This window comes from Empedobacter sp. UBA5924 (assembly GCF_002431085.1).
GTDB lineage: Bacteria > Bacteroidota > Bacteroidia > Flavobacteriales > Weeksellaceae > Empedobacter > Empedobacter falsenii_B.
This window is the reverse complement of record NZ_DJDM01000024.1, coordinates 1-57,005: the sequence shown is the minus strand read 5'-3', so window position 1 is coordinate 57,005 and position 57,005 is coordinate 1. Positions and strand designations below refer to the sequence as shown.

Here is a 57,005-nt window from a genome sequence, read left to right as displayed (position 1 = left end):
ATTACGCATAATCGTACTTTCTTTTCCGATTCGCTTAATCAAAGACAATTTATATGCTTCGAAATCTGTAATGATATTTTTAGCAACACCAGTTTCGATCGCCGCTTTTGCAACCGCAGCCGAAACTTCTGGTAACAAACGGGGATCATTAGGTTTTGGAATTATATAATCTTTTCCAAATTTGATCGAATGATTATTGTATGCTTGCGTCACAACTTCAGGAACTGGTTCTTTTGCTAATTCTGCAATTGCTCGAACAGCAGCAATTTTCATTTCCTCATTAATTGTCGTCGAACGAACATCTAACGCTCCTCTAAAAATATACGGAAACCCCAGTACATTATTCACCTGGTTTGGATAATCAGAACGCCCAGTTCCCATAATAATATCTTGACGCGTCGCAACTGCTAAATCGTATGCAATCTCTGGATTTGGATTTGCCATTGCTAACACAATTGGGTTTTCTGCCATTGTATTCAACATATCTGCTGATAAAACATCTGCAGCCGATAAACCGATAAAAACATCTGCATCTTTAACAGCATCTGCCAATGTCGAAATATCACGATCTGTTGCCCATTCAGACTTAGAAGGATCAAGATTATCACGGTCAGAACGGATTACGCCTTTACTGTCTAACATCACGATATTTTCTTTCGTTGCACCAACAGAAATATACATTCCTGTACACGAAATTGCCGCAGCACCAGCTCCGTTTACTACAATTTTAACTTTAGAAATATTTTTTCCTTGTAATTCACATGCATTAATCAACGCTGCACCAGAAATAATAGCTGTTCCGTGTTGATCGTCGTGCATAACTGGGATATTCATTTCAGCTTTCAAACGTTTCTCAATTTCGAAACACTCAGGCGCTTTAATATCCTCTAAATTAATTCCTCCAAAAGTAGGCTCTAAAGCTTTTACCGTATTGATAAATTCATCAACATTTTTTGTATCCAATTCGATATCGAAAACATCAATATCAGCAAAAATTTTGAATAGAAGACCTTTACCTTCCATCACCGGTTTTGAAGCTACCGCACCAATATCTCCCAAGCCTAAAACGGCTGTACCGTTACTAATAACTGCAACCAGATTTCCTTTTGCTGTGTACTTATAAGCATTTTCTGGATCTTTTTCAATCTCTAAACAAGGCTCCGCAACACCTGGTGAATAAGCAAGCGATAAATCACGTTGTGTATTCGTAGGTTTTGTAGGCACTACTGCAATCTTTCCTGGTTGACCCATTGAATGGTAATTCAATGCATCTTTCTTACGATTGTCATTCATTTCTCTGTGGTTTATATTTTTTCAAAATAAATTTAGGTAAAATATATTCAACCCACTTATGACAGATGTTAGATTTTGATATTTTATTAAAATAAATTATCGAGTTATACAATTTTGAAGTTAATAATTATGAGGTTGATAAATTAAAAATTAAATCGAGTGGTAAACATAACTTGAGTTGGTCTCAACTTATAGATAAATCGTTGTTCATAATTGGAAGAAAAACTGTTTTGAGAAAAATATTTTTCATTAAAAAGATTATAAGCAGACAATTCAAAATCTATTTTCTTCTTTTTTAATGAATAACGATACATTAAATCTCCGAAAGTTGAATTTGGATTTAATCTTGAATCATCATTAACATACAAATCAAAATTAAGTTTTATATAATGCTGATCTACAGGAAAAAAATGTAATCCTATTTGGTGGATTTGATTGGTGATTGAACGTGATTCAGATTCCTTTGAAAACTTATTTTTATAATTTGTTAAACCGTATTTATATTCAAAAGTCATCCAACTTAATAATCTGAAAGATGCATCAAAATTAGAAGTTAAAATGGTATTGTGAATTTCGATTAAATCATCATTTAATAATTGATCGTAGGTTGTAAAATTATAACCTCCAGCTAAATTAAATGTTGTCTTAATTTTAGAAAAATATTGACTTATTTTAGCATTAACAGAATGTGTTTTTTGATGATTTTTTAAGTTCAAAGCTTCTAAAACTGTACTTGCATCCGCATTATAGCTGTAATTGTAGATTAAGTTATTTTCTGACCAATTGTACGAATATCCAAAATTGATAAACCTAGATTTTATCGGATTTTTATACTCGAAACGTAAAGAAGAAATCCATTTTTTTACTTCGTTAAAATTTCCGTCATTTTGTTGAATAGAATTGTATCGATACAATATAAATCCTTCGTGCAAACGTGTTAAACTCCCCAAATCATTAGAGAAATTATGCGAGGTTGATACTTTCCAGAATTTTGAAAATTCTAAACCTATATTAAATTTTGGTTCGATGTAAAAACGATTGTATGAAGTTTTATTTCCGAAAGAATTATTCTCTAAATTATACCACTGAAAAGGAATTCCAAAAGAAAAATTAAGTCGATTCTTTCTGTACGAAAAGTTATTTTCTACATACGGATTTAAAGTTGACCAGCGTGTATTGTTAGTAAAAGTAGAATTTATTGGTTGATTATCTGCTAACAAATCACTTTTCATTGTATGATTGGTGTACTTAATTCCAATTTTTGATTGTAGCGTTAAAGCTTTTATTCCTTTTGAAAATTCAGCGAAATTATTTGTCGAAAATTTCTCAAAATTAATTTGTTGAAACACATTTTGATAATCATTTCCGTTGTTTATAAAATCAGTAAAAACTCCAGGAGAAACACTTAAATTCTCGTTATAATTTCTGTATGCAATAACAGAACGCAACGTAATTAATTGTTTACCAACTTTCTTGATTGTATTAAACTGATTGGTAAACTGCCGATTTGGTTGTGTTAATCGTTGTGTAATAAAATTATTATTTTGATTGAGATCTCCTCTCGAACTGTTCCAGTCTCCTTTAAATTCCAAGACATTTTCAAGATAATTTTTAGAACTATTTTGAGATAATGTTGCTTTTAGATTAAGACTTTCTATTTGCAAATAATTTTTTTTGATTTCGTTGAGAAATATATCACCTGTTGGTAAAAAATATTGTGTGTTTGTTTCTCCGAATCGCTTTTGAAAATCGTTGTGATAAGACAAGTTAATTCGTAAATCTAGCTCTTTTTTTAATTTAAAAAGATGATTCCAAGAACCAATATTTATTGCATTATCTAACCAACGTTCGCCATCAAAATTGGGAGTTTGTACACCTGCAATTGATAACCAACTTTCGTTCGAAAATTTTTCAGAGTCATTTAAAAAATCTTCAAGACTTAAGGTTTTTAATTGACGAGAAACATCATTTCCACGATTATTTCCTTGATAAGAACCTATCATTTGTTGCTTTTTTGTGAACAACATTGGTGTAATATTCGCCTGATACAACAATGGTGAAGCGCCAAGACCAACTTCTGCTTTACCAGAATAGGTAATTTTGCTTTTTAGTTTAATATTTAATGCGGCTTTAGAGCTATAAACCAAACTGTCTAAAATCTTGATAGGCTGATGATTTTCTAAAATTTGTACTTTATCTACTGCATCTGCTGAGAGATTTTCGTTAGCTAAGGCATATTTTCCGCCCAACAAATCCATTCCTTCGATGTAATATTTATTAATTGGTTCGCCTTGATATAAAATTCTACCTGAAGCTTCTATTTCTATTCCAGGCATTTTTTTGATCACATCTGCTATAGAACGGTCTTTTATATCTTTAAAATTACTGACATCATAGGCAATTGTGTCGCCTTTTTTGCGAATTGGAGATTCTTTTAATTTAACTTCTTTTAACTCGATAGCTTTTTCTTGTAAAGTGAAATCAAAGTTTGTGGAAGATTCGTTTACCAAATCTGAAGTAAAAGCATAATTCATCGCACGAACTTTTATTTCATAAGTTTCGTGCGATGAATTATCTATTTTTATCGAATATTTACCGTCCGATTTTGTAATAAAATACGCCAAGGTTTCGTCCGAAGTACTTGGTGAAATGGTAACGTTAGCACCAGATATAGGTTTTCCTTCCTCATTTTTTACAACACCAGAAATGGTAAGTTGTGCAAAAATAAAGTGAAAAAATAAAGCAAATAATAGTGTTAATTGGGCTTTCAAAAATTAATATGATTACTTTTTTCTAAAAAAACATTTTCGCTTTTTAATTTATTATCTATCTTTTTTTCCATTTCAGCTGGTGAAATATTAGAGCTTGTTATATTAAGACTTTTTAAGTTTTGTATAATTTCAACTCCCCTATTTTCATATATTTTTTTGTAATCCTCTAAATTCACTTTTTTTGATTTTGTAAAATCTTTTGTTAAATCAGGTTTTGTATTATTTTGATTAATCTCAATTGCAGAAAAATGGAAATAATTATTGTCATCATAGATTTCTAAAATAAGCCCTGGTAATCCTCCAAATTTGTATGGACCAACACTGTTTGGTATTTCTTCTGTGTACCAAGCTGTCCATTTTCGCCCTAAATATGTTGTTGTTGCTTTTTTTATAATTAAATCCAGCTGAGTTTTTTGCTCATTTTCTATTTTCCAATTTATTTCCTCAATAGGCTGATTTAATAGGTAAATATTTCTATTTACTTTACTTAATATTTTATTTGTTCCATTATTTCTTATTATAGTATGATTAATGATTGGGGATGGGTATTTTTCTTTTATAGCAGCTATATTTAGTGTGTTATTTGTTATAAATTCTTGAGTATTTTTAGCATTTAATCCTTGAAGATAATTATCGTAGTTTACCTTTTTTGGACTTATATAAATTGTACTATCTTTTGCAATATACAAATCCATTTCTTCATATTTTACTTCTTTTTTTACAGAATCAGTTACAAATTTCACGTCATATACAACTTTATATGTTTGTGCTTGAATAAAAAAAGAGGATAAAATAAATAATATGAATATTTTTTTCATAACTCTATTTATAAAGTATAGCATTAACTAAGTTTAATGCTATACCTCTTATTATTTAATTACAATAAACTTCCATTTCTTCATAAAGTTCTACAGCAAAATCTATAACATCTCCTAAAGGACCACAATCTTCATATACAAATCCAACTCCACATCTTTCAACAGATACATCCCAGCATTCTACTGAAGTTACATCTTGTTTATCTTCAGTTTCTGTTTCATTTGCCATTGCAAAAGTTCCGATAAGTGCAAAAGCACTTGTTAATAACATTTTTTTCATTTTTTAAGTAATTTAGTTTTTTAATAATCAATCATAGTTTGCAACCTACAATTGCCTCATTAACGTTAATTACATCAATAATAATAATAATAATAATAATAATACACAAATCTTTTTGCAACTTAAGTATATAAAAACAAATAATTTAATATTTGGTTTATTCTAATTCAATAGGGTTATAAGGCATTCCACCAAAATTGGTTATAGCTTTCTTATTTTCGTCAAGTGCAACTCCTTTTAACCTTTCAGCTGCATTTTCATGATAATCTTTTTCAGCTTTATAGAATTCTGTTTTCTTAACTTTTATAGGTGTTTTTTCACCTTGTGCTAAATAGATTTGTTTAGGATTTTGGTTGCTAGCGTTTGCTGTAAAATGATAATGTTCTTTATCATCATAAATCTCTAAAATAAGACCAGGCAAACCATAAAATTTATACGGACCAGCATTCATTGGGATTTCGTCAGTGTACCAAGCCGTCCATTTTCTACCACCGTAGTTTACAGTCGCTTTTTTTGCAGTATAATTCAAGATTTGTTTGGTGTCATTCAGTAGTTTCCAATCCAATTTTGGTAACGTTTCTTTATAAAAAAATGAATCGTGATAAATTTTATCTGCAAAAGTCAATTGATCTTTTTCTTTATCGATAATAATTTGATATCTAAAGGCAGATTTGAAACGTTGAGCCATACTAATATTAATATCATTTGCATTAACTGTTCCCAAATGACTATGTTTTTCGTCTATAGAATCTGATCCAATTCTATTGTAATCGACGAATTTATTGTAACGTTTACCAATTTGTAGAAGTGCTAAACCAGCTTTCGCTTTTTCCGGGTTTTTTATATTACGAACAACTTTGTAATCGTAAGTTATATTGTAATCAGATAACTCGAAATTTGTTTGGGAGTAATTAGAAGAATTGAATGTCGCGTCAGTTTTTATTTGTGGCTGTGCATATACAATGCAACCAATAAAAATGATAAAATAGTATAGTAATTTCATTATAAGGTTGTTAATTATGATGAAATTACTATAAATATTTTTATTCTACAAATATAGTATTAATTTATTTTTAAATTATTTACCACGTCAACCAACTTTTTAGTTAAGTTTTTACGGTTGAATTGTTGAACTTCGTCTTCGTTTGTTTCAAATTTTTGAAGAGGATTTCTTAACCATTGGTTATAAATAGAAAGGATGAAAGATTTTATTTCAGTAACATCTTGATGGCTAAAATAATCGCCAGCTTTCGTTTTATGCAGTATTTTTTGAACATCAGCATCTGCTGGACCAACTGCTAAAATAGGATTTCCAGTCGCCATATATTCAAATAACTTTCCAGGAATAATTCCTTTAGATGCAACATTATCAAAGTTGGTCAAAATCAAAACATTTGCTGTATTAATAGCGTTCAATGACTCTTGATGTGAAACGTAACCATGTGCAACCAAGTTTTTCTCTAAACCTGCATCAATCACTGTTTGTTTGACGTCATCAGCTAAAGAACCATAAAAATTAAGTTTAAAATCTTCTCGAAACGATTGATTTTCGTTGCTAATTTCAGCTAAAGCTTTCCACAAAGCGATTGGATTTCGAAGCATTTCCAAACCTCCAGAATACGTCAAATGAAAGTGATTTTGATCTTTTTCTGTTTGTTGTTTTACTTCTTCAAAACCATTTGTAATTACTTCTACATGTTTTGCACCAATCTTCTTGAAATTTTCTCCATCAGCATAACTTGTTGCTAAAACAACATCTGCTTTTTGCATTACTTCACGCTCTAAATCTTCGTGTTTTTTTGCAGCCCAAAAAGTTAATTTCAATTCTTTGTGATAACTAATTTGAGTCCATGGATCACGAAAATCTGCCAACCATTTGAGATTTGGTAATTGTTTTTTCAATTTCAAACCGATTAAATGTAAGCTATGAGGCGGACCAGAAGTTACAATCGTATCGATATTTTCTTTTTGTAAAAAGTCTTTTAAATATTCTGCAGAAGGATTTACCCAAAACTTGCGCGCATCTGGAATAAAGAAATTTCCACGCACAAAAACTGACAATCTCGACATGAAAGATTGATTTTCTTTCTTTTCGAAATGTCCACCTTTATAAGCTTTATTCTTTGGATTCAGTTTTTCTGCTAACTGATAAGGTTCCCAAATTTTATTCTTGATGATTTTAACTTTTGGATTAATGTCCTTGGCTAAAGTTTCATCGAGAATTGGATAAGAAGGATTTTCTGGAATATAAACATAGGTTTCATATCCAAATTCAGGAAGATATTTTGTGAATTTCAACCATCTTTGAACACCAGGACCTCCCGCAGGAGGCCAGTAATAGGTGATGATTAATATTTTTTTCATTCCAAAATTAAGCCTTTTCAGCGACTAAGTTTAAATTCTCTTTTATAGAACATTTTTTATATCCCAAATAAATACCTCCAGCCACAACGATTAAAAGTAAAATATTCGAAACTATCACAATCATATTTCCAGTAGAAATAACTTGTGGTTTAAATTCCATCACGATTGTATGATTTCCCTTTTGTACAGGAACTGCACGCAATACGTAATTCGCTTTTTCGATCGGAACTTCCTTTCCATCAACTGTTGCAGTCCATCCATGTGGATAATAAACTTCTGAGAAAACAGCAATTTGATCTGTATTAGAAGAAGATTTATACGTCATCTTCATTGGTGAATAATCAACCAATTCAATTTTCGCATTAGTATCTGCCGAAACATTCATGTTTTTATTCTCAACCAAATCTTTACGTAAAATTACAGTGTTATTAATTGGTGTAGAATTTATCGCTAAGATTTCATCATTTGCATTTTCTGTCCATTTGATATTTGAAGCCAACCACGCACTTCCAAAAGCTGTAGGATTTTGCTGTACTTGGGGTTCCGTTGGACTTCCATGAATAATGTATTTCGTATTCATCATATTCAATACATTAATCAAACCTGTTTCATCTTTGATTCCGTATTTTTTCAATTGTGGATCTTGAGAAAAATAGATATCCACAACATCTTGGTATTTCCCTAATTTCGCTGCATGATAACCACCAATCGAAGGAACAAAATATGAAGTTCCAGCTTCGTTAAATGTACTCAAAACCGTATTGTAAACACGGAAATGTGATTTATCTTGTTTTGATATGTTCGATAATAAATTATTCAACGGAACTTTGTAAGCAATTTGTGCTACATTATTGTTGTTCTGAGCTTCGGTTTGTAAACGAGGCGACATTTCCGTTGGGAAAGGATTATCAACAATGTATTTAGATACAAAATTATCTTCGTTCAAATATCTTTTATTCACCGTAAATCCATCAATAAAAGCCAATGCACCAATCGCTAAAATGACGATAATTGGTTTTTTGATAAACTTGAATAAATAAGCCAACAACAAAGCCATTGTGAACAAAACAAAAATCAATGTGCGAACTGTATCCGCTTTAAACATTGCAATTCTATCTTGAATTAATGCTTCATCTAATCGTTTTATCAATCCATCCCAAAGTCCGATTGCATTTGGATTTGCTTGCTGAATTTGTCCGATTAATTGTTCAGTCATTAATTTTTCATTCTCTGATGTAAATGGAAAAATCATTCCACCGAATAAGAAGAATATAATTAAAATTCCAACTGTAGAACCACCAGCTATATAAAGTACTTTCTTTTTGAATTCATCTGATTCGTCAGAATTAAAGAAATAATATAAAGTCAAAATTGCTAAGAAAGGCATTGTAAATTCGGCAATTACCAAGATTGATGATACAGCGCGAAACTTATCATACATCGGGAAATAATCAATAAATAAGTTCGTAACGAATGGTAAATTTTTACCCCATGCCAAAATGAAACTTAGAATCGTTGCTCCAACTAACCATTTTTTATAGGTCGCGTATTTTCCACGTACCATAAACATTCCGATAATAAACAAGAAAACGACTACAGCTCCCTGATAAGCTGGACCAGAAGTTCCTGGCTGATCTCCCCAATATGCACTTCTCGGTTGACTTGCCACAGCTTGAAAAACTTGCTGATTGAACTCGTCTTCACCAAGACTATATTGAGTATTTTGTAATTCTGATGTATAATTCTTTAAATCTTCTGGATTCGTTTGCGAACCACCCCCCATCAAATTTGGAATAAAAAGATTTAATGTTTCTAATTTTCCATAACTCCATTGTGTGATATAATCGTGATCTAATCCGTTCGAATTCTTTTTCAACAAGGTCATCTCAGATTTCCCACGAGTCGTTTCTTTACTATATTCGTAAGTTGACAATAATCGATTTGCATTCAATCCTGCTGCAATAATTACAGCGACAACTACTAATGCAGATGATTTTAAGAAATCTGGTAATTCTTTTTTCTTTAAACTATCAATAAATTGAACAATTGCAAAAACCAACAACGCTAAAAACAAATAGAACGTCATTTGAATGTGATTGGCTTGTAATTGCAATCCCATAAACAAGGTTGTGAGTACAAAACCTGCAATGTATTTTTTGCGATACAATAGAAGAATTCCAGCAACCAAAGGCGCGAAATACCCAATTGTATGTAGCTTTCCGTTATGTCCGGCTGCAATTAATTCGAAATAATACGAACCAAATGCAAAGAAAATTGCACCGACTAAAGCATATTGCCACTTTTTGAAAAGCGTTAAGCCAAGAATAAAAAATCCTGTAAACAACAAGAAAATGTAATCTGCTGGACGCGGTAAAAATCTGAATGCGCCATCAATGGTTTTGATGATATCAAAACTATATTTCGCACCAGTTTGATAGGTTGGCATTCCACCAAACATCGCATCAGACCAATAGACATTTTCTCCTGTTTTGTCTTGATACGTCAACATTTCTTGCGCACTACCCTTGTAGTTGATAATATCAGGCTGAATAACAGATTTTCCCGATAAAACTGGTGAACAATACACCAATGCAATCACTGCAAAAAGCAGCAATGAGATAAGAACGTAGAGTAAATTCTTTTTATTTTTCATCCTTTTTTTCTTCGATTATTTCGTAATCCACCGTTTCGGCGTCTATATTATATTTCGGTTTGTCGAAAGATGTGTTTGGTTTCGATTCGTTGTACGAATCATTTGAGTTTTGGCTCTGATTATAAGCATTTCTTTGCTGATTAATTGCTTCTTGAAAAACCTTTTTCACTGCAAATACTTTTCTTAAAAATCTAAAAATCGTTAAGAAAATAATACTTAAAATTATAATCCAAATAATTGTTTTCATTTTAGTTAACTGTTGTGACAGTTGTAACCGACTCAGTCATCGTTTGTTTTTGACCTTGCGCTTCTACTGTACGTTTTAATGTTTCCTTTTTCGTTAAATTAACTTTGTTGATCCAACCAGATTTTGTATCCAACAAAATTTTTCCATCTACATTCGCACTACTATTCGCAGACATTGTAACACCTTGCTGCGACTCATTACCTTTCAAACTTTGCGTTCCATTTACAGTAATTGTCGTATTTGCAGGCTCAACACTTGCTAAAGTTCTCTTCATCGAAATATTTCCTTTCATTGGACCTTGATCAATTTTTTGACTATCGCTCCAAGATTCTTTAAGCGCTAAAGTTTTGTTAGGAAAAATATTCATCGTTTCTTCAAATTGAGAAGAAATTGCTTGTTTGTTTAATGAATTGTCGATAATCTGTGTAAAGAATTTAAATTCTTCTGCACTTACTTGAGTTTTTACAGAATTTAAAATTGATTTTTTAATTTCATCTAATCCATCAACGCTTACAACTTTTCCTTTCTGATCAACTTTCATTGTATACGTTTTTCCTGTCATAGCTTTGTAAATCGACCAAGAAACCGCAATATCTTTGTTCGCTGGTTTCGCAGCATTTGTGTCATACGAAATTGATTTTCCCGAAGGATCTGTCATTTTCTCGCTATATTGTTTAGATTTCACTTCTAATGTATACACACCATCTTTGAAATCTTTTACCGTATAATCAATTTGTTTTTTACTTTCGCTTGACATTTTTTGAGATTGTTTCCCATCCGAAGCCGTGTGAGTTGTTTTGATTCCCAACGTCATTGGATAAGTCTTTCCTATCTCCAAATTGTATTTGTAAGCATATTTGTCATCTGCACCTTTTGTTATTGCTACAACTTCTGGTTCAGCAAGCGTTTCAGCAACATTCAAAGAATCTGTTGTTTCCGTTTTGGCAACTGTATCACCTTTTTCATTCACAATTAATTCTTTTCCGTCTTTATCTTTTCCTACGACTTTATCATCTTTTTTACATGAAACAACTGCCATTGCGACAGCCATCATGAATAGTAATTTTTTCATATCAATTTTATGTTTGATAGTTGGTTTATTGCCAAAATCAATCCAAAAATAAGGATTTTAGTTGATTTTTTAACATTAAGATTTTAAAACAATCATATCTAGAAAATTAGATGATTGAAAAGAATTTATTGTCAATCTAGAAAATTATAAAGTATTACAAATTGTCATAATTAATAAATACAAAAAAAGCCTCCCAAATTGGGAGGCTTTTACTATATAATCGAATAGATTATGCTTCTTCTGTACTTTCAGTTTCAGCAGCTGGTGCAGCTTCTTCTGTTTTAGTACTTTTTTTACTACGACGTGTAGTTGCTTTTTTCTCTACTTTCGCGTTAGTGTAGATATCATTGAAATCTACTAACTCGATCATTGCAGTATCAGCACCGTCACCTAAACGGAATCCAGTTTTGATGATACGAGTGTATCCTCCTGGGCGATTTGCAATTTTAGGAGCTACAGTTCTGAATAATTCAGTTACAGCTTCTTTATCTTGTAAGTATGAAAATACAACGCGACGGTTGTTAGTATCGTCTGTTTTAGACTTTGTCAATAAAGGCTCAACATATGTTTGTAATGCTTTAGCCTTTGCTACTGTTGTGTTAATTCTCTTGTGAGTAATCAACGCTATAGCTAAATTAGATAATAAAGCTCTTCTATGAGAGGCAGTTCTACCTAAATGGTTAAATTTTTTTCCGTGTCTCATTTTTTAATAAAATTATTCTACGTCTAACTTATATTTTACGATGTCCATTCCAAAGTTAAGACCTTTGCTGTCCACCAATTCTTCTAACTCTGTAAGAGATTTCTTACCAAAGTTTCTGAATTTCATTAAGTCAGACTTAGCGAAAGAAACTAATTCGCCTAATGTTTCAACTTCAGCTGCTTTTAAACAATTTAATGCTCTTACTGATAAATCCATATCTACCAATTTTGTTTTCAATAATTGGCGCATATGTAATGCTTCTTCATCATAAGTTTCACCAGATGCAACTTCTTCCGCTTCTAATGTAATTCTCTCATCTGAGAATAACATAAAGTGGTGAATTAAGATTTTAGCTGCTTCAGTTAAAGCATCTTGAGGTGTTATAGAACCATCTGTTGTAATTTCAAAAACTAATTTTTCGTAGTCAGTTTTTTGTTCTACACGATAGTTTTCAATTGCGTATTTTACATTCTTAATTGGAGTGTAAATTGAGTCAATTGCTATAGTACCGATTGGCGCAGAAGCCTTTTTATTCTCATCAGCTGGTACGTATCCTCTACCTTTTTCGATTGTAAATGTAATTGTTACGTTTACTTTAGCGTCTAAGTTAGCGATAACTAATTCAGGGTTTAAAACTTGGAATCCAGAAATAAATTTCCCTAAATCACCTGCTGTTAATTGATCTTGCCCTGAGATAGTAGCAGTTACAGTTTCAGCATCTGATTCATCAATTTGTTTCTTAAAACGAACCTTTTTCAGATTTAAAATGATCTCTGTAACATCTTCCACTACTCCTGGAATAGTTGAAAATTCGTGCTCAACTCCTTCAATTTTGATTGAAGTGATCGCATATCCTTCTAATGAAGAAAGTAACACTCTACGTAGAGCATTTCCAACTGTAATCCCGTATCCTGGCTCTAATGGACGGAACTCGAATTGTCCGAATTTAGAGTCAGACTCTACTAAGATTACTTTGTCAGGTTTGATGAAATTTAAAATAGTCATTTTATTAGTCTGATTTTAAGGTTTATTTAGAATATAACTCGACGATTAATTGCTCTTTAATATCTTCTGGAATTTGAACTCTTTCTGGAGCTTTTGTGAAAGTTCCTGATTTTTGTTCGTCGTTCCAAATTAACCAATCGTACTCGCTACGTGCGTGTAAAGAGTTTGTGATTGCAGTTAAAGATTTAGATTTTTCTCTAACAGCGATTACATCACCAGCTTTTAATTGGTAAGAAGGGATGTTCACGATTTCTCCGTTTACAGTTACGTGTTTGTGAGATACTAATTGACGTGCAGCACTACGTGAGTTTGCGATACCTAAACGGTAAACTACGTTATCTAAACGAGATTCACATAATTGTAATAATACTTCACCTGTAATTCCTTTAGAAGCATTTGCTTTTTTGTATAAGTTAGCAAATTGACGCTCTAAAATACCGTAAGTATATTTTGCTTTTTGTTTTTCAGTTAACTGAATAGCGTATTCTGATTTTTTAGCTCTTCTTTTGTTAGGTCCGTGTTGCCCTGGAGGATATTTCTTTTTCTCAAAAGATTTATCGTCACCGAAAATTGGTTGTCCAAATTTTCTTGCAATTTTAGTTTTTGGTCCTGTATATCTTGCCATGATTTGTTACTATTAAATATATTAAATAATTAAATTGAGAAAAATGATTATACTCTTCTCTTTTTAGGTGGACGACATCCATTGTGTGGTAATGGAGTAACATCAACGATTTCAGAAACCTCGATACCACCGTTATGAATTGTTCTAATAGCAGATTCACGACCTTGACCTGGTCCTTTCACGAATACTTTTACTCTTCTTAATCCTGCTTCGTATGCAACTGTTGTTGCATCTTGAGCAGCTACTTGAGCAGCGTAAGGAGTGTTCTTTTTAGATCCACGGAATCCCATTTTACCTGCTGAAGACCAAGAGATAACTTCACCGTTTTTGTTTGTTAAAGTAACGATAACGTTGTTAAACGATGCTTGAATATGAGCTTGTCCAGTAGCTTCAATAACTACTTTTCTTTTCTTTACTACTTTCTGATTTTTTGCCATGATCCTATTTATTATTTAGTGGCTTTTTTCTTGTTAGCAACTGTTTTCTTTTTACCTTTTCTTGTACGTGAGTTATTTTTTGTTCTTTGACCACGTAATGGTAAACCTAATCTGTGACGAATACCTCTTTGACATCCGATATCCATTAAACGTTTGATGTTTAATTGGATTTCTGATCTTAATTCACCTTCTACTTTGAAAGTTTCATTGATCGATGCACGGATTGCGTTGATTTCTTCATCAGTCCATTCGCTAACTTTTGTATCTTCTGAAATGTTATTTTCAGCTAAGATTTTAGAAGCACTGCTTCTTCCGATCCCGTAAATGTATGTAAGTCCGATTACCCCTCTTTTGTTTTTAGGTAAATCTACACCTGAAATTCTTGCCATAATTCTAAATAATTAACCTTGTCTTTGTTTAAACTTAGGATTCTTTTTGTTGATCACATACAAACGTCCTTTACGACGCACAATTTTACAGTCAGCACTTCTCTTTTTAATGGATGCTCTAATTTTCATCTTTGTAAATTTATTTATAATCCGATAGAGTTAACGTATCTACATTAACTCTACCACCAGTCGTTATTATTTCTTTTAGTATCTGTAAGATATTCTACCTTTCGTTAAATCGTAAGGAGACATCTCTATTTTAACTCTATCACCTGGTAATAATTTGATATAGTGCATACGCATTTTACCAGATATGTTACATGTTACAACATGTCCATTTTCTAATTCGACACGGAACATTGCATTTGATAATGCTTCTGTAATCGTACCGTCTTGTTCAATATGTTTTTGTTTAGCCATAAATCTTTTTAATAAAATCTTATTAGATATCTCTTGAAGTTCTACCTGAAGACATTAAACCATCGTAACGGTGATTTAATAAATATGTATTAATTTGTTGTACAGTATCTAAGATAACTCCCACCATAATTAACATTGATGTACCTCCAAAGAACATTGCTAAGCTCTGTTCTACACCTAATAATTTTACAATCGCTGGCAAAACAGCAAGCAAAGTTAGTAAAATTGCTCCAGGTAACGTAATTTTTGATAAAATTTCGTCTAAAAAATTTGCAGTTTCTTTTCCAGGACGGATTCCAGGGATGATTCCTCCGTTACGTTTAAGATCTTCTGCCATTTGGTTTACTGGGATTGTGATTGCAGTATAGAAATATGTGAAGATAATAATTAGTAATCCGAAGATCAAATTGTATTCCCACGTAAATGGATCTGCCATTTTCGCGAAGAATGCTTTTACTGGACTTCCTTCGTCTAAGAAATAGTTTGCCAATGTTCCTGGTAAAAACATAATTGCTTGTGCGAAGATAATAGGCATTACACCTGCTGCATTTACTTTAAGTGGAATATATGAACGTACAGAGTCTGTAACTGATCTCATATATGAACTACTTGAAGTTTGCGCTCTTCTTACATATTGTACTGGTACTTTACGCACCGCTGCAACAATCATAATACACATTGCAATAACTAGGATTAACCCTAACATTTCTATCAAGAAGAAAATACCGTTTGAAGGGTCAACTTCAAATGCATTAAATATTGCTTTTGGTAAGTCGGCTAGGATACCAACCATAATTAAGATTGAAATACCGTTACCTATACCTTTGTCAGTAATTTTTTCTCCCATCCACATGGCAAAGATTGTCCCTGTAATCAAAATGATTGTTGAAGGGAACCAGAACCAAAAGTTGGTTGGAGGAATTACATAGATAGCATATGATGAAGTTGGATCGTAAGGTAAAATTTGAGAAGTTACTAATGTAAGGTATGCTGGTGCTTGCACCAAACAAATCCCGATTGTTAACCATCTCGTAATTTGGTTTACTTTGTTACGTCCGCTTTCTCCTTCTTTTTGTAGTTTTTGGATGTAAGGTACTGCTAATCCCATCAATTGTATAACAATCGAAGCAGAGATATAAGGCATAATTCCTAACGCAAATACGGAAGCTCTCTTAAAAGAACCTCCGGTAAAAGAGTTTAATAATCCTAAAATTCCTGAATTTGCATTTTCTTGGTCTGCAACAAAACGATTAACCTCGTTAATATCGACACCTGGAAGTGGAATATGAGAACCGAATCTATAAACCAACAATAGAAGGATAGTTACAAGTAACTTATCCTTCAATTCTTTTATGCTCCAGATATTTTTTATGGTCTGTATAAACCCTTTCATCTATAAAATATATTCTTAAGCGTTAACTAATTCTACTTTACCTCCTGCATTCACAATAGCTTCTTGAGCTGATTGAGAGAATTTATCAGCAGTTACATTAACAGCAGCTTTTAACTCTCCGCGACCTAAAATTTTCACTAAGTCATTTTTGTGAGCTAATCCTAACTGAACTAATGTTTCTTTATTTAAAGTATCTGTAATTTTGTTGTTATCAACTAATTGTTGAATTGTATCTAAATTGATTCCTGTGTACTCAACTCTGTTGATGTTTTTGAAACCAAATTTAGGTAAACGTCTTTGTAAAGGCATTTGTCCACCTTCGAAACCGATTTTTCTTGAATAACCAGAACGAGATTTAGCACCTTTGTGTCCACGACCTGCTGTCAAACCGTTTCCACTACCTTCACCTCTACCTTTACGGAATTTATTTTGTACTGAACCAGCAGCTGGTTTTAAATTACTTAAATTCATTTTTAATAATTTTTAAAAGGTTAAAAGCGATTAAGCTCTTTCTACTACTACTAAGTGTGAGATTTTACGGATCATTCCTTCAATTTGAGGAGTTGATTCGTGCTCAACAACTTGATTCAACTTTTTTAAACCTAAAGCAACTAATGTAGCTTTTTGAGATTTATCACGGTTGATTGCACTACGTGTTTGTTTTACTCTTACTTTGCTCATTTTACTTTTTTTTAACCGTTGAATACTTTAGTTACAGAAATACCTCTTTGACGAGCAATAGTCTCTACAGAACGTAAGCTTAATAAAGCGCGGAATGTAGCTTTTACTGCGTTATGAGGGTTAGAAGAACCTTTTGATTTTGATAATACATCATGTACACCAACTGATTCTAATACCGCACGTACTGTACCACCTGCAATTACCCCTGTACCTTTAGATGCTGGACGGATGAATACTTGCGCACCACCGAAACGAGCTTCTTGTTCGTGAGGAATTGTGTTGTTAAATAATGGGATACGTACTAAGTTTTTCTTAGCGTCTTCGATAGCTTTAGCGATTGCAGAAGCTACATCTTTAGATTTCCCTAATCCGTAACCTACTACTCCGTTTCCGTCACCTACTACTACGATTGCAGAGAAACCAAATGCTCTACCTCCTTTTGTTACTTTAGTAACACGTTGTACTCCAACTAAACGATCTTTTAAATCTAAACCTGTTGGTTTTACTCTTTCTACGTTTTTAAATCCTAACATAATTTCTTTCTCTTTTTTAGAATTTTAATCCACCTTCTCTAGCTCCATCAGCTAAAGCTTTGATTCTACCATGATACACGAAACCGTTACGATCAAAAACTACAGTTTCAATTCCTTTTGCAACAGCTTTAGCAGCTAATGCTTTACCAACTGATGCAGAAACTTCAGATTTTGTACCTTCTACAGCAACACCTTTTTCACGAGATGATGCAGAAGCTAAAGTTACTCCATTGTTATCGTCAATAATTTGAGCGTAAATTTCTTTGTTAGAACGGTAAACTGATAAACGAGGTTTAGTTTCTGTTCCAAAAATATTTCGACGCACGCGTCTTTTTATTTTTTGTCTTTTTTCTACTTTAGATAATGCCATTTTTCAATGATTTTTATGCAGATTTACCTGCTTTTCTTCTAATAATTTCTCCTACGTATTTAATTCCTTTTCCTTTGTAAGGCTCTGGCTTACGGTAAGAACGAATTTTCGCTACGATCATTCCTAATAATTGATTATCATGAGATGATAATGTAATAATAGGGTTTTTACCTTTTTCTGTTAAAGTTTCAACTTTAATTTCAACAGGTAATTCAATAACGATATTGTGAGAGAAACCTAATGACAAATCTAATTTTTGTCCGTTGTTAGATGCTCTATAACCAACACCAACTAATTCTAATTGTTTTTTGAAACCTTCTGTTACACCAGTAATCATGTTATTGATTAATGAACGGTATAAACCATGTAAAGCTTTGTTATCTTTAGAATCGTTTGGACGAACTACAGTTAAAACTCCGTCTTCGATTTTTAAATCAAATCCTTCTTTTAACTCTCTTGTCATTGTAATGTTGTTACCTTTTACAGTAACTACGTTATCTTTAAATTCAACAGTTGCTGCAGCAGGGATGTTGATATGTGCGTGTCCTATTCTTGACATAATTTCTTAATTTTTTAAAAGATTAATAAACAAAACATAAAACTTCACCACCTACATTCTCTTGACGAGCTTGTTTATCTGTCATCACACCTTTAGAAGTTGAGATGATAGCAACACCTAAACCGTTTAATACACGAGGTAATTCTTTAGATCCTGCGTATTGACGTAAACCTGGAGTTGAAGCTCTTTTGATTTTACGGATAGCTGGCTCTTTAGTAACTTTGTCGTACTTTAAAGCGATTTTGATTGTTCCTTGAGGTTGATCTTGTCCTTCGAATTTGTAGTTCAAGATGTAACCTTGTTCAAATAAGATCTTAGTGATCTCTTTTTTAATTTTAGATGCAGGGATTTCCACTACTTTGTGTCCTGCCATCATTGCATTTCTAACGCGAGTTAGAAAATCTGAAATTGGATCTGTATACATAAATAATTCTATAGTATAGCGCGTAAGCACTACTTTTAAAATTAAACTTTTACCAAAATGCACTATGCATTTGGGTTGCAAATATATTGCATATTTTTTAATTACAAACTATTAATCTAAATAATTTATTTTTAATCGTTTTATAACTAGGGATTAAGACAAAACATGAAACTCAATCTTTATATTTATTTATCTTTTTAATCGATCTCAACAATTAATTCTTGATGTAATCTTCTATTTTTATTCTTAAAAAATAGCTGAAAGTCAAAACAATTTATATAAATTTGATTTGGCTTTAGGGGTATTCTGAAAAGAATTGAGAGAGTCCCTTTGAACCTGATACGGTTAACACCGACGTAGGGAAAAGCAATATCTATGCAATTATTTAATATTTGCAACGCTTTATTTTCAAAGAAAATCCTCTTTAGCCATTAATTGTTTCATCTAAAAAATTATCAATTAATGGAAAATCTAATTATTCAAAATTTACATGCTGTCCGGACAAAAAATCCGCTTGTTCACAACATCACCAATTTTGTGGTGATGAACAATACTGCAAATGCTCTTTTGGCAATTGGAGCATCGCCTGTTATGATACATGCACACAAAGAAGTGGAAAATATCGTCAAAATCTCAAATGCATTAGTCATCAATATCGGAACTCTTGATGATTATTGGGCAGAAAGCATGCTAATTGCAGCAAAAAAAGCAGATCAACTGAATAAACCTTGGGTATTAGACCCTGTTGGAGCTGGAATTTCAACTTTCAGAAATGAACTTATAAAAGAACTGCTTCGCTATCATCCTACTGTCATAAGAGGAAATGCTTCAGAAATTTTAACTTTAGATACCTTCGAAGCTGTTCAGGGAAAAGGAGTCGACAGTACACATCAAAGTAATCAAGCGATAAAAGCAGCACACAATTTAAACCAGAAAATTGGATCTGTTGTTTGCATTTCAGGTGCTTCAGATTTTATTGTATCCAACAATCCGATAATTGAAATTAAAAATGGTCATGAATTGATGACTAAAGTTACTGGTTTAGGTTGTTCAGCAACAGCTAGCATCGGTGCTTTTATTGGCCTTAATAAAAATCCTTTCCTCGAAACGGTTAGCGGCATGGCCATATTTAGTTTAGCAGGTGAATTGGCACAGAAAAAAAGTAATGGCCCAGGAACCTTACAAATGAATTTGTATGACACGTTATACCATATATCTGCAGAAGAAATTCAAACAAATTTGAAAATCTCAGTTTATGAAGATTAATCCAACTTTTCCTTATCCTTTGTATTTAGTTATTTCTGAAAAAGATTGTACGCATCTTCATTGGTTAGATGTTGCAGAGCAAGCAATTATAGGTGGGGTTGATATCATTCAGCTTCGGGAAAAAAATTGCACTGTCAGCGAGTATATTTCAAAAGCTACAATATTAAAAAAAATTACGGACCACTACAATATCCCTTTGATTATTAACGATTCATTAGAAGTCGCAACCGCTGTTAACCCTTGGGGAATACATGTCGGGCAGTCAGATATATTACCTTCTGAAATTCACAAAAATGCACAAGCTCTAAAAAATATTGGTTGGTCTTTAGAAATTATCAAACAGTTGAATGATGATGAAATGAAATATGTACATCATTTAGGGGTAAGTCCAATATTTTCGACTCCAACAAAAACCAATACGATTACTGAATGGGGTTTTGAAGGATTAAAATTTTTGAAAACTAAAACATCAAAACCATTGATTGCAATTGGCGGAATTAATGAAAGTAATATTGCTAAAATCATACAAGCCGGTGCAGATAGTGTTGCAATTGTTTCTGCAATTTGCGGAAGCAAAAATCCAAAAAAATCTACCCAAATTTTAAAACAAATTATTAACGAAAATGAATACCATCCAAAAAGCATATAGTGTCTTAACGATTGCCGGATTTGACGGAAGCGGTAGCGCTGGCATACAAGCAGATACCAAAACAATTTCCGCTCATGGCTGTTATGCAACAAATGTATTGACAGCCTTGCCTGTTCAAAATACACAAGGCGTACAAAATATTTACGAAATTCCTGCACAAGCAATTCGTGAACAAATTCAATCCATACTAGAGGATATTTATCCTGATGCAATAAAAATTGGAATGGTTCATAGTGTTGAATTGGTTCATATCATTTCAGAGGAATTAAAAAATTACAATAAACCGATTGTTTATGACCCTGTCATGGTTGCGACAAGTGGACATCGGTTAATCAAAGAAGAAACACTTGAAGCTTGCATAGAAAAGCTTTTTCCTTTGGCCACGCTTATCACGCCAAATCTTGATGAAGCAAGTATTTTGGTAAATCATAAAATTGATTCTGCTGAATTGATGCTTTCTTATGGAGAAACGATTTTAAATTTAGGTTGTCAGAATCTTTTATTAAAAGGCGGGCATCTTCAGCAAGAAAAAATTATCAGTTATTTATTTCAAAAAGAACAACCTGTACAAAGTTATACCTCTCAAAAAATAGAGACAAAAAATACGCATGGTTCAGGCTGCACACTATCTTCTGCAATTGCGTGTAATTTAGCTTTGGGGGTTTCACTCACACAAAGTGTACAACTAGCACAAGAATATGTTGAACAAGCAATTTTAGGAAGTAAAGACCTAACAATTGGAAAAGGAAATGGACCTCTTAATCATTTATTTAATCCGCAAAAATTAAAAACCTATGACATTCACAACTAAAGCTTGGGAAACCATCGCCCCTATTTACAATGATATTCTAAATATGCCTTTTATAATTGAATTGCAAAATGGGTCATTACCAATAGAGAAATTTCAGTTTTACATGTTACAAGATGCAAAATATTTGGAACATTTTGGGCGAGTATTAGCTGCCATTGGATCAAAATCTGAAGACAATCAACAAGCCATTGACTTTTTCGAATTCGGAAAAAATGCATTAATTGTTGAACGTGCTTTACACGAATCCTATTTTGAGGATTTTGGATTATCGCAAAACATCATCATCGAAACACAACCTGTTTGTCACCATTATTCACATTTCTTAAAAAGTACAGCTGCATTCGAACCTATTGAAATTGCATTAGCTGCTGTTTTGCCTTGCTTTTGGATTTATAAAGAAGTTGGTGATGAAATCATCAAAAATCAAACAAAAGAAAATAATCCATATCAAAAATGGATTGAGACCTATAGTGGAGATGAATTTGGTGAAGGTGTAAAAAAAGCGAAAAGTTATGTTGATAAGATTGCAGAAGGAGCAACTGAAAAAATAAAAGAACAAATGCTAGAAGCTTTTGTCAAAGCAAGCGAATTAGAATTTCAGTTTTGGAATGCATCTTATGAAAATATCACATGGGAAAGAAAATAAATGCCATCTTTTTTGATTTTGATGGGGTAATCGTAAATAGTCAACAATTATGGGAGCTGATGTTTGATGAAGTCATTAAAATATATCGGTTGGATACGATATGTTTGGTAGAAAATGACGGAATGAATTTCACAACAAATGAAGCAATCCAATTGATGTTAGAAAATCAGCAACGCTTTACAAATCATTTGTACGAGGAAATAATCGATTGGACAGAAAAATTTTATGTCGAAAACTTTCATCAGTTTGTACAATTAAATGACCACGTTGCTGAGATGTTGGAACATTTAAAAGCCAATCAAATTCAAATTGTTCTTGTTTCCAATTCCTCTAGAAGACAAATTAAGTATGCTTTTCAACAATTAAAACTTCATTCCTATTTTGATCACACTATTTCAGCAGATGATGTTTCAAAAGGCAAACCAAATGCAGAACCTTATTTAAAAGCTTTATCATTATGCGAAAAGCAAAAGGAAAAAGTTTTAGTTATCGAAGATTCACTCACCGGAATTAATTCAGCAAAAGATGCTGGTTTAAATTATAAAATTTACAACAATTCAGATTTTTGTCTTCAGCCAAATTACATAGCTGATTTTAGGGAATTGATCAAAGAAATATAAACCTTACAAAAACAAAAAAATCCTTACTCAATAAAGAGTAAGGATTTAATATTTCTAAAGCTATTGGTAAATTACCAAGACGCTTTTTTAACACCTGGGATTAACCCTTCGTTCGCCATTTCGCGGAAAGTTACACGAGAGATCCCGAAAGTTCTCATGTATCCTCTTGGACGACCTGTTAATTTACAACGGTTGTGTAAACGTACAGGAGAAGCGTTTTTAGGTAATTTTTGTAATGCTTCGTAGTCACCAGCTTCTAATAAAGCTTGACGTTTCGCAGCATATTTAGCAACTAATGCTTCTCTTTTGCGCTCACGCGCTTTCATTGATTCTTTAGCCATGACTTCTTATTTTTCTTTAGTAAATGGTAATCCGAATTTAGATAATAAAGCTTTAGCTTCTTTATCTGTGTTCGCTGAAGTTACAAAGGTAATATCTAAACCTTGAATTTTCTTGATTTTATCAATATTAATTTCTGGGAAGATAATTTGTTCTTTGATACCTAAGTTATAGTTACCTCTACCGTCGAAACCTGTAGAAGAAATACCGCTAAAATCACGTACACGTGGTAAAGCTGCAGATACTAAACGGTCTAAGAATTCATACATTTTCTCACCACGTAAAGTTACTTTAGCCCCAATTGGCATTCCTTTACGTAATTTGAAAGCTGCTTCATCTTTCTTAGAAATTGTTCCTACTGCTTTTTGACCAGTGATTAATTCTAACTCTTCGATAGCGTAATCAACGATTTTTTTGTCAGCTGTAGCAGCACCTAAACCTTGAGATAAAACAATTTTCTCTAATTTAGGAACTTGCATAATAGATTTGTATCCGAACTCTTCTTTAAGAGCAGCTACAATCTCTTCTTTATATTTAACCTGCGGACGAGGTGTGTATGTTGTTGTACTCATTCTTAAATAGCTTTACCAGATTTTTTAGCAATTCTTACTTTTTTACCTCCTTCTTCTTTGATCGCTACTTTCGTTGCTTTCCCAGTTTCTGGATCTACTAAAGCCAATTTACATAAATAGATTTGAGCTTCTTTTTCAACAACTCCACCTTGTGGATTTTGTGCGCTTGGCTTTACACGTTTTTTTGCAATATTAACCCCTTCAACGATAGCTTTAGCTTTGTCAGGGAATACGCGTAACACAGTACCAGTTTGACCTTTGTTAGATCCTGATAATACGACTACTTTGTCTCCTTTTTTAATTTTTAACTTTGCCATGTTGTTCTATTATAATACCTCTGGGGCTAATGATACAATTTTCATATATTCTTTATCACGTAACTCACGAGCAACTGGACCGAATACACGAGTACCACGCATTTCTCCTTGAGTGTTCAATAATACACATGCATTATCGTCGAAACGGATATATGAACCGTCTTTTCTACGAACTTCTTTTTTAGTTCTAACTACAACAGCTTTTGATACAGCACCTTTTTTAACGTTTCCTGAAGGTGTAGCTTCTTTGATCGCAACTACGATTTTGTCACCTACTGATGCGTATCTTCTTTTAGTACCACCTAAAACGCGGATTACTAATGCTTCACGAGCTCCTGTGTTATCTGCAACTTTTAATCTAGATTCTTGTTGTAACATAACTTATCTTATTTAGCTCTTTCAATGATTTCTACTAATCTCCATCTTTTGTTTTTAGACAAAGGACGAGTCTCCATGATACGCACTGTGTCACCTTCGTTACACTCGTTATTTTCGTCGTGCGCTGTATATTTCTTCGTTTTTAAAACGAATTTCCCATAGAATGGGTGCTTTTGCTTCTTAGTTTCAGCTACAACAATGGTTTTTTCCATTTTGTTTGATGTAACTAAACCTACTCTTTCTTTTCTTAATTTTCTTTCCATCAGTTACAGATTACTGTTATGATTGTTTTTCGTTTAACACGGTATTCAAACGAGCAATTGTTCTGCGTAAGTCTCTAATACCGATTGGATTTGCTACAGGAGAAACAGCGTTTGTCAATTTTAATTGATCGTAGTTCGCTTGTTCTTCAGCTATTTTAGCTTGTAACTCCTCAACACTTAGATTTCTAATATCTGCTGCTTTCATTTTTTCTTAATTTTTGAAATTATTAATTTTGGAAATCACGTGCAACGATAAACTTAGTCTTAACAGGTAACTTCTGAGCTGCTAAACGCAATGCTTCAGTTGCAACCTCTACTGGCACACCTCCTACTTCGAATAAGATACGACCTGGTTGTACAGGAGCTACCCAATATTCTGGTGCACCTTTACCTTTACCCATACGTACCTCTGCTGGTTTCTTAGTAATTGGTTTATCTGGAAATATTTTAATCCATAATTGACCCTCTCTCTTCATGAAACGAGTTGCAGCAATACGAGCTGCCTCGATTTGACGTGCTGTAATAAACGCTTCGTCTAAAGATTTGATCCCGAAAGTCCCGTAAGCTAATTGAGTTCCTCTGTGAGAAACACCTTTCATCTTACCTTTTTGGGTTTTTCTAAACTTTACTCTTCTCGGTGATAACATATCTACTTAATTCTTTATGTTAGTTGTTAAACTAAATTATCGCTTTCTATTATTAGATCTTTCACCTCCCTTTCTGTTGTTGTCAGATTTTTTTTGTTTTTTCTGTAATCCAACTAAAGGAGATAATTCTCTCTTACCATATACCTCACCTTTCATGATCCATACTTTGATCCCTAAACGACCATAAGTTGTATGAGCTTCTGAAATGTGGTAATCAATGTCTGCACGGAATGTAGACAAAGGAATACGTCCATCTTTATAAGTTTCAGAACGTGCCATCTCTGCACCGTTTAAACGACCAGAGATTTGAACTTTGATTCCTTCTGCGTTCATTCTCATTGCTGATTGAATTGCCATTTTAATAGCACGACGGTAAGAAATACGATTCTCAATTTGACGAGCGATACTATCCCCTACTAAGATTGCATCTAATTCTGGTCTCTTAATTTCGAAGATGTTAATTTGAACCTCTTTACCAGTGATTTTCTTTAACTCTTCTTTTAATTTGTCAACTTCTTGTCCACCTTTACCAATAATGATACCTGGACGAGCAGTAGTTACAGTTACTGTAACTAATTTTAAAGTACGATCGATGTAAATACGAGAAACTCCGGCTTTAGACAAACGTGCTCTTAAATAAGTACGAATTTTTGCATCTTCTGCAATTTTATCACCGTAATCATTTCCACCGTACCAGTTAGAATCCCATCCTCTGATGATTCCTAAACGATTTCCGATTGGATTAGTTTTTTGTCCCATATTCTTAATCTTGTACTTTTTGTTTATCTTCTTTAGTTCCTAAAACCAAAGTTACATGGTTTGAACGTTTTCTGATTCTATGTGCTCTACCTTGAGGTGCAGTACGAATTCTTTTTAATTGACGTGCACTATCAACAGAGATTTCTTTAACATATAATCCAGCTTCTTCAACATCAGCTCCTTCATTTTTGATTTGCCAGTTAGCGATAGCGCTTAATAACAATTTCTCTAAACGGATTGAAGCGTGGTTTTTAGTATATTTTAAAATACCTAAAGCTTTTTGAATTTCAACTCCACGGATAATATCTACTACTAATCTCATCTTACGAGGAGAAGTAGGAACATTATTTAATTTCGCAAAAGCTACCTGCTTGTTAGCTTCTTTGATTCTTTCGTTACTTAATCTTTTTCTAGATCCCATGGCCCTTTACTATTTTTTTCCTTTGTTTTTAGCTCCGGCATGACCTCTAAAAGTACGTGTAGGAGCGAACTCACCTAATTTATGACCTACCATATTCTCAGTAACATAAACAGGAATAAATTGCTTTCCGTTGTGTACTGCGATTGTTTGACCAACAAAATCAGGAGAAATCATTGATGCTCTTGACCATGTTTTGATCACGTTTTTGCTACCGCTTTCTACGTTAGCAAGAACTTTCTTTTCTAATTTATAGTGGATGAATGGTCCTTTTTTTAATGAACGTGCCATAAATTATTTTTTTCTTCTTTCAACAATATATTTGTTAGACGCTTTCTTCTTGTCACGAGTTTTGTAACCTTTCGCTGGAATACCGTTACGAGAACGAGGGATACCTCCTGTCGCACGACCTTCACCACCACCCATTGGGTGATCTACAGGGTTCATAACCATTGGACGAGTTCTTGGACGACGACCTTGCCATCTAGAACGACCAGCTTTACCAGAAACTTCTAACTGATGGTCTGTGTTAGAAACAACACCTACTGTTGCTTTACACTCCACTAAAATCATTCTTGATTCACCACTTGGTAACTTAACGATAGCATATTTACCATCACGCGCAACTAATTGAGCATAAGTACCTGCACTTCTTGCCATAACTGCTCCTTGCCCTGGACGTAATTCAATACAAGAGATTACTGTACCTAATGGCATATTTTTAAGCTTCATAGCATTACCTACTTCTGGTTCTACGTTTTCACCTGAAACAATTACTTGTCCAGCTTTCAAACCATTTTGAGCAATAATGTAACGTTTTTCACCATCTTCGTAAGATAATAAAGCGATGAATGCAGTTCTGTTTGGATCGTATTGTACAGATTCTACAGTTGCAGCACCTTCTTTATCACGTTTGAAGTCGATGATACGATATTTTTGTTTGTGTCCACCACCGATATAACGCATTGTCATTTTACCAGTGTTGTTACGTCCACCCGATTTAGATTTTCCTTCAACTAATGTCTTTTCTGGCTTAGCATTTTTATCTACTGCCGCAAATTCATTAACCACTCTAAAACGTTGTCCCGGGGTGATAGGTTTTAATTTTCTTACTGACATTTTTTAATTCTTAAATTATCCGAACAACTCTATTTCTTGACCTTCAGCTAAGCTAACGATCGCTTTTTTCAACTTATTTGTTTTTCCAGTTTGAAAACCTGTTTTTGTGTAACGAGTTTTTACTTTTGGAGCAGATACTAAAGTACTAACAGAAACTACAGATACACCGTAAGTTTTTTCTACAGCTTCTTTAATTTGAATTTTGTTAGCTTTTGTGTCTACATAAAACGAATATTGCCCTAACAACTCACTGTTATTAGTTGCTTTTTCTGAAATTACTGGTTTAATTATGATTCCCATTTTCTTCGTCTTATTTTGTTAAATTTTCTTGAACTGTTGCTAAAGAACCTTCTAAAAATACGATTTGAGAAGCATTGATTAAATCAAATACATTTAATTCCTCAGTTGTAACAACTTTAACTTTTTGTAAGTTACGAGAAGATAAATATACATTGCTATTAGATTCACCTAATACGAATAATGATTTTGTGTTCTCTAATCCTAAATCAGTTAAAACAGTTTTGAACTCTTTAGTTCTTGGAGCTTCGAAAGAAAAGTTTTCAACAACTTTGATTTCATTCTCAGCTAACTTTTGTGATAAAACTGATTTTTTAGCTAATCTCTTTTGTGCTTTGTTTAATTTGAAAGAGTAGTTTCTTGGACGTGGTCCGAAAACTCTACCTCCTCCTCTAAACACTGGAGATTTGATAGAACCAGCACGAGCTGTACCTGTTCCTTTTTGCTTTTTGATTTTACGAGTTGATCCCGCAATCTCAGCTCTTTCTTTTGCTTTGTGCGTTCCTTGGCGTTGAGCTGCTAAATATTGTTTAACTTCTAAGTACACTGTGTGTGTAGAAGGCTCAATTCCGAAAACTGCCTCGTCTAAAGATACTGTTCTTCCAGTTTCTTGACCTTTGATGTTTAATACTACTACTTCCATCTTCTAACGATTACGTATGAATTTTTAGGACCTGGGATAGCACCTTTAACAATTAAAAGATTTTTCTCAGTATCCACTTTAAGTACTTTTAAGTTCTGAACAGTAACTTGTTTACCACCCATTCTTCCAGCCATACGCATTCCTTTGAATACACGAGATGGATCTGAACCAGCACCGATAGAACCTGGAGCTCTTAAACGGTTATGTTGACCGTGTGTAGCTTGACCTACCCCACCGAAACCATGACGTTTAACAACACCTTGGAAACCTTTTCCTTTTGAAGTACCTGTAATACTTACAAATTCTCCTTCGTTGAATAATTCAACGTTAACTTCTCCTCCTAGAGTTAAAGAGTTCACGAATTCTTCACCGTAAAACTCAACTAACTTTCTCTTTGGAGTCGTTCCTGCTTTTTTAAAGTGACCTTTTAAAGCATTAGTCGTGTTTTTTTCTTTTGCGTCATCGAAACCAAGTTGAGCAGCAACGTACCCATCTTTCTCTACGGTTCTGACTTGAGTAACCACACATGGCCCAGCCTCTACGATTGTCACAGGAATATTTTTCCCGTTCTCATCAAATAAGCTAGTCATCGCGATTTTTTTACCAATGATACCTGACATTTGATTAAAATATGTTAATAATTTGTTTAATATTTCAGAGAATGTGGACTTTCGACCACTAGAGATCTTCTCTAAAATTAGCATGCAAATGTATGAATTAATTTGTAAACAACAAACTTTCAATTGATTATTTTTCAAAAGTTTACAAACAGCGAAAAATATCAATCAAAGCATTCTTAATAGCAATTCATAAAAAAACCCTGAGATGTGCACGTCTCAGGGTTTATATTTATTTAAAATACAGCTAACTATACTTTAATTTCTACTTCAACACCACTAGGTAATTCTAACTTCATTAAAGCATCAACTGTTTTAGATGAAGAAGAATAAATGTCTAATAATCTTTTGTGAGCTGATAATTGAAATTGCTCGCGAGATTTTTTGTTAACGTGTGGAGATCTTAAAACTGTAAAGATTCTTTTGTGAGTTGGTAATGGAATTGGTCCATTAACAACAGCTCCTGTAGCTTTTACAGTTTTTACGATTTTTTCAGCTGATTTATCAACTAAAGAATAATCGTAAGATTTTAATTTTATTCTAATTTTTTGACTCATTTTTCTTGAATTAAGCGTTACCTTTTGCTTTAGCGATTACAGCTTCAGACACGTTTGTTGGTGCTGGAGCGTAGTGATCGAATTCCATTGTAGATGTAGCACGACCAGAAGATAATGTACGTAATGAAGTTACATATCCGAACATTTCTGCTAATGGAACCATAGCTTTAATAACTTTAGCGTTATTTCTATCATCCATTCCTGATACTTGACCACGACGACGGTTTAAGTCACCTACAATATCACCCATGTTTTCTTCTGGAGTTAAAACCTCTAACTTCATGATAGGCTCTAAGATTTGAGCACCAGCGGCTTTTGCAGCAGCTTTGTAACCCATTTGAGCAGCTAACTCGAAAGATAATTGGTCAGAATCCACAGGGTGGAAAGATCCATCTTTTAAAGTAACTTTTAACGAATCCATTTCGAATCCTGCTAAAGGTCCATTCTTCATTGCAGCTTTAAAACCTTTCTCAATAGAAGGGATAAATTCTTTAGGAACGTTACCACCTTTAATTTCTGAAACGAATTCTAAACCTACTTTTCCTTCATCTGCTGGTCCCATTTCGAAAACGATATCAGCAAATTTACCACGACCACCTGATTGTTTTTTGTAAACCTCACGGTGATTAGCTGGACGAGAGAATGATTCTTTGTACTCTACTTGAGGCTCACCTTGGTTAACCTCTACTTTAAATTCACGTTTTAAACGGTCAACGATGATATCTAAGTGTAACTCACCCATACCAGAAATAACTGTTTGACCAGAAGCCTCATCAGTTTTTACTTGGAATGTTGGATCTTCTTCAGCTAATTTAGCTAAAGCCATACCTAATTTATCAACGTCAGCTTTCGTTTTAGGCTCAACTGCGATACCAATTACTGGATCTGGGAAGTCCATAGACTCTAATACGATAGGGGCTTTTTCATCACATAAAGTATCTCCTGTTTTGATATCTTTGAAACCTACTGCAGCTCCAATATCACCTGCTTCGATTCTCTCGATAGGCTCTTGTTTGTTAGCGTGCATTTGGAAGATACGAGAAATACGTTCTTTGTTACCAGAACGAGTATTTAATACGTAAGATCCAGCGTCTAATCCACCTGAATAAGCACGGAAGAATGCTAAACGACCTACGAATGGGTCAGTAGCAATTTTGAATGCTAATGCTGCGAATGGCTCATCAACTGAAGGTTTTCTTGAGATAGGCTCGTCAGTTTTTGGGTCAGTTCCTGGGATCGCTTCTTTATCACTTGGTGATGGTAAGTAACGACATACAGCATCTAACATGAATTGTACACCTTTGTTTTTGAACGAAGATCCACAAGTCATTGGGATGATAGACATATCTAATGTTGCAGCACGTAATGCAGCGTGAACTTCTTCTTCAGTAATAGAGTTTTCGTCCTCCATGTACTTCTCTAATAAGTTCTCGTCATACGCAGCTACTTCTTCAATTAATTGACCACGGAATTGTCTTACATCGTCAACCATATCAGCTGGGATTTCAACAACATCAAATGTAGAACCATGATTCTCATCATGCCATACAATTGCACGGTTTTTAATTAAATCTACAACTCCTTTAAAGTCTGCTTCGTCACCGATTGGTAATACAATAGGAACAGCATTTGACCCTAACATTTCACGTACTTGACGACATACATTTAAGAAGTCAGCTCCTTGACGGTCCATTTTGTTAACGAAACCTAAACGAGGAACTTTATAGTTATCTGCTAAACGCCAGTTTGTTTCAGATTGAGGTTCAACTCCATCTACTGCTGAGAATAAGAAAACTAAACCATCTAAAACACGTAAAGAACGGTTTACCTCTACTGTAAAGTCAACGTGACCAGGAGTGTCGATAATATTAAAGTGGTACCCTTTAGCGTCTGGTAATGGTTTACCTTGTTCTGTTGGGAATGTCCAATCTACTGTTACAGCTGCAGAAGTAATTGTAATACCTCTTTCAGCTTCTTGCTCCATCCAGTCAGTTGTAGCTGATCCTTCGTGAGTTTCTCCAATTTTGTGATTCTTACCTGAATAGAATAAGATACGCTCTGTCGTTGTAGTTTTTCCTGCATCGATGTGAGCAGCAATACCAATGTTTCTTGTGTATTTTAAATCTCTTGCCATCTTGTATTAGAATCTAAAGTGAGAGAATGCTTTGTTAGCTTCTGCCATTTTGTGAGTATCTTGACGTTTTTTAACGGCAGATCCTTCCTCTTTAGCAGCTGCAATAATTTCTCCAGCTAATTTTTGAGCCATCGATTTCTCGTTTCTGTTACGAGAATATTTGATTAACCATTTCATTGCTGTTGAAATTTTACGGTCTGGACGAATTTCCATTGGAATTTGGAATGTAGCTCCACCAACACGGCGAGAACGTACTTCTACGTGAGGCATTACATTAGATAATGCTTCTTTCCAAATGTCTAATGAAGTTTTTTCTGCATCTTCTTTACGAGAATCTACGATTTCTAACGCATCATAGAAAATTTTGAATGCTACAGATTTTTTTCCGTCGTACATTAAGTTGTTTACGAAACGAGTTACTAACTGATCATTAAATTTAGGATCTGGAAGTAAAGGTCTTTTTTTAGCTCTTGTCTTTCTCATCTTACCTTAAATTTATTTTTTAGCATCTTTAGGACGTTTCGCTCCATACTTACTTCTACGTTGAGTACGTCCGTTTACTCCCGCAGTATCTAACGCTCCACGTACAATGTGGTAACGCACACCTGGTAAATCTTTAACTCTACCTCCTCTAACCAATACTATCGAGTGCTCTTGAAGATTATGACCTTCACCACCGATGTACGCGTTAACTTCTTTCCCGTTTGTTAATCTAACACGAGCAACTTTACGCATTGCTGAGTTAGGTTTCTTAGGAGTTGTAGTGTAAACACGTGTACAAACACCGCGGCGTTGTGGACATGATTCCAATGCAGCCGATTTACTCTTCTTGGTTAGTTTTTTTCTACCTTTTCTAACTAATTGTTGAATTGTTGGCATACTAATTAAATTTCCTTTTAAATTTGGATTAAACCCATTTTTTGGGCATGCAAAACTACAAATAATTTATACAAAAACAAATAATAATGGATTTATTTTACATTGATTTATAATTTTTTAAAGAATTATAAACTATATTTTACAGAATTTTAATTCAAGAATAACAAAACAAGTAAATTATCAATAAACCTAATTTTTGATAAGTGATAGTATCTTATCTACATCTATTGACAACAAAATTTATTAAAACTTTATCCTATATTATTTTTCTCTAAGCTAATAACTTTTCGTATTTTTAATTAATCTGAATATCATATAATTATCGATATATTTTAATAAAAACGTTCGCATAATATTTATTTAATGTTAATTTTACATTAGAAAAATTAATTTTGCACTTCAAAACATTATTGAATGTCGGTAAACTCATTTTTTAAATTATTTACTCCGAAGGATAAAGTATTCTATCCTTTGTTCGAGGAAGCTTCAAAAAGTTTAATCAAATTAGCTGAATTGTTACATGAATGTGTAAACGCTCCAGTTGAAGAACGCGAAGATTACATCGCGCAAATTTCTAAGATAGAAAGCAAAATTGAATATCTTACTCAAAAAACAAATTTAGAGTTAAGCAAAAACTTTATCACACCTTTTGACAGAGAAGATATTTATCAATTAGTAAAATCTATCGATTATGTTGCAGATAATTTAAATGGAGCAGCGAATCGTATCAATATTTATCAAGTAGATAAAATTACAAAATCTATCCGCAAAATTACAGCTGTTAACTTAGAGGCTTGTCAATTAATCGGAGAGGGAATTGAGCAATTGAAAGATTTGAGAAACGTAAATCGTATTTACGAAATATGTGAACGAATCAATAAATTAGAAAATAAATCGGATCGTATTTTTGATAAAGCAGTTCAGGAAATTTTCGAAAACGAAACTGATGTTAAAAATATCATCAAGTATAAGGAGGTTTTATCTTCATTAGAATCTGCAACAGACAAGTGTAAAAGTGTTGCTAACGTATTGGAAGCTGTAGCGGTAAAACATTCATAACCAAAACTTAATCTAAAAGATTATGACAGATTTTTTTTCAGCGTTTTCGAGCATGTTATCGTCTACGCCAGGAATGTTATTGATTACTATTATCGTCTTAGCTTTTGTTTTTGATTATATTAATGGTTTTCACGACGCCGCAAACTCAATTGCTACAATTGTTGCAACTAAGGTTTTAACGCCTTTTCAAGCTGTACTTTGGGCTGCCGCATTCAACTTTGCTGCTTACTTTATTTCAGTTTATTGGATTGGAGAATTTAAGATTGGTAACACTATTGCAAAGTCGATTAACGAGCATTTTATTACACTAGAAGTTATTTTAGCTGGAATTATCGCTGCAATTTCTTGGAACTTATTAACATGGAAGTTTGGTATTCCTTCTTCTTCTTCTCATACATTAATTGGTGGTTTCATTGGAGCTGCATTAGCTCACGCCGGTGGTTTTTCTGCTGGTGGAGAAGATGTAATTGTTTACAAAAAAGTAATTCCAATTATTTGCTTTATCGTATTAGCACCATTAATTGGTATGATTATCGCCTCGATATTAACCATAATCACGCTTCATATTTGCAAAAGAGCCAAACCTGCAAAAGCAGAATGGTGGTTCAAGAAATTACAATTAGTTTCTTCTGCTCTTTTCTCTTTAGGACATGGTATGAATGATGCGCAAAAAGTAATGGGTATTATTGGAGCAGCGGTTATCTTTTATCACATTAATGTCGATTTTGATCCGGCTTATGTACAAGCAGAAGATAAATTCCAGTATTTCGTAGCGCATTGGATGTGGGTTCCTATTACATCGTTTGTTGTTATCGCATTAGGTACAATGGGTGGTGGATGGAAAATCATCAAAACGATGGGTTCTAAAATTACAAAAGTAACGCCATTGGAAGGTGTAGTTGCTGAAACTTCTGGAGCAATGACGCTTTATATTTCTGAGCATTTCGGAATTCCAGTTTCTACAACGCATACAATTACAGGTTCTATTATTGGTGTAGGTTTAACGAAACGTGTATCTGCAGTTCGTTGGGGAGTTACAATCAGTTTACTTTGGGCGTGGGTTCTTACTATCCCAGTCTCTGCATTATTAGCTGCATTAATCTACTACATCGTAACATTATTTGTTTAAAAATAACAATCAATATCATTAATATTTAGGAGCTTTTATTAGCTCCTTTTTTATTTTTGAAATAATTTTCGAAATTGATAAATGATAAGTTTAATAAAGTTTTAAATTTGCGCCATGCAATTAACTGTATTATTTATCATTATCGGCTTAGCCATTTTATTTGATTTCTTAAATGGTTTTCACGATGCCGCAAACTCTATTGCAACGGTTGTTACTACAAAGGTTTTAACTCCTATTCAAGCCGTTATATGGGCTGCATTCTTCAATTTTGTTGCTTTCTTCATTGCCAAATTTATCATTGGAGAATTTGGAGTTGCAGACACAATCGCAAAAATTATTAAAGAAGATGTTGTCGTCGCATTTGGATCCAATCCATCTATCGTTGTTATGGCGGCGCTTTCTGCAGCAATCACTTGGAATATTTTAACTTGGAAATTAGGAATCCCTTCCTCTTCATCTCACACCTTGATTGGTGGTTTAGCTGGAGGTGCATTAGCTGCAACAGGTTATGATTTTTCTGCTATTAACAGTACGATTATCTTAACGATTATCGCTTTTATTTTGGTTGCACCAATTATTGGTTTAGTCGCTGGTAATGTTATTTACATCATCACGCTGAATCTTTGTCGAAATGCAAAACCACATAAAGCAGATGCTTGGTTCAAGAAATTGCAATTAGTTTCTTCTGCGATGTTGAGTATTGGTCATGGTTTGAATGATTCTCAAAAAGTAATGGGAGTGATCACGTTTGCTTTACTTGCTAATCAAACTGCAATTGTTAATACGGATATGAATGATTGGATTTTGAATGATGTTTTCAATTGGAAGCATTGGTTCATCACAACAAGTAGTACTGATATTCACGATTGGGTTCCGATTATGTGTTTCTCTGCAATTGCTTTAGGAACTTTAGGTGGCGGAATGAAAATCCTAAAAACGATGGGAAATAAAATTACAAAAATTACTCCTATCGAAGGTTTCACTGCTCAAACAGCTTCAGCTATTACATTATTTTTTACTGAACATATCAAAATGCCAGTTTCTACAACTCACGTGATCACAGGATCTATTATTGGTGTTGGAATGGTAAAAAGAGTTTCTGCCGTTCGTTGGGGAGTTACAATTAGTTTATTATGGGCTTGGATTTTGACAATTCCAGTTTCTGCACTTATTGCAACAGGATTTTATTATCTATTTTCGATGTTTTTCTAACATTAAAAATTTAATTATATAAAAAATGGCTGTCAAAATTGACGGCCATTTTCTATTTATTTTAATATTTATTCTTGAATGATTATTTGCTAAAATCTTCTTTCAATAAATCGATTTTCGCTAACAACGTTTGTTGAACAGCTGGATAATCTTCTTTGTTAGAAAGTGAAGCATTTACAGAGAAATAATATTTAATCTTTGGTTCTGTTCCAGAAGGACGACAAGCTACTTTACTTCCATCCTCTGTATAGAAAATCAATACATTTGACTTTGGTATCTCAATCGCTTTTTCTTCACCAGAAATTAAATCTTTGTCGATAGAAGATTGAAAATCTTTTACACGAACAACTTTAGATCCTGCTAATTCTTTTGGAGGATTTGATCTAAATTCAACCATCATTTTAGCAATTAACTCTGCACCTTCTTTTCCAGGTTTTACAATACTAATTAAATCTTCTTGATATGCTTTTCCGATTTCAAGATAGATTTCCATTAATTTATTGTACAGAGAACTTCCTTTTGCTTTTTGTACAGCAGCAATTTCAGAAACCAATAAAGCTGTTGTAACAGAATCTTTATCACGGATAAAGTCTCCAACCATAAATCCGAATGATTCTTCTCCTCCTCCAACAAAACTTTCTTTGCCTTCGAATTTGCGAATCATATCAGCAATCCATTTGAAACCTGTTAATCCTACTTTACAATCAACATTGAATTTCGCAGCAATATCATAGAAAATATCAGACGTTACGATTGTCGATCCGATAAATTCATTTCCAACTAATTTCCCCGATTTTTGCCATTTTTCTAATAAATAATAAGCCAAAACAGTATTCATTTGGTTACCATTTAATAAAACAATTTCACCTTCATTGTTACGCGTTGCAACACCTACACGATCCGCATCAGGATCTGTTCCAATCACAACATCAGCACCAATTTCATTCGCTAAAGTAACTGCCATAGTCAAAGCCTCTGGTTCTTCTGGATTTGGCGATTTTACTGTTGGGAAATCTCCACTTGGAATTGCTTGTTCAGCAACTTGATGAACTTGAGTAAAACCAGCTTTATCAAAAGCTTTTGGCGTAATTGCAACGGCAGTTCCGTGAATAGAAGTAAAAACAATTTTTATATCTTCCTTACCATCTTGTGTAAAACTTCCGTTCGCTACACATGCATCAATAAAAGCTTCATCAATTTCTTTACCTATATACGTTAACAATGCATCGTTACCTTGAAATTTGATTTCTTCTACTTTTACATTATTTACTTCATTAATAATTTCTCCATCTTGTGGCGGAACAATTTGCGCTCCATCATTCCAATAAACTTTGTAACCATTGTAAATCGGAGGATTGTGGGAAGCTGTCAACACAATTCCAGCATCACAACCTAAATGACGAACTGTAAAAGACAATTCTGGCGTTGGGCGAAAAGATTCAAACAAATAAACGTTGATTCCATTCGCAGTCAAAACATCGGTAACCATTTTTGCAAACGTATCCGAATTGTGACGAACATCGTATGCAATCGCAACTTTTTTCTCTTTATTCGGAAATTGTTGATTAATATAATTTGCTAAACCTTGCGTTGCTGCACCAAGTGTATATTTGTTTAAACGATTTGTTCCAACACCCATTATACCACGCATTCCTCCTGTTCCAAACTCAAGGTTTTTATAAAAAGAATCGTCTAATTCGGTTGGATTATTATCAATTAAATCTTGAACAGCTTTTCTTGTTTCCGCATCATAAGCGTCAGAAAGCCATAATTTAGCATTATCTAAACTTGAAGTCATTCTTATCTTTTATTTTTTTAATACTTGGGCGCGGTCGGCAATTTTTGTATCCTTATTAGGATCGCCCATAAAATTTACAATTGAGTTTCCTTTTGCAGAACCATATAAGGTTTGGCGTGCATTGATGTCTAATAAAGCGTTATCATCTGTTGTGAAATTAGCTTCATTGACCTCGTATTTGAATAAATTCAATTGTGCTTCGCCATAAGCTTTCACTTTCATAGTTCCAGCAGTTCCTTCTAACATAATATTAGATTGATCATCTGCTTTCAAATCAAAGTTGTTTGTAATCAAAAAAGTTTGATTAATTCTCGCTTGATCTTTCGCAGAGATAGTCAATTCATCAACATTCAATGTTCCAGAAGTAGTCAAAGAAGTTTGTTTATTTGCATCAATCTTTTCTAAATCTCGTGTCACATAAACGTACAAATCATAGGCACTATAATGGTCTACATTTGATTTTTCTTTGATTGTAACCGCATTATTTTTTGCTTCAACTTCTAAATTATCAATAATATTTTGATGCGATTCTACTTTAACTCCAGATTTATTTCCTGGAACTAAAATAACATTACAATTACACGAAACGCTCAAATCTTTGATATTATCAGCTGTATATTCTTTTTGAGCCGTTGCAGCACCTTCTCCATCAATTGATGATGAACACGAAGTTGCAACTAAACCTAAAAATCCTAATAAAAATATTTTCTTCATAGTAGTTGGTTATTTAATTAGTTTAAATTCAATTCTTTTTGAACTAAATACAATTGTTTTTCGCGATTATTGCGAACAATTAACTCGCCCAAAAATCCCGCCAAAAATAATTGCGTTCCTAAAATCATAAAAACTAACGAAATATAAAAATAAGGACTATCTGTGATTAATCTGGCTGGTGTATGGGAAATATAAACTTTATATAATTTCTCGATTCCTAAATAAAATGAAGCGAAAAACCCTAAAATAAACATCAATGTACCCAATAAACCGAAAATATGCATTGGTTTATTCCCAAACCTTGACGCAAAGAAAAGTGTAATCAAATCCAAGAAACCATTTACAAAACGATTTGCTCCAAATTTTGAAACACCATATTTACGCGCTTGATGTTTTACTTTTTTCTCAATAATTTTCGAATATCCCGCATTTTTCGCTAAAACAGGAATATAACGGTGCATATCACCATACAATTCGATATTTTGCGTTACTTCCCAACGATAAGCTTTCAAACCACAGTTAAAATCGTGCAATTTTACACCAGAGGTTTTACGTGCTACACCATTGAATAATTTCGAAGGAAGATTTTTTGTCAATTTATTATCTTGACGATTTTCTTTCCAACCCGAAACAATATCTGCTTTTTGGTTTTTCAGCATTTTGTATAACGACGGTATTTCCTCAGGAAAATCTTGTAAATCTGCATCCATAGTAATCACAACATCACCTTTCACTTCTTTAAAAGCCGCGCTAAGTGCTGGAGACTTACCATAATTTTTACGGAATTTAATTCCTTTCACTTCTGTATTGAAGTTGGCAATATACTCTATAATTTGCCACGAATCATCTGTACTCCCGTCATCAACGAAAATAACTTCGAATGTAAAATCATTCTGTTCACAGACTTTTTTGATTCTGTAGAATAATTCCTCTAAGGAATCTTGTTCGTTCAGTAAAGGAACAACAACTGAAATATCCATATGTTAAAAAACACGTTTTTTTAAGAATTGTGAAAACATCGCTGCAATTGCGATGTAGAAAGATAAGAAAATTGAGGATAATCCGAAGAAGTTTTTCACAGTAAATAAATTAAGTGTTTTATAATCATCCGAATTTCTAAATGTTTCGATATCTTTTGCGACTTTTGGATCAGACATATTAGACGTAAAAGTATCTAATAACCCTTGTTTCAAACTATCTTGTGCCCATTCTCCATAAGTATTGAAGAATACAAAAATAACAATCAAACTCATGATTCCTGCAAAGAAAATCGTGTAGAAACCAACTTTAAAACCTTCTTTGAAAGTCATTAATTCTTCTGAAGTTTGATGATTTTTTGCTTTATTTTTCGATAAATTGAAAATTATTAAAAAACAATATAATGCATACAAAGGTAATACAATAAAACAGCAAATCATGAAGCTGTAAGTGTAATAATCTTTTACAGAAACTGTTCCGTTTAAAGAAAAATAAAAGTAAAGCGCGAAAAACAATGCTAATGTAATTGCTGTAAGCACCAAAGAGTTTTTGAAAATTTTATTAAAACTAATCATTCTGCAAAGATAATTATATCTCGTAATTCTTTCTCTATTAAATTGTATGATTTAAAAAGGAATTTATCTTCATAAATTCTTTTCTTCAATTATTTTTTACAATATCAATTACTTTTTTAGTTCTAATTTTTATTTGTAAATCAATCTATTAATTCAATCAGACCTAAGCAACAAGAAAGTTTTTTCAATAAACACTTTTATTTTTACAAAACTTTCTTACCTTTGCATCAGGCAAGTCCTACACAACCAGCTCCTGTTGAATCCTCCAGGACGGGAACGTAGCAAAGGTATACGGTCGTAGCGGTGTGATGTAGATCGCTTGCCTATTTTTATTTTTCTAAATTTCACTCCCACTTTTTTTTACCCCATTATTTATTCGTAAATTTGCAACCATTGATTTAAAGATTCAATGGAAACAAACAAAGCACCAAAGTACATTTTCGTTACCGGAGGAGTAACATCGTCGTTAGGAAAAGGAATCGTAGCATCATCATTAGGAATGCTACTAGAAGCAAGAGGATATAGAGTAACAATTCAGAAATTGGATCCCTATATAAATGTAGACCCAGGAACACTTAATCCTTACGAGCATGGAGAATGTTACGTTACGGAAGACGGTGCAGAGACCGATTTAGATTTAGGACATTATGAGCGTTTCTTGAACCGTGCAACGTCTCGTGCTAACTCAGTTACTACAGGTCGTATTTATCAAACAGTTATAGAAAAAGAACGTCGTGGAGATTATTTAGGAAAAACAGTTCAAGTTGTTCCTCATATCACAAACGAAATAAAACGTCGTATCAAATTATTAGGTAATACAGGTGATTATGATATCATCATTACTGAAATTGGAGGTACGGTTGGAGATATTGAGTCTTTACCTTATATCGAATCTATCCGTCAGTTAACTTGGGAATTAGGAGAACATAATTCTTCTGTTATTCACTTAACATTAGTCCCTTATTTAGCTGCTGCGGGTGAATTAAAAACAAAACCTACTCAACATTCTGTTCGTACATTAATGGAAAATGGTATTCATGCCAATGTTTTAGTTACACGTACGGAGCGTCATTTACCAAAAGATGTAAAAGCTAAATTGGCTTTATTCTGTAATGTTCGCAAAGAAAATGTAATCGAAAGTATGGATGCAGACACAATTTATGAGGTTCCATTCTTATTACATAAACAAAATTTTGACGAAGTTGTTTTAAAAGGCTTAGATTTGCCAACTGATCAAGAACCAGATTTTACAGTTTGGAACAAATTCTTATCAAATCATAAAAATCCTAAAAACGAAATAGAAATTGCTTTAGTTGGTAAATACGTTTCGTTACACGATTCTTATAAATCAATTACAGAAGCATTTACACATGCTGCTGCAACTTGCGAAACGAATGTAAAAGTTCGTTGGGTATATTCTGGTGATATTACAGAAGACAATGTTGGAGAGCAGTTGAAAGGCGTTTCGGGAATTTTGATTGCACCAGGTTTTGGAGATCGTGGTATTTTAGGTAAAATAATTGCTGCAAATTATGCACGAAGAAATAATATTCCAACATTAGGAATTTGTTTGGGAATGCAAATTATGGCAATTGAATTTGCGCGTAACGTTTTAGGTTACGAAAAAGCAGATTCAGCAGAAATGGATTTAACAACGCCTTATCCAGTTATCAGTTTGATGGAAGATCAAAAAGATGTATCGGACAAAGGAGGAACAATGCGTTTAGGAAATTGGAAATGTGAATTAACTCCAAATTCAAAAATTGAGAAAATTTACAACACAACCGAAATCTTAGAACGTCATCGTCATAGATATGAATTCAACAATGATTTTTACGATGAATTTGTTGAAAACAATTTTATTCCAGTTGGTAAAAACCCTGAAACAGAATTAGTAGAAATTTTAGAACATAATCAACACCCATATTATATAGGTGTACAATTCCATCCGGAATATAAAAGTACAGTTGCTTCGCCACATCCTTTATTTATAAGTTTTATCGAAGCTTCTTTATTGAATAAACAAAATGATTTATTAAATGCAACAAGAGAAAAAATTTGATTTTAACCAAACGATTGGTTTTATTTTAATTGCAATTCTTTTTGGCGTATTCTATTTTCTAAACAAACCTTCGGAAGCGGAGGTCGAAGCTCAGAAAAAAGAATTAGTTCAAAAGCAAGAGCAAGCAAAAAAACAGGAACAATTAAATAAAACAGCTACAACACAAGCTTTTCAAACTGTAGATCCTACATTAGCAAAAGATGTTGAAATTAGTAATGATAAACTAAAAGTTACTTTTTCGCCAAAAGGAGCTCAAATTTCTGACGTACAAATCGTTGGATATACAGCTTACAATGACAAAAAAGATGGACACAAAGATCCTTTACATTTGATAAAAGATGGATCAAGTAAGTTCAATTTATCATTCAAAACAAAACAAGGAGCTGTTCTTAATGTTTCGGATTTAGTTTTTGTACCTCAAGTACAGAAAAATGCGAACAATACAATTGTGACGTTTACAGCAAATGCGCAAAATAGTCAAATTCAATACATCTATACATTAGGCGATTCTTATGGTATCGATTTCGAAGTTAAAACGCAAGGTTTATCTAACATCACTTCTGATAAAAATGTAGATTTAGCGTGGACAATGGATGGTTTCAGTACTGAAAAAGGGAAAGATCAAGAAAAATATTGGTCACATACTTATTTTCAGTTCAAAGGAAACAAAGACATCGAATACGAATTATTTGGTTCTGACGAATGGGAAGAAGAGGAAGCTATTTCTTGGGTAGCCAACAAACAACAATTCTTCGCAACAGTTTTATCAAATGATGAAGGGTTTAAAACAACAAAAGGTGGTTCTAAAAACTCTGATAAAGAGGATTTAACTTATAGTAAACACTATCACTTAAACTCAAAATTAGAGTTAAAAAATAATGAAATCAATACAAAATTCACATGGGATTTTATTCCATTGGATTATAAAATGTTGAAAGATTATAACGACAAAGGATTCCAAAACTTAATTGACTTTGGTTGGGGATTATTTGGTTGGTTGAATAAATATTTCTTCTTGAATGTATTTAAATGGTTGGCAGCAATGAGTATTCCTTTAGGATGGGTAATCTTCTTGATGACAATCGTTGTAAAATTGATTTTATCTCCAATTATGTACAAACAATACCGTCAATCTGCATTGATGAAAGTTGTTCGTCCAGAGTTGAATGAAATCAACGAAAAATACAAGGATCCAAAAGATGCGATGAAGAAGCAACAAGAAACAATGGCAATTTATCGTAATGCAGGAATCAATCCATTAGCAGGATGTTTACCAGCATTATTACAAATTCCTATTTTCTATGCGTTATTCCGTTTCTTCCCGAACTTAATCGACTTGAGAGGTGTTCCTTTCTGGTTCGTAGATGATTTAACAGCATTCGATGATTTAATCAAATTACCAGAATGGGTTCCATTCCTTAATGGTCACTTAAGTGTATTCGCTTTATTATACATTGTTGCAATGATGATTTATTTTAAAGTTTCTGGATCTATGGATAACTTCCAAATGCCACAACAAGAAGGAATGCCAAACATGCAATTCATGAAATACATGATGTATGTAATGCCAGTTTTCTTCTTTGTATTCCTTAACAATTACGCTTCAGGTTTATCTTGGTATTATTTAGTATCCAATGCGATTAATATTTTCATCGTGTTATATATTAAGAAATATATGATTCACGAAGCGAAGATTCATCAAATCATCGAAACAAATAAAACGAAACCTAAAAAAACAGGTAAGTTTGCTTCGAAAATGCAAGAAATGATGAAACAAGCTCAAGAAATGCAAGAGCAACAACAAAAGAACAAAAAGAAATAATCACATTATATTTCAAATTCAAAAATCCGTTAATAATAATTAACGGATTTTTTTATTTATTTAAGACAATAAAAATTTTAGTAACCAATTTATTAAATATCAATAATTTATTCATTTAAAATACTTTTGTAGTGTACGTTACACACTTTTTATGAATAAATTCTTTTTTATTTATTATTTTCAGATTATTATTGTCTAAAAATAATAAATAACATGAATAATATTTACTCGATTAAAGACCAAACAGCAAACCCTGGACCTTTAGGATTATTTGGTTTTGCAATGACAACTGTTTTATTAAACATACACAATGCAGGCTTTTTTCCTGTTAATAGTATGATTATGGGAATGGGTGTTTTCTTTGGAGGTGGAGCACAATTTGTGGCTGGCGTTATGGAATGGAAAAAAGGAAACAACTTTGGTAGTATTGCATTCATGTCTTATGGTGCTTTTTGGTTAACACTTGTATTTATATGGTTAGCACCGATGTTTGGCGTAGAAAAACCGGACGGAAATGCAATGGGATGTTATTTAGGAATGTGGGGATTATTTACATTAATCAACTTTTTACAAACATTAAAAGGTAATTTGGTCGGAAAATTATTATTTGGTTCGTTAACCTTATTATTCTTGTTATTAGCAGCAGGTAACTTTACAGGAAGTCAAAGTATTTTACATTTTGCTGGTTGGACAGGAATCATCTGCGGATTTATTGCTTTTTACGAAGCTTCTGCAATTATGATTAATCAGAAATACGAAAAAGCAATTCTTCCTTTATAAATAATATGAATAAAAAAAATCCTTTATCAGAGACTGATAAAGGATTTTTTTTATAATTGAAATGAATTATTTATTAAACATTGGTGCTAATAATTTTTTCCAGATAAATAATAAAATTAATGATCCTAAAATTGAAAAAATCCAATCCAACGGACTGAAAAAACTCACTTCTCCATCATGAGAAATTCCTAAAATTGTACGCATATAAGCTCCTAAATATGCACCAACAATACCTATAAGTGCAGTTACCCAAAATCCTCCCGGATCTTTACCTGGCATTATTGCTTTAGCAATTCCAGCACAAATTAAACCGAACACTAAGTATACCAAAAAGCTCCAAACTCCGGTAATACCTAACATAATAAATGAAGTTGTCATCATAATTAATAGTATTTTTTATGGTTTTAAAAATTGTTAAGTAAATCTTAACTAAAATCGTTCCAAAAAGATAAGAAAAGTTTTTGTAATTTGTAAATTTGTAACACTATAAAATAAAATTTATGTCTCTAATCAAATCTATTTCAGGTTTTCGTGGAACAATCGGAGGAAAACCGGGAGATAATTTAACTCCTATAGACGCTGTAAAATTCGCAGCTGCTTACGGAACTTGGCTTAAGAATCAATCAAATCAATCAGAATATAAAGTAATTGTAGGTCGTGACGCTCGTATTTCTGGACAAATGGTTTCTCAATTAGTTTGTTCAACTTTACAAGGATTAGGAATTAATGTTGTCGATTTAGGTTTATCTACTACTCCAACTGTAGAAGTTATGGTGACACATTTACATGCAGATGGAGGAATTATTTTAACTGCTTCTCACAATCCAAAAGAATGGAATGCGTTGAAATTATTGAATGCAAAAGGAGAATTTGTTTCTGCAACAGATGGTGCGCAAATTTTAGCTTTCGCAGATAAAGATGATTATACATTTGCTAAAGTTGATGATTTAGGTTCTTATGAAACTTTTGATGATGCAATTGATTTACATATCGAGAAAATTTTGGCTTTGCCATTAGTGAATGCAAAAGCGATTCAAGAGAAAAATTTCAAAGTTGCGATTGACGCAGTAAATTCAACTGGAGGAATTGCAATTCCTAAGTTATTACAACGTTTAGGTGTAATTCATTACGATATGTATTGCGAGCCAAACGGACATTTTCCTCATAATCCAGAGCCTTTAAAAGAACATTTAGGTGATATCTGCAAAAAAGTAATCGACGAAGAAGCTGATTTCGGGATTGTAGTTGATCCAGATGTTGACCGTTTAGCAATTATCGACGAAAAAGGTGAAATGTTTGGAGAAGAATACTCATTAGTTGCAGTCGCAGATTATGTATTATCAAAAACGCCTTCAGCAACAGTTTCTAACTTATCATCTTCTCGTGCTTTACGCGATATTTCTGAAAAATATGGTCAAAAATATTCGCCATCAGCAGTTGGAGAAGTGAATGTTGTAGTTGAAATGAAAAAAGTTGACGCTAAAATTGGTGGAGAAGGAAACGGTGGTATTATTTATCCAGAATTGCACTACGGACGCGATTCTTTAGTAGGAATTGCTTTATTCTTGACATATTTGGCTGAACAAAATAAATCAGTTTCTGAAATTAGAGCTTCTTATCCTGCTTATTTTATGGCGAAAAAGAAAATAGAATTAACACCAGAAATCAATGTTGACGAATTGTTAGTGAAAATTCAAGAAGTTTACAAAAACGAAGAAATCAATACGGTTGATGGAGTTAAAATTGATTTCCCTACAGAATGGGTTCATTTAAGAAAATCAAACACAGAGCCAATTATTCGTATTTATACTGAAAGTACCTCAGAAGAAAATGCAAATAAATTAGCTGATAAAATGATCGAAAGCATAAAAAATATCATCTAAAACAATCTATTTTAATTGTTTAACAAATGTGCAAAACTCTAACAATTCGTTATGATTTTTGCACATTTTATTTTGTAAATTAGTCTATCACTATGGACGAAGATTTTTTTAATAACGAGCTAATTGAAGGTTTTGAGCAAATGCTTGATAATCGTGAATATAAGTATTACGATTCGGAGGATTTGGTCGAAATTATTGAGTTCTATCTTGAAGTAAATGATAGCGAATATGCAAAACGTTCGTTGGATTTTGCAGAAAAAATGCATCCCGAGAATATAGATATCAAAATCAAGAGAATCGAATATTTTCTTACAACTGAGGATTTAAAAAAAGCTGCAAAACTCATCAAAGATTTAAAAGATTTAGCTGCAAACGAATTAGATTACCTTCTTGTACAAGCACGTTTTTGGGGATTGAAAAATATGCCTCGAAAAGCGATAAATTTTTATGAAGAAGCTTTGCAAATAGACGAAGAAGAAACTGATTTTATTTGCAATTGTATCGGAAATGAATATTTGAATTTAGATGAAGTTCATTCTGCGTTAATTGCTTTCAAAAAAGCATTGAAATTCAATCCAGAAAACGATTATACTTTCTACTCTATTATTCAATGCTACGAAGAAATTCATAATCCTGATGAATGCATCGAATTTTTAAAAGATTTTATTGACGATAATCCATATTCGGAAGTTTCTTGGTTGCAACTTGGTCTGTTGTACAATCACAAAAAAATGTATGACGAAGCTATAAATGCATTGGATTACGTGCTCGCGATTAATCCTAACTCTATTGTTGGTCATGCTAACAAAGCAGTTTCTTTAGAAGAATTAGGAGAATACAACAAGGCAATAGAAACATTAGAAGAAACATTAGAATTTGATGATTCGCCTGCTGTTACGCATATGAAAATTGGTGAATTGTATGAAAAGTTAGAGAAACCACAAAAAGCGTTGAAAGCTTATCATATTGCGATAAAAGAAGATCCGCAATTGGATAAAGTTTGGGCAAAAGCAGCTTCGCTTTACAACAAATTAGAAAATATTGAAGAAGCCGAATATTACATTCAGCGAGCGATAGAATTGAATGGCGATAATTACGAATATTATACAGATTCAACTTACTATTTTCTGAAACAAATGAAGTTTGAGGAAGCTATAAAAAACCTTTCGAAATTGGTTCAATTAAAGCCTTTAGTTTTCCATACTTGGTTTGCTTACGTCGAAACTTTAATTGCTGTTGGCGAATACGAGGAAGCGATTGCAGTCTTATTAACAGGCGCTTTAAAGAATTTTAATCGTGCCGAATTTTTCTATCAATTGAGTAATGTCTATTATATTACAGAGCAAGATCAATTAGGAAATGAAGCGTTGCAAAATGCATTAAGTTTGGATCGAAATTTAAAAGATTCTATGATCGAATATTATCCGATTTTAGAAGAAAAAATCAATCAAATTTCTGGAAATAACGAATAAAAATATAATTCTTAAGCCATCTTTTTTAGATGGCTTTTTTCTTCACAGTAAAATAACACAGGTTTATTCAAAAAAACTTAACTTTATGATACTAAACAAGCCTTATGAACTTTGTCGCACATCAATATTTATCTTTCGGAAATCAATCGCTTCAAATTGGAAATTTGCTTGGTGAAACTGTAAAGGGAAAACAATATTTAGATTTTCCAGAAGATATTCAGAAAGGCATTTTATTGCATCGTTCAATTGATACATTTACAGATTCTCACGAAACTGTCAAACAAAGTTCAAGTTATTTTCACGAAACACAACACAAATTTGCACCAATTATTATTGATGTGATTTATGATTATTTTTTGATTAAATATTGGAATAATTATTCTGAAACTCCTTTCGAAAAATTCAAATCAGATTGTTATCAATTATTTAAGGATGAATACAATTCGCTTCCAAAAAAACTACAAGAAATCATTTTTTATTTGTTGAAATATGATTGGTTCGAAAATTATTCGACCATAGAAGGCGTTCAAAAAACATTAAAAGGAATCGGAAGTCGAGCAAAATTTGAGAATAATTTACATCAAATCATTCCCGAATTTGAAAAAAATTATTCTAATCTCGAAACTGATTTTCTATCATTTTTTCCTCAAATCCAAACGCATTGCAAGAACTTTGTATTCATTGATTCTCAAGTCTAAATTTCATTTTAAGAATTCGATAAAATTCATTAGTTTAGGGCTGTAAACAAACAGAAAACCACAATGGATTTAACTTTTAATAAAAGAGAGGATCATAACAAATTATTACTTTCTAAACTACGCCAAAAACTGAAACAAGTTTACCTTGGCGGAGGTCAAAAAAGAATTGATGCGTTGCATAGCAAAGGAAAAATGTCTGCAAGGGAACGTATTGATTATCTTTTGGACGAAAAAAAACCGAACATAGAGATTGGTGCTTTAACAGGAGATGAAATGTACAAAGAACACGGCGGATGTCCTTCGGGAGGTGTTGTTGTGAAAATTGGTTACATTTCTGGTAAACAGTGTATTGTTGTTGCAAATGATGCGACAGTAAAAGCTGGTGCTTGGTTCCCAATTACAGGTAAAAAGAATTTGCGTGCTCAAGAAATTGCGATGGAAAATAAATTGCCAATTATTTATTTGGTGGACAGCGCAGGTGTTTATTTACCAATGCAAGATGAGATTTTTCCTGATAAAGAAATGTTTGGTCGAATTTTCCGCAATAATGCAATCATGTCATCAATGGGAATTACTCAAATTTCTGCTGTGATGGGAAGTTGTGTTGCTGGTGGAGCATATTTACCAATTATGAGCGACGAAGCAATGATTGTAGACAAAACAGGTTCTATTTTCTTGGCAGGAAGTTATTTGGTAAAAGCAGCTATTGGAGAAGATATTGACAACGAAACTTTAGGTGGAGCAACAACACATTGCGAAATCTCTGGCGTGACTGATTATAAAGCAAAAGATGATAAAGATGCGTTGGATAGAATAAAATCTATTGTTGGTAAAATTGGTGATTATGAAAAAGCTGGATTTAATCGAATTGAAGCAGCAAAGCCTGCTTTAGATGAGCAAGAAATCTATGGTATTTTACCTGAATCTCGTGCTGAGCAGTACGATATGTATGACATTATTAACAGAATTGTTGATAACTCAGAATTGGACGAATATAAGCCTGATTATGGAAAATCAATTATTTGTACTTATGCTCGAATTGATGGTTGGGCGGTTGGAATTGTAGCTAATCAACGTAAAATCGTGAAGTCTAAAAAAGACGGAATGCAGTTCGGTGGTGTGATTTATTCAGATTCTGCGGATAAAGCGACTCGTTTTATTGCGAATTGTAACCAAAAGAAAATTCCGTTAGTTTTCTTACAAGATGTGACTGGTTTTATGGTTGGATCTAAATCTGAACATGGTGGTATTATCAAAGATGGTGCGAAAATGGTAAATGCAGTTTCGAATTCTGTTGTTCCAAAATTCACGATTATAGTTGGTAATTCTTATGGTGCAGGAAACTATGCTATGTGTGGAAAAGCTTATGATCCTAGATTAATTGCGGCTTGGCCTTCGGCTCAATTGGCAGTTATGGGAGGTGAGCAAGCGGCGAAAGTTTTGCTACAAATAAAAGAAGCGACTTTGAAAGCGCAAGGTGTAGAAGTTGATGAAGTGAAAAAGCAAGAACTTTTGAACGAAATTACAGCAAAATACAATGATGAAACAAGTCCTTATTATGCTGCGGCACGTTTGTGGACAGATGGAATTATTGATCCTTTGGATACGCGTAAATGGATTTCGATGGGAATTGAAGCTGCGAATCATGCTCCGATTGAAAAACAATTTAATTTAGGTGTTATCCAAGTTTAGAAAAACGAAAATATTTTTAAAAATAGAAGAGAATCCAATTTAGGATTCTCTTTTTATTTTTTGAATATTGTTTGAAACATGTAAATCAAATCTTGTCGAAAACTCCAATTCTTTACATATTCTACATTGATCTTAACTTTATCTGGCCAAAGAATTTCATCATTATATTTGATTGGATCATTTACATTGGATAAAATTTCTTCTTCTTTACAATATTTCAATTGAGCAGGACCAGTAATTCCAGGTTTAACTTTCAACACCAATCTATCCTCTCCAACCAATTTATCTGCATAACCAGCGACATCAGGACGAGGTCCAACAAAACTCATTTCCCCTATTAGAATATTGAATAATTGAGGTAATTCATCTAATTTATAATCTCGAAGAATCTTTCCAATTTTGGTAATTTGATGTTGATCGGTTGTTATTGTCGATTTAGAAACCCCTTTAATCGTTCTGATTTTATAAATATTGAAAAATCTTCCGTCTTTCCCAACTCTTTTTTGTGTAAAAACGCCAAATTGATTGGTATCTATAGAACTTATGATAATTAACAAAACAATTAACCCAACTAAAAATATTAGTAGGATTAATGCAAGTATATAATCAAATATGTTCTTTAAGATCATTTCAATTAAAAGAATTTACTTTTATTTCGAGAAGCTAAACATTTTATTTTTCCGAATGATGAATTATCAAAATTCTCATCTCCAGCAAAATATCCGTAGCCGTAGCCGTAACCATATCCGTAACCGTAGCCAGTTTTAATTTGGAAATCGTTGAATATAATTCCGACATTCGAAACCTCACCTTCATCATATTTATTCGAAATTGCATGGATAAAGTTTTTCTCCGAATAGTTGTAACGTGTTACATACAATGTGCAATCTGCGTTAAGCATCAAATCGTACGAATCTGTTACTAATCCTATTGGCGGTGAATCTATAATTACGAATTCATATTTCTCTTTCAATTCAGCAAATAATTGATCCATTCGATTACTCAAAATCAATTCTGAAGGATTTGGAGGAATTGGACCTGCTGAAATAATATCTAAATTTGGTAAAATTGTACGTTGTGTAATTTGATTTAACTCTAAATCATCCGCAACATAGTCTGTTACACCTGTTTTATTATTAATGTTAAAATCATCAAAGATTTTTGGTTGACGTAAATCTAATCCAATCAGAACCGTTTTCTTATCCATAGAACCAAGTGAACTCGCAATATTCATCGCATTGAAAATTTTACCTTCACCTCCAATAAATGATGTCATTAAAATCGTTTTGTTATCATCTTCAAGTCCTGGATTCTTGTATAAATATTTCAGATTAGAACGAATTGATCTAAACGATTCAGAAATTCCTGATTTTGGATTGTTGATTACAACTAAAGGTTATAGGAATTTCTTTAATCAATTCGCCTTGATACAAGTTAAGCATCAAAGTAAAGTCGAATTTATCTTTTGGTAAGTTTCGCAACAAATCTAAAACTACTATTGGAACTCCACCCATTTCTAATGAACGAAGCCTAAAAAGTACTTTTATTTTTCTATGTTGATTTGACATTTGGTTAGTTTAATAAACAAAAATACAACATTGAGTTTGAATTGAATAATACAACAACTTAAAAACTCATAAAATAATTCTTAATTTTGCAGAAAAAGTAGTCGAATGTTCAAAATTGGTACAAAAGTTAAAGTGATAGATGATAATATTTCGGGAACAATTTCCAAATTGAAAGGTGATTTTGTTTACTTTAATGATGAGTTTGGTTTTGAATATGAGTATCGCCAAGATGAAATCATCAAAGATATTGAAATTGACTATGAAGAATATCGAGATGAGAAAATCAAAGAATTTTCGAAACCAAAGTTTAAGACTTTTCGCAAATCTCATCGACATCCTTATTTAACGCGAGAAATTGATTTGCATATCGAAAATTTAGTTGATAATTGGCGTGATTTGGATAATGCGCAAATTATACAAACACAATTAGATGTTGCACGAAATGAGGTGGAGCGCGCTATGTTCGAAAGTCAAATTCGATTGATTTTAATTCACGGTTATGGAAAAGGAATTCTGAAAAAAGAAATTACCGAATTGTTATATCGTTACACGAATATCGAATTCTATGACGCCTCGTTCAAGGAATATCACGGCGACGCCATAGAAGTTAAATTTATTTAAATTGAGATATTTCGATACAATTTTCTTATTCTATCGAAACGAAAATCACTCAATATGACAATTTTCATTATTATTAGTCATTGGCTATAAACAAAGAAAGTCATTCTGAATTTGTTTCAGAATTTCATTATTTTTAGGATTAAAATCTTTTGATCCAATCCATCAAATCATAATAATTTTGAGGAACAATTCCGTGTCCACTTCTATATTCGTGGTATTCAAAATTAATATTCATCGATTTTAAAAACTCGTCACCCATTCGTCCTAATTCAATTGGCAATACAACATCTTCTGTTCCGTGCGAAACAAAGAAATTTAAGTTCGAAAAATCTTTCGATTGATCAAAATCTCCAATAATTTTAGCTTCTGGATAACCACTTAAAATAGCCACGTTTTTAATCTTTTCTGGATTATTTAGCGAAATCGCATAACTCAAAATTGCACCTTGGCTAAAGCCCATCAATGTTACATTTGCGTCATCTAAATTCTCTTGTTGAACAATTGCATCAATAAATTCGACCAATTTATTACGCGATTCTATTGCTTGCGTTTCATCCATCCATTTTTCATTGTTCACAAAATTAATATCATACCACGCATATCCGCCATACACAATATCATGCAACGCTCGTACACTTATAATATGCGCATTCTGCGGTAAATCTTGTGCAAATGAAAACAAATCTTCTTCGTTGCTTCCATAACCATGTATCAGCACAAAAAGAGGCGTTTTTTCAGTCGAAACAACAGGTAAACGTTCGATATATTTTATTCCATTCAATTCTTTCATACAAACTTATTTTTAGCGAATTTAATTCTAATTTTTCTAAATAAAATTATTTTCAGTTCAGTTAAAACCCTTCGAAAACACCCAAACCAAATAAAGCGAAATCATATTTCACAGGATCATTTGCATCCATTTCTCGCAATTTTGTATCAAGTTCTTTCAATGCTTTTGCATCATTTTGTTTTCGAGTCAGAATATTTAATTTTCGTGCAACATTTCCCGAATGTACATCCAAAGGACAGGAAAGAATAGAAGTTGGAATGGATTTCCAAATTCCTAAATCTACGCCTTGTTTGTCATCACGAATCATCCAACGCAAGTACATATTGATACGCTTTGCAGCCGAATTATTCAATGGATCTGAAATATGTTTAGTTGTTCGAGTTGGATGTTCTATTTCAAAAAAAGTTTGTTTGAAATTCGAGATTGATGCTTGCATCGAATCTGAAGTTTGATGTTTTGCAAAAACTTGTTCCAATCCGCCATGATTTTGATAAATGTTACGAAGCGATTGCATGAAAAATTTCAAATCTTCACTATTGAATGTTCTGTGAACAAAACCACCCAAATTCTTTAAATGATTCTCAGAGAAATTCATCACAAAATCGTAAGGCGAATTTCCCATCAACTGCATCATTTTATTCGCATTATTGATAATCATTTTACGATTTCCCCATGCAATTGTTGCCGCTAAAAACCCAGCAATTTCGATATCTTCTTTCGCAGAAAATCTATGCGGAATCTGTACTGGATCAGAATCGATAAAGTCTAATGTATTATATTGAAGAACTTTTTCGTCTAAAAAATCCTTTAATTCTTCTTGAATCATTTACATTTCTATTTGAAAAATTCCATCAGCCATCACCAATTTTCGATCAGTCATATTTGCTAATTCTTCGTTATGTGTCACAATGACAAAAGTTTGTCCAAATTCGTTTCGAAGATTGAAAAATAATTCATGTAATTCTTCAGCATTTTTAGAATCTAAATTACCAGAAGGTTCATCAGCAAAAACTACTTTAGGCTGATTAATCAACGCACGAGCTACTGCTACACGTTGTTGTTCTCCTCCAGAAAGTTGATTAGGTTTATGTGTCAAACGTTGCGAAAGTCCCAAATAAGACATTAACTCTTTTGCACGCTTTTCGGCTTCTGCTTTTTTTGTTTTCTTGATAAAAGCTGGAATACAAATATTTTCTATTGCATTAAATTCTGGCAACAATTGATGAAACTGAAAAATGAATCCAATGTTTTCGTTACGAAATTTAGATAAATCGCGATCGTTTAACTTCGTGATATCTTGTCCCGCAATCTGAATAGAAGTATTATATTTCTTTGGCTCAGAACTTTTTTCTAATGTTCCTAAAATTTGAAGCAAAGTTGTTTTTCCTGCTCCAGAAGCACCAACGATAGAAACGATTTCTTTTTCTACAATCGATAAAGAAACATTTTTTAGCACTTCTAATTCACCAAATTTCTTAACAATATTTTCTGCTTTTATCATGAGGTAAAGATATAAATTAAGTACTAAGTCTTAAATCATAAGTGATAAGTTTTTTTTGAATTAAAATTCGTCAGTTCGAGTGATTTTTAGAAATGAAATGATAAAAAATTGTATCGAGAATAGAATTTCACTAGAATTGACGGTTTTTTATTGATAAAATTATAAAATCAATCCTCCGTCGAAAATGCTTTAAACCCAAAACAAACAATTTTAGTGTACTTGGTACGATTTAAAAATTATATAACAATTGTTTTGACTTTTTAAATCATTAATATTCGTATCTTGTAACCTCTAAATAAATAATATTAATCACTTTTTTAGCATAAGCTGATAAAATTAATATGGCAAAATTTAGAATACATCAACAATATTTTTATTTTTGTAATTGAAAAATCAAAAAAAATGAATCTTCACGAATATCAAGGAAAAGAAATTCTTAGTAAATATGGTGTGAAAGTACAACGTGGTATCGTTGCTACTACACCAGAAGAAGCTGTAGAAGCTGCTAAACAATTAACTGAACAAACTGGTACAGGTTGGCATGTCGTAAAAGCACAAGTACACGCAGGTGGTCGTGGAAAAGGTGGTGGAGTAAAGCTTGCTAAAAACTTGGACGAAGTTAAAGAGAAAGCAAACGAAATCATCGGAATGCAGTTAGTAACACCTCAAACTTCGGCTGAAGGTAAAAAAGTTCATCAAGTTTTAATTGCTGAGGATGTTTATTATCCAGGTGAATCTGAAACTGAAGAATACTATGTTTCTGTATTGTTAGATCGTGCAACTGGTAAAAACATGATTATGTATTCTACTGAAGGTGGAATGGATATCGAGGAAGTTGCTGAGCACACACCAGACAAAATCTTTACAGAAGAAATTGATCCTGCTGTAGGAATCCAAGGTTTCCAAGCGCGTAAAGTTGCTTTTAACTTAGGTTTATCAGGAAATGCTTTCAAAGATGGTGTTAAATTTATCACTGCTTTATATAATGCATACGTTGCGATTGACGCTTCTATGTTCGAAATTAACCCAGTTCTTAAAACATCTGACGATCAAATTATCGCTGTAGATGCTAAAGTATCTATCGATGATAACTCATTATTCCGTCATCCAGATATCGCTGCTTTACGTGATACAAGAGAAGAAGATCCAACAGAAGTTGAAGCTGGTGAAGCTGGATTAAACTTCGTAAAATTAGACGGAAACGTAGGATGTATGGTTAACGGAGCTGGTTTAGCAATGGCAACTATGGATATCATCAAATTATCTGGTGGTAATCCTGCAAACTTCTTAGACGTTGGTGGTACTGCTGATGCTGAGCGTGTAGAAAAAGGTTTCCGTATTATCTTAAAAGATAAAAACGTAAAAGCTATCTTAATCAATATTTTTGGTGGTATTGTACGTTGTGATCGTGTTGCTCAAGGTATTTTAGATGCTTACAACAATATGGGTGACGAAATTAATGTGCCAATTATTGTTCGTTTACAAGGAACAAATGCAGAAATCGCTAAGAAAATGATTGATGAATCAGGTTTCGCTGTTCACTCTGCTATCACATTAAAAGACGCTGCTGACAAAGTAGAAGAATTAGTAGGTTAGGATTTTAACTTATTTACAATATATCAAACCTCTCAAAGAATTCTTTGAGAGGTTTTTTTGTATGATTTATTGTCATTCTGATTTCTA

General features: G+C 32.9%; 68 protein-coding genes, 1 other RNA gene, 1 pseudogene and 1 riboswitch (1 of these 71 running past the window's edge). Of the genes and pseudogenes, 18 read left to right on the top strand and 52 right to left on the bottom strand.

What is annotated here, in order from left to right; genetic code table 11:
* The 23 genes from B3792_RS06720 to rpsH form a co-directional block, all read right to left on the bottom strand.
* Positions 1-1,293 carry the 5' portion of an NADP-dependent malic enzyme gene (locus B3792_RS06720; RefSeq protein ID WP_291049321.1) on the bottom strand. 972 nt of this gene lie to the left of the window's left edge, so the window shows 1,293 of its 2,265 coding nt (coding positions 1-1,293); its start codon is at positions 1,291-1,293; its stop codon lies off the left edge, out of view.
* A 143-nt stretch (positions 1,294-1,436) separates the two neighbouring features.
* On the bottom strand, positions 1,437-4,064 hold the full coding sequence (locus tag B3792_RS06715) for a carboxypeptidase regulatory-like domain-containing protein (RefSeq protein WP_291069198.1): 2,628 nt from the start codon (positions 4,062-4,064) through the stop codon (positions 1,437-1,439).
* The gene (locus tag B3792_RS06710; protein WP_185144170.1) at positions 4,061-4,882 is read right to left on the bottom strand and encodes a GLPGLI family protein; all 822 of its coding nucleotides are present in this window, start codon (positions 4,880-4,882) and stop codon (positions 4,061-4,063) included. The genes B3792_RS06715 and B3792_RS06710 overlap by 4 nt, the downstream gene beginning before the upstream one ends.
* A gap of 55 nt (positions 4,883-4,937) precedes the next feature.
* A complete protein-coding gene (locus B3792_RS06705) occupies positions 4,938-5,153 on the bottom strand; it encodes a hypothetical protein (protein ID WP_291069196.1) in 216 nt (71 codons plus the stop codon).
* Between the two features lie 166 nt (positions 5,154-5,319).
* Complete coding sequence (locus B3792_RS06700) at positions 5,320-6,165, bottom strand: GLPGLI family protein (RefSeq protein ID WP_291069194.1); 846 nt, start codon at positions 6,163-6,165, stop codon at positions 5,320-5,322.
* 59 nt (positions 6,166-6,224) lie between these two features.
* Positions 6,225-7,526 (bottom strand): glycosyl transferase family 1, encoded by a 1,302-nt coding sequence (locus B3792_RS06695; RefSeq protein ID WP_291069192.1) that lies wholly within the window; start codon positions 7,524-7,526, stop codon positions 6,225-6,227.
* A gap of 7 nt (positions 7,527-7,533) precedes the next feature.
* Positions 7,534-10,179: a YfhO family protein gene (locus B3792_RS06690; RefSeq protein ID WP_280049167.1), complete on the bottom strand. Its 2,646-nt coding sequence runs from the start codon at positions 10,177-10,179 to the stop codon at positions 7,534-7,536.
* Entirely contained in the window at positions 10,169-10,426 is a 258-nt protein-coding gene (locus B3792_RS06685; RefSeq protein WP_125349691.1) for a hypothetical protein, read from the bottom strand. Before B3792_RS06685 ends, B3792_RS06690 begins: the two co-directional genes overlap by 11 nt.
* A 1-nt stretch (position 10,427) precedes the next feature.
* Positions 10,428-11,498, bottom strand: coding sequence for a DUF6263 family protein (locus B3792_RS06680; RefSeq protein WP_260509516.1), 1,071 nt, complete (start codon positions 11,496-11,498; stop codon positions 10,428-10,430).
* Between the two features lie 229 nt (positions 11,499-11,727).
* On the bottom strand, positions 11,728-12,201 hold the full coding sequence (gene rplQ / locus B3792_RS06675) for a 50S ribosomal protein L17 (protein ID WP_038335555.1): 474 nt from the start codon (positions 12,199-12,201) through the stop codon (positions 11,728-11,730).
* Between the two features lie 12 nt (positions 12,202-12,213).
* Positions 12,214-13,206 (bottom strand): DNA-directed RNA polymerase subunit alpha, encoded by a 993-nt coding sequence (locus B3792_RS06670; RefSeq protein ID WP_038335552.1) that lies wholly within the window; start codon positions 13,204-13,206, stop codon positions 12,214-12,216.
* Between the two features lie 22 nt (positions 13,207-13,228).
* Positions 13,229-13,831: a 30S ribosomal protein S4 gene (gene rpsD / locus B3792_RS06665; RefSeq protein ID WP_114999018.1), complete on the bottom strand. Its 603-nt coding sequence runs from the start codon at positions 13,829-13,831 to the stop codon at positions 13,229-13,231.
* A gap of 47 nt (positions 13,832-13,878) precedes the next feature.
* Positions 13,879-14,268, bottom strand: coding sequence for a 30S ribosomal protein S11 (gene rpsK / locus B3792_RS06660; RefSeq protein ID WP_019974178.1), 390 nt, complete (start codon positions 14,266-14,268; stop codon positions 13,879-13,881).
* 11 nt (positions 14,269-14,279) lie between these two features.
* On the bottom strand, positions 14,280-14,657 hold the full coding sequence (gene rpsM, locus B3792_RS06655; protein WP_038335547.1) for a 30S ribosomal protein S13: 378 nt from the start codon (positions 14,655-14,657) through the stop codon (positions 14,280-14,282).
* 12 nt (positions 14,658-14,669) lie between these two features.
* Positions 14,670-14,786, bottom strand: a complete 117-nt coding sequence (gene ykgO, locus B3792_RS06650; protein WP_013598490.1) for a type B 50S ribosomal protein L36 — start codon at positions 14,784-14,786, stop codon at positions 14,670-14,672.
* A gap of 75 nt (positions 14,787-14,861) precedes the next feature.
* On the bottom strand, positions 14,862-15,077 hold the full coding sequence (gene infA, locus B3792_RS06645) for a translation initiation factor IF-1 (RefSeq protein ID WP_019974180.1): 216 nt from the start codon (positions 15,075-15,077) through the stop codon (positions 14,862-14,864).
* Between the two features lie 22 nt (positions 15,078-15,099).
* A complete protein-coding gene (gene secY / locus B3792_RS06640; RefSeq protein ID WP_038335544.1) occupies positions 15,100-16,470 on the bottom strand; it encodes a preprotein translocase subunit SecY in 1,371 nt (456 codons plus the stop codon).
* Between the two features lie 15 nt (positions 16,471-16,485).
* Positions 16,486-16,941, bottom strand: a complete 456-nt coding sequence (gene rplO / locus B3792_RS06635; RefSeq protein ID WP_291069188.1) for a 50S ribosomal protein L15 — start codon at positions 16,939-16,941, stop codon at positions 16,486-16,488.
* Positions 16,942-16,971: 30 nt separating this feature from the next.
* The gene (gene rpmD / locus B3792_RS06630; protein ID WP_038335538.1) at positions 16,972-17,151 is read right to left on the bottom strand and encodes a 50S ribosomal protein L30; all 180 of its coding nucleotides are present in this window, start codon (positions 17,149-17,151) and stop codon (positions 16,972-16,974) included.
* An 11-nt stretch (positions 17,152-17,162) separates the two neighbouring features.
* On the bottom strand, positions 17,163-17,684 hold the full coding sequence (gene rpsE, locus B3792_RS06625; protein WP_114999014.1) for a 30S ribosomal protein S5: 522 nt from the start codon (positions 17,682-17,684) through the stop codon (positions 17,163-17,165).
* A gap of 16 nt (positions 17,685-17,700) precedes the next feature.
* On the bottom strand, positions 17,701-18,054 hold the full coding sequence (gene rplR / locus B3792_RS06620; RefSeq protein WP_286474895.1) for a 50S ribosomal protein L18: 354 nt from the start codon (positions 18,052-18,054) through the stop codon (positions 17,701-17,703).
* A gap of 13 nt (positions 18,055-18,067) precedes the next feature.
* A complete protein-coding gene (rplF, locus tag B3792_RS06615) occupies positions 18,068-18,613 on the bottom strand; it encodes a 50S ribosomal protein L6 (RefSeq protein WP_291069186.1) in 546 nt (181 codons plus the stop codon).
* Between the two features lie 22 nt (positions 18,614-18,635).
* Complete coding sequence (rpsH, locus tag B3792_RS06610; RefSeq protein ID WP_019974187.1) at positions 18,636-19,037, bottom strand: 30S ribosomal protein S8; 402 nt, start codon at positions 19,035-19,037, stop codon at positions 18,636-18,638.
* Between the two features lie 287 nt (positions 19,038-19,324).
* A riboswitch (TPP riboswitch) is annotated at positions 19,325-19,417 on the top strand.
* Positions 19,418-19,499: 82 nt separating this feature from the next.
* On the opposite strand from rpsH, the gene thiM reads away from it, so the two are divergent.
* The 5 genes from thiM to B3792_RS06585 are packed head-to-tail and all read left to right on the top strand — an operon-like array spanning position 19,500 to position 23,029.
* Positions 19,500-20,303, top strand: coding sequence for a hydroxyethylthiazole kinase (thiM, locus tag B3792_RS06605; protein ID WP_038335529.1), 804 nt, complete (start codon positions 19,500-19,502; stop codon positions 20,301-20,303).
* The gene (gene thiE / locus B3792_RS06600; RefSeq protein ID WP_291069183.1) at positions 20,293-20,952 is read left to right on the top strand and encodes a thiamine phosphate synthase; all 660 of its coding nucleotides are present in this window, start codon (positions 20,293-20,295) and stop codon (positions 20,950-20,952) included. The genes thiM and thiE overlap by 11 nt, the downstream gene beginning before the upstream one ends.
* Entirely contained in the window at positions 20,927-21,763 is an 837-nt protein-coding gene (thiD, locus tag B3792_RS06595; RefSeq protein WP_291069181.1) for a bifunctional hydroxymethylpyrimidine kinase/phosphomethylpyrimidine kinase, read from the top strand. The genes thiE and thiD overlap by 26 nt, the downstream gene beginning before the upstream one ends.
* Positions 21,747-22,409 (top strand): thiaminase II, encoded by a 663-nt coding sequence (tenA, locus tag B3792_RS06590; RefSeq protein WP_038335522.1) that lies wholly within the window; start codon positions 21,747-21,749, stop codon positions 22,407-22,409. Before thiD ends, tenA begins: the two co-directional genes overlap by 17 nt.
* Positions 22,394-23,029, top strand: a complete 636-nt coding sequence (locus tag B3792_RS06585; protein ID WP_038335520.1) for an HAD family hydrolase — start codon at positions 22,394-22,396, stop codon at positions 23,027-23,029. The genes tenA and B3792_RS06585 overlap by 16 nt, the downstream gene beginning before the upstream one ends.
* Before the next feature lie 71 nt (positions 23,030-23,100).
* On the opposite strand, the gene rpsN is transcribed toward B3792_RS06585, so the two are convergent.
* The 18 genes from rpsN to rpsL form a co-directional block, all read right to left on the bottom strand.
* Entirely contained in the window at positions 23,101-23,370 is a 270-nt protein-coding gene (gene rpsN / locus B3792_RS06580) for a 30S ribosomal protein S14 (RefSeq protein WP_019974193.1), read from the bottom strand.
* Between the two features lie 6 nt (positions 23,371-23,376).
* Entirely contained in the window at positions 23,377-23,940 is a 564-nt protein-coding gene (rplE, locus tag B3792_RS06575; RefSeq protein WP_038335516.1) for a 50S ribosomal protein L5, read from the bottom strand.
* A gap of 2 nt (positions 23,941-23,942) precedes the next feature.
* Positions 23,943-24,257 carry a 50S ribosomal protein L24 gene (gene rplX, locus B3792_RS06570; RefSeq protein ID WP_038335509.1) on the bottom strand — a complete coding sequence of 105 codons (315 nt, stop codon included), beginning with the start codon at positions 24,255-24,257 and terminating at the stop codon, positions 23,943-23,945.
* A gap of 9 nt (positions 24,258-24,266) precedes the next feature.
* Complete coding sequence (gene rplN, locus B3792_RS06565) at positions 24,267-24,635, bottom strand: 50S ribosomal protein L14 (RefSeq protein WP_019974196.1); 369 nt, start codon at positions 24,633-24,635, stop codon at positions 24,267-24,269.
* A gap of 8 nt (positions 24,636-24,643) precedes the next feature.
* Positions 24,644-24,898, bottom strand: a complete 255-nt coding sequence (gene rpsQ / locus B3792_RS06560) for a 30S ribosomal protein S17 (RefSeq protein ID WP_019974197.1) — start codon at positions 24,896-24,898, stop codon at positions 24,644-24,646.
* A 16-nt stretch (positions 24,899-24,914) separates the two neighbouring features.
* A complete protein-coding gene (gene rpmC / locus B3792_RS06555; RefSeq protein WP_038335494.1) occupies positions 24,915-25,103 on the bottom strand; it encodes a 50S ribosomal protein L29 in 189 nt (62 codons plus the stop codon).
* 22 nt (positions 25,104-25,125) lie between these two features.
* On the bottom strand, positions 25,126-25,545 hold the full coding sequence (gene rplP / locus B3792_RS06550; RefSeq protein WP_038335490.1) for a 50S ribosomal protein L16: 420 nt from the start codon (positions 25,543-25,545) through the stop codon (positions 25,126-25,128).
* A 36-nt stretch (positions 25,546-25,581) separates the two neighbouring features.
* Entirely contained in the window at positions 25,582-26,304 is a 723-nt protein-coding gene (gene rpsC / locus B3792_RS06545; RefSeq protein ID WP_019974200.1) for a 30S ribosomal protein S3, read from the bottom strand.
* A gap of 4 nt (positions 26,305-26,308) precedes the next feature.
* On the bottom strand, positions 26,309-26,725 hold the full coding sequence (gene rplV / locus B3792_RS06540) for a 50S ribosomal protein L22 (protein WP_019974201.1): 417 nt from the start codon (positions 26,723-26,725) through the stop codon (positions 26,309-26,311).
* A 9-nt stretch (positions 26,726-26,734) separates the two neighbouring features.
* Positions 26,735-27,013 carry a 30S ribosomal protein S19 gene (gene rpsS, locus B3792_RS06535; RefSeq protein ID WP_019974202.1) on the bottom strand — a complete coding sequence of 93 codons (279 nt, stop codon included), beginning with the start codon at positions 27,011-27,013 and terminating at the stop codon, positions 26,735-26,737.
* 3 nt (positions 27,014-27,016) lie between these two features.
* The gene (gene rplB / locus B3792_RS06530; RefSeq protein ID WP_038335472.1) at positions 27,017-27,841 is read right to left on the bottom strand and encodes a 50S ribosomal protein L2; all 825 of its coding nucleotides are present in this window, start codon (positions 27,839-27,841) and stop codon (positions 27,017-27,019) included.
* Positions 27,842-27,856: 15 nt separating this feature from the next.
* The gene (gene rplW / locus B3792_RS06525; protein ID WP_038335466.1) at positions 27,857-28,141 is read right to left on the bottom strand and encodes a 50S ribosomal protein L23; all 285 of its coding nucleotides are present in this window, start codon (positions 28,139-28,141) and stop codon (positions 27,857-27,859) included.
* A gap of 10 nt (positions 28,142-28,151) precedes the next feature.
* On the bottom strand, positions 28,152-28,781 hold the full coding sequence (gene rplD, locus B3792_RS06520) for a 50S ribosomal protein L4 (RefSeq protein WP_038335460.1): 630 nt from the start codon (positions 28,779-28,781) through the stop codon (positions 28,152-28,154).
* Positions 28,772-29,401 (bottom strand): 50S ribosomal protein L3, encoded by a 630-nt coding sequence (rplC, locus tag B3792_RS06515; protein WP_038335606.1) that lies wholly within the window; start codon positions 29,399-29,401, stop codon positions 28,772-28,774. Before rplC ends, rplD begins: the two co-directional genes overlap by 10 nt.
* Before the next feature lie 248 nt (positions 29,402-29,649).
* Entirely contained in the window at positions 29,650-29,955 is a 306-nt protein-coding gene (gene rpsJ / locus B3792_RS06510) for a 30S ribosomal protein S10 (RefSeq protein ID WP_019974208.1), read from the bottom strand.
* Positions 29,956-29,965: 10 nt separating this feature from the next.
* Positions 29,966-32,089, bottom strand: coding sequence for an elongation factor G (gene fusA, locus B3792_RS06505; RefSeq protein ID WP_219034156.1), 2,124 nt, complete (start codon positions 32,087-32,089; stop codon positions 29,966-29,968).
* 6 nt (positions 32,090-32,095) lie between these two features.
* Positions 32,096-32,572, bottom strand: a complete 477-nt coding sequence (gene rpsG, locus B3792_RS06500) for a 30S ribosomal protein S7 (RefSeq protein ID WP_019974210.1) — start codon at positions 32,570-32,572, stop codon at positions 32,096-32,098.
* A gap of 12 nt (positions 32,573-32,584) precedes the next feature.
* Positions 32,585-32,968, bottom strand: a complete 384-nt coding sequence (rpsL, locus tag B3792_RS06495) for a 30S ribosomal protein S12 (RefSeq protein WP_019974211.1) — start codon at positions 32,966-32,968, stop codon at positions 32,585-32,587.
* 414 nt (positions 32,969-33,382) lie between these two features.
* Here rpsL and B3792_RS06490 point away from each other — a divergent pair, with 414 nt between their 5' ends.
* From B3792_RS06490 to B3792_RS06480, 3 genes are all read left to right on the top strand, one after another.
* Positions 33,383-34,027 (top strand): DUF47 domain-containing protein, encoded by a 645-nt coding sequence (locus tag B3792_RS06490; RefSeq protein WP_038335434.1) that lies wholly within the window; start codon positions 33,383-33,385, stop codon positions 34,025-34,027.
* A gap of 22 nt (positions 34,028-34,049) precedes the next feature.
* A complete protein-coding gene (locus tag B3792_RS06485; RefSeq protein ID WP_260509517.1) occupies positions 34,050-35,156 on the top strand; it encodes an inorganic phosphate transporter in 1,107 nt (368 codons plus the stop codon).
* A gap of 114 nt (positions 35,157-35,270) precedes the next feature.
* Complete coding sequence (locus tag B3792_RS06480; RefSeq protein WP_038335433.1) at positions 35,271-36,368, top strand: inorganic phosphate transporter; 1,098 nt, start codon at positions 35,271-35,273, stop codon at positions 36,366-36,368.
* A gap of 82 nt (positions 36,369-36,450) precedes the next feature.
* Here the strand turns inward: B3792_RS06480 and B3792_RS06475 are convergent, their stop codons facing one another.
* The 4 genes from B3792_RS06475 to B3792_RS06460 are packed head-to-tail and all read right to left on the bottom strand — an operon-like array spanning position 36,451 to position 40,433.
* Complete coding sequence (locus B3792_RS06475) at positions 36,451-38,166, bottom strand: phospho-sugar mutase (RefSeq protein ID WP_286495354.1); 1,716 nt, start codon at positions 38,164-38,166, stop codon at positions 36,451-36,453.
* A gap of 9 nt (positions 38,167-38,175) precedes the next feature.
* On the bottom strand, positions 38,176-38,880 hold the full coding sequence (locus B3792_RS06470; protein ID WP_125349699.1) for a GIN domain-containing protein: 705 nt from the start codon (positions 38,878-38,880) through the stop codon (positions 38,176-38,178).
* A 17-nt stretch (positions 38,881-38,897) separates the two neighbouring features.
* Complete coding sequence (locus tag B3792_RS06465; RefSeq protein WP_114998995.1) at positions 38,898-39,860, bottom strand: glycosyltransferase family 2 protein; 963 nt, start codon at positions 39,858-39,860, stop codon at positions 38,898-38,900.
* 3 nt (positions 39,861-39,863) lie between these two features.
* Positions 39,864-40,433: a DUF4199 family protein gene (locus B3792_RS06460; protein ID WP_114998993.1), complete on the bottom strand. Its 570-nt coding sequence runs from the start codon at positions 40,431-40,433 to the stop codon at positions 39,864-39,866.
* 229 nt (positions 40,434-40,662) lie between these two features.
* Here B3792_RS06460 and ffs point away from each other — a divergent pair.
* The 4 genes from ffs to B3792_RS06440 all read left to right on the top strand — a co-directional run bounded on the left by ffs (position 40,663) and on the right by B3792_RS06440 (position 45,097).
* Positions 40,663-40,761, top strand: an RNA gene (ffs, locus tag B3792_RS06455) — signal recognition particle sRNA small type.
* A gap of 81 nt (positions 40,762-40,842) precedes the next feature.
* The gene (locus tag B3792_RS06450; protein WP_125349700.1) at positions 40,843-42,495 is read left to right on the top strand and encodes a CTP synthase; all 1,653 of its coding nucleotides are present in this window, start codon (positions 40,843-40,845) and stop codon (positions 42,493-42,495) included.
* On the top strand, positions 42,473-44,317 hold the full coding sequence (gene yidC, locus B3792_RS06445; protein ID WP_286495353.1) for a membrane protein insertase YidC: 1,845 nt from the start codon (positions 42,473-42,475) through the stop codon (positions 44,315-44,317). The genes B3792_RS06450 and yidC overlap by 23 nt, the downstream gene beginning before the upstream one ends.
* Before the next feature lie 213 nt (positions 44,318-44,530).
* A complete protein-coding gene (locus tag B3792_RS06440; protein WP_286495352.1) occupies positions 44,531-45,097 on the top strand; it encodes an acetate uptake transporter in 567 nt (188 codons plus the stop codon).
* Positions 45,098-45,163: 66 nt separating this feature from the next.
* Here B3792_RS06440 and B3792_RS06435 read toward each other — a convergent pair whose 3' ends face one another.
* On the bottom strand, positions 45,164-45,478 hold the full coding sequence (locus tag B3792_RS06435; protein ID WP_180905890.1) for a GlsB/YeaQ/YmgE family stress response membrane protein: 315 nt from the start codon (positions 45,476-45,478) through the stop codon (positions 45,164-45,166).
* Between the two features lie 119 nt (positions 45,479-45,597).
* On the opposite strand from B3792_RS06435, the gene glmM reads away from it, so the two are divergent.
* The 4 genes from glmM to B3792_RS06415 all read left to right on the top strand — a co-directional run bounded on the left by glmM (position 45,598) and on the right by B3792_RS06415 (position 50,842).
* Positions 45,598-46,980, top strand: a complete 1,383-nt coding sequence (gene glmM / locus B3792_RS06430; RefSeq protein ID WP_291069178.1) for a phosphoglucosamine mutase — start codon at positions 45,598-45,600, stop codon at positions 46,978-46,980.
* A 92-nt stretch (positions 46,981-47,072) separates the two neighbouring features.
* Positions 47,073-48,452 (top strand): tetratricopeptide repeat protein, encoded by a 1,380-nt coding sequence (locus tag B3792_RS06425; protein ID WP_291049406.1) that lies wholly within the window; start codon positions 47,073-47,075, stop codon positions 48,450-48,452.
* A gap of 104 nt (positions 48,453-48,556) precedes the next feature.
* On the top strand, positions 48,557-49,150 hold the full coding sequence (locus B3792_RS06420) for an ACP phosphodiesterase (RefSeq protein WP_038335367.1): 594 nt from the start codon (positions 48,557-48,559) through the stop codon (positions 49,148-49,150).
* Positions 49,151-49,213: 63 nt separating this feature from the next.
* Complete coding sequence (locus B3792_RS06415) at positions 49,214-50,842, top strand: acyl-CoA carboxylase subunit beta (protein ID WP_286495349.1); 1,629 nt, start codon at positions 49,214-49,216, stop codon at positions 50,840-50,842.
* Positions 50,843-50,895: 53 nt separating this feature from the next.
* On the opposite strand, the gene B3792_RS06410 is transcribed toward B3792_RS06415, so the two are convergent.
* The 3 genes and pseudogenes from B3792_RS06410 to B3792_RS06400 form a co-directional block, all read right to left on the bottom strand.
* The gene (locus B3792_RS06410; protein WP_221853946.1) at positions 50,896-51,471 is read right to left on the bottom strand and encodes a sugar transferase; all 576 of its coding nucleotides are present in this window, start codon (positions 51,469-51,471) and stop codon (positions 50,896-50,898) included.
* Positions 51,472-51,476: 5 nt separating this feature from the next.
* Positions 51,477-52,205 carry a CpsD/CapB family tyrosine-protein kinase gene (locus B3792_RS06405; protein WP_409410967.1) on the bottom strand — a complete coding sequence of 243 codons (729 nt, stop codon included), beginning with the start codon at positions 52,203-52,205 and terminating at the stop codon, positions 51,477-51,479.
* Positions 52,206-52,242: 37 nt separating this feature from the next.
* Positions 52,243-52,410: pseudogene (locus B3792_RS06400) on the bottom strand (glycosyltransferase); the annotation flags it as partial.
* A gap of 105 nt (positions 52,411-52,515) precedes the next feature.
* On the opposite strand from B3792_RS06400, the gene B3792_RS06395 reads away from it, so the two are divergent.
* Positions 52,516-53,031: a hypothetical protein gene (locus B3792_RS06395; RefSeq protein WP_221853947.1), complete on the top strand. Its 516-nt coding sequence runs from the start codon at positions 52,516-52,518 to the stop codon at positions 53,029-53,031.
* Positions 53,032-53,170: 139 nt separating this feature from the next.
* Here the strand turns inward: B3792_RS06395 and B3792_RS06390 are convergent, their stop codons facing one another.
* The 3 genes from B3792_RS06390 to B3792_RS06380 all read right to left on the bottom strand — a co-directional run bounded on the left by B3792_RS06390 (position 53,171) and on the right by B3792_RS06380 (position 55,322).
* Positions 53,171-53,821, bottom strand: a complete 651-nt coding sequence (locus B3792_RS06390) for an alpha/beta hydrolase (RefSeq protein WP_221853948.1) — start codon at positions 53,819-53,821, stop codon at positions 53,171-53,173.
* 61 nt (positions 53,822-53,882) lie between these two features.
* Positions 53,883-54,647: a TIGR02757 family protein gene (locus tag B3792_RS06385; RefSeq protein WP_221853949.1), complete on the bottom strand. Its 765-nt coding sequence runs from the start codon at positions 54,645-54,647 to the stop codon at positions 53,883-53,885.
* Positions 54,648-55,322, bottom strand: coding sequence for an ABC transporter ATP-binding protein (locus tag B3792_RS06380; RefSeq protein ID WP_038335263.1), 675 nt, complete (start codon positions 55,320-55,322; stop codon positions 54,648-54,650).
* Positions 55,323-55,724: 402 nt separating this feature from the next.
* On the opposite strand from B3792_RS06380, the gene sucC reads away from it, so the two are divergent.
* The gene (gene sucC / locus B3792_RS06375) at positions 55,725-56,918 is read left to right on the top strand and encodes an ADP-forming succinate--CoA ligase subunit beta (protein WP_221853950.1); all 1,194 of its coding nucleotides are present in this window, start codon (positions 55,725-55,727) and stop codon (positions 56,916-56,918) included.
* Positions 56,919-57,005 lie beyond the last annotated feature (87 nt).

Coding starts and splice junctions, on each gene's coding strand:
- B3792_RS06705 (WP_291069196.1), bottom strand. CDS start 5,153: ATGTTATTAACAAGTGCTTTTGCACTTATCGGAACTTTTGCAATGGCA.
- rplE (WP_038335516.1), bottom strand. CDS start 23,940: ATGAGTACAACAACATACACACCTCGTCCGCAGGTTAAATATAAAGAA.
- rpsJ (WP_019974208.1), bottom strand. CDS start 29,955: ATGAGTCAAAAAATTAGAATAAAATTAAAATCTTACGATTATTCTTTA.
- rplP (WP_038335490.1), bottom strand. CDS start 25,545: ATGTTATCACCGAGAAGAGTAAAGTTTAGAAAAACCCAAAAAGGTAAG.
- B3792_RS06585 (WP_038335520.1), top strand. CDS start 22,394: ATGGGAAAGAAAATAAATGCCATCTTTTTTGATTTTGATGGGGTAATC.
- thiE (WP_291069183.1), top strand. CDS start 20,293: ATGAAGATTAATCCAACTTTTCCTTATCCTTTGTATTTAGTTATTTCT.
- rplC (WP_038335606.1), bottom strand. CDS start 29,401: ATGTCAGGTATCATTGGTAAAAAAATCGCGATGACTAGCTTATTTGAT.
- rpsM (WP_038335547.1), bottom strand. CDS start 14,657: ATGGCAAGAATTTCAGGTGTAGATTTACCTAAAAACAAAAGAGGGGTA.
- B3792_RS06440 (WP_286495352.1), top strand. CDS start 44,531: ATGAATAATATTTACTCGATTAAAGACCAAACAGCAAACCCTGGACCT.
- rpsE (WP_114999014.1), bottom strand. CDS start 17,684: ATGTTAGGATTTAAAAACGTAGAAAGAGTAAAACCAACAGGTTTAGAT.
- B3792_RS06460 (WP_114998993.1), bottom strand. CDS start 40,433: ATGATTAGTTTTAATAAAATTTTCAAAAACTCTTTGGTGCTTACAGCA.
- B3792_RS06470 (WP_125349699.1), bottom strand. CDS start 38,880: ATGAAGAAAATATTTTTATTAGGATTTTTAGGTTTAGTTGCAACTTCG.
- B3792_RS06435 (WP_180905890.1), bottom strand. CDS start 45,478: ATGATGACAACTTCATTTATTATGTTAGGTATTACCGGAGTTTGGAGC.
- rplD (WP_038335460.1), bottom strand. CDS start 28,781: ATGGAAGTAGTAGTATTAAACATCAAAGGTCAAGAAACTGGAAGAACA.
- rpsC (WP_019974200.1), bottom strand. CDS start 26,304: ATGGGACAAAAAACTAATCCAATCGGAAATCGTTTAGGAATCATCAGA.
- glmM (WP_291069178.1), top strand. CDS start 45,598: ATGTCTCTAATCAAATCTATTTCAGGTTTTCGTGGAACAATCGGAGGA.
- rpsK (WP_019974178.1), bottom strand. CDS start 14,268: ATGGCAAAAAATCAGAAAGTAGTAAAGAAAAGAAAAGTAGTTATTGAA.
- B3792_RS06380 (WP_038335263.1), bottom strand. CDS start 55,322: ATGATAAAAGCAGAAAATATTGTTAAGAAATTTGGTGAATTAGAAGTG.
- rpmD (WP_038335538.1), bottom strand. CDS start 17,151: ATGAGCAAAGTAAGAGTAAAACAAACACGTAGTGCAATCAACCGTGAT.
- rplV (WP_019974201.1), bottom strand. CDS start 26,725: ATGGGATCTAGAAAAAGATTAAGTAACGAAAGAATCAAAGAAGCTAAC.
- yidC (WP_286495353.1), top strand. CDS start 42,473: ATGCAACAAGAGAAAAAATTTGATTTTAACCAAACGATTGGTTTTATT.
- B3792_RS06680 (WP_260509516.1), bottom strand. CDS start 11,498: ATGAAAAAATTACTATTCATGATGGCTGTCGCAATGGCAGTTGTTTCA.
- B3792_RS06490 (WP_038335434.1), top strand. CDS start 33,383: ATGTCGGTAAACTCATTTTTTAAATTATTTACTCCGAAGGATAAAGTA.
- rpsN (WP_019974193.1), bottom strand. CDS start 23,370: ATGGCTAAAGAATCAATGAAAGCGCGTGAGCGCAAAAGAGAAGCATTA.
- rpmC (WP_038335494.1), bottom strand. CDS start 25,103: ATGAAAGCAGCAGATATTAGAAATCTAAGTGTTGAGGAGTTACAAGCT.
- rplQ (WP_038335555.1), bottom strand. CDS start 12,201: ATGAGACACGGAAAAAAATTTAACCATTTAGGTAGAACTGCCTCTCAT.
- rplW (WP_038335466.1), bottom strand. CDS start 28,141: ATGGGAATCATAATTAAACCAGTAATTTCAGAAAAAGCAACTAATAAC.
- B3792_RS06475 (WP_286495354.1), bottom strand. CDS start 38,166: ATGACTTCAAGTTTAGATAATGCTAAATTATGGCTTTCTGACGCTTAT.
- rplO (WP_291069188.1), bottom strand. CDS start 16,941: ATGAATTTAAGTAATTTAAAACCAGCTGCTGGTTCAGTACAAAATAAA.
- fusA (WP_219034156.1), bottom strand. CDS start 32,089: ATGGCAAGAGATTTAAAATACACAAGAAACATTGGTATTGCTGCTCAC.
- rplR (WP_286474895.1), bottom strand. CDS start 18,054: ATGGCATTATCTAAAGTAGAAAAAAGACAAAAAATAAAAAGACGCGTG.
- B3792_RS06465 (WP_114998995.1), bottom strand. CDS start 39,860: ATGGATATTTCAGTTGTTGTTCCTTTACTGAACGAACAAGATTCCTTA.
- rplX (WP_038335509.1), bottom strand. CDS start 24,257: ATGGCAAAGTTAAAAATTAAAAAAGGAGACAAAGTAGTCGTATTATCA.
- B3792_RS06420 (WP_038335367.1), top strand. CDS start 48,557: ATGAACTTTGTCGCACATCAATATTTATCTTTCGGAAATCAATCGCTT.
- B3792_RS06415 (WP_286495349.1), top strand. CDS start 49,214: ATGGATTTAACTTTTAATAAAAGAGAGGATCATAACAAATTATTACTT.
- B3792_RS06480 (WP_038335433.1), top strand. CDS start 35,271: ATGCAATTAACTGTATTATTTATCATTATCGGCTTAGCCATTTTATTT.
- tenA (WP_038335522.1), top strand. CDS start 21,747: ATGACATTCACAACTAAAGCTTGGGAAACCATCGCCCCTATTTACAAT.
- rplN (WP_019974196.1), bottom strand. CDS start 24,635: ATGTTACAACAAGAATCTAGATTAAAAGTTGCAGATAACACAGGAGCT.
- B3792_RS06410 (WP_221853946.1), bottom strand. CDS start 51,471: ATGATCTTAAAGAACATATTTGATTATATACTTGCATTAATCCTACTA.
- infA (WP_019974180.1), bottom strand. CDS start 15,077: ATGGCTAAACAAAAACATATTGAACAAGACGGTACGATTACAGAAGCA.
- secY (WP_038335544.1), bottom strand. CDS start 16,470: ATGAAAGGGTTTATACAGACCATAAAAAATATCTGGAGCATAAAAGAA.
- sucC (WP_221853950.1), top strand. CDS start 55,725: ATGAATCTTCACGAATATCAAGGAAAAGAAATTCTTAGTAAATATGGT.
- rpsD (WP_114999018.1), bottom strand. CDS start 13,831: ATGGCAAGATATACAGGACCAAAAACTAAAATTGCAAGAAAATTTGGA.
- B3792_RS06685 (WP_125349691.1), bottom strand. CDS start 10,426: ATGAAAACAATTATTTGGATTATAATTTTAAGTATTATTTTCTTAACG.
- B3792_RS06690 (WP_280049167.1), bottom strand. CDS start 10,179: ATGAAAAATAAAAAGAATTTACTCTACGTTCTTATCTCATTGCTGCTT.
- B3792_RS06395 (WP_221853947.1), top strand. CDS start 52,516: ATGTTCAAAATTGGTACAAAAGTTAAAGTGATAGATGATAATATTTCG.
- B3792_RS06695 (WP_291069192.1), bottom strand. CDS start 7,526: ATGAAAAAAATATTAATCATCACCTATTACTGGCCTCCTGCGGGAGGT.
- B3792_RS06485 (WP_260509517.1), top strand. CDS start 34,050: ATGACAGATTTTTTTTCAGCGTTTTCGAGCATGTTATCGTCTACGCCA.
- rpsH (WP_019974187.1), bottom strand. CDS start 19,037: ATGTATACAGATCCAATTTCAGATTTTCTAACTCGCGTTAGAAATGCA.
- B3792_RS06710 (WP_185144170.1), bottom strand. CDS start 4,882: ATGAAAAAAATATTCATATTATTTATTTTATCCTCTTTTTTTATTCAA.
- rpsS (WP_019974202.1), bottom strand. CDS start 27,013: ATGGCACGTTCATTAAAAAAAGGACCATTCATCCACTATAAATTAGAA.
- B3792_RS06450 (WP_125349700.1), top strand. CDS start 40,843: ATGGAAACAAACAAAGCACCAAAGTACATTTTCGTTACCGGAGGAGTA.
- rpsG (WP_019974210.1), bottom strand. CDS start 32,572: ATGAGAAAGACAAGAGCTAAAAAAAGACCTTTACTTCCAGATCCTAAA.
- B3792_RS06700 (WP_291069194.1), bottom strand. CDS start 6,165: ATGAAATTACTATACTATTTTATCATTTTTATTGGTTGCATTGTATAT.
- B3792_RS06425 (WP_291049406.1), top strand. CDS start 47,073: ATGGACGAAGATTTTTTTAATAACGAGCTAATTGAAGGTTTTGAGCAA.
- thiM (WP_038335529.1), top strand. CDS start 19,500: ATGGAAAATCTAATTATTCAAAATTTACATGCTGTCCGGACAAAAAAT.
- thiD (WP_291069181.1), top strand. CDS start 20,927: ATGAATACCATCCAAAAAGCATATAGTGTCTTAACGATTGCCGGATTT.
- rplB (WP_038335472.1), bottom strand. CDS start 27,841: ATGTCAGTAAGAAAATTAAAACCTATCACCCCGGGACAACGTTTTAGA.
- ykgO (WP_013598490.1), bottom strand. CDS start 14,786: ATGAAAATTAGAGCATCCATTAAAAAGAGAAGTGCTGACTGTAAAATT.
- B3792_RS06390 (WP_221853948.1), bottom strand. CDS start 53,821: ATGAAAGAATTGAATGGAATAAAATATATCGAACGTTTACCTGTTGTT.
- B3792_RS06670 (WP_038335552.1), bottom strand. CDS start 13,206: ATGACTATTTTAAATTTCATCAAACCTGACAAAGTAATCTTAGTAGAG.
- rpsQ (WP_019974197.1), bottom strand. CDS start 24,898: ATGGAAAGAAAATTAAGAAAAGAAAGAGTAGGTTTAGTTACATCAAAC.
- B3792_RS06385 (WP_221853949.1), bottom strand. CDS start 54,647: ATGATTCAAGAAGAATTAAAGGATTTTTTAGACGAAAAAGTTCTTCAA.
- rplF (WP_291069186.1), bottom strand. CDS start 18,613: ATGTCAAGAATAGGACACGCACATATCAACATCCCTGCTGCAGCAACT.
- rpsL (WP_019974211.1), bottom strand. CDS start 32,968: ATGCCAACAATTCAACAATTAGTTAGAAAAGGTAGAAAAAAACTAACC.